We start from the raw sequence: 57,410 nt of genomic DNA on the forward strand, positions 1-57,410 counted from the left end.
GGTGGCGGGGACGCCCTTGGCCTTCAGCTTGGCGATCGCGTCCGCCGAGTTGAAGCCCTGCGCGGGGATGCCGGGGTACGAGGTCAGCGGGGAGTGCGGGGCCGTCGGACCCTGCGCGGCCCAGGCGCCGAAGAAGTCGTACGTCATCACGTCGTACCAGTTGATGTACTGCGCCGCGCCGCCGTAGTCGGCCGCGTCGAGCCGGCCGCCGTTGGAGCCGTCGGCGGTGATGGCCGCGGTGAGCAGGTTGTTCGGACCGAACTTGGCGCGCATGGCCTGCATCATGTTCTTGATCGAGGCCGGGCCGCTGGTGTCGCAGGTGAGACCGCAGGAGTTGGGGTACTCCCAGTCCAGGTCGATGCCGTCGAAGACGTCGGCCCAGCGCGGGTCCTCGACCAGGTCGTAGCAGGACTGCGCGAAGGCGGTCGGGTTCTGGACGGCCTGGCCGAAGCCGCCGGACCAGGTCCAGCCGCCGAAGGACCACAGGACCTTGATGTTCGGGTAGGCCTTTTTCAGCTTGCGCAGCTGGTTGAAGTGACCGCTCAGCGGCTGGTCCCAGGCGTCGGCGACACCGTCGACGGACTGGGCGGCGGTGTAGGACTTCTGGTAGTCCTCGTAGGGGTCGCCGATGGTGCACTTGCCGTTCTGCACGTTGCCGAAGGCGTAGTTGATGTGGGTGATCTTCGAGGCGGAGCCCGAGGTCACCAGGTTCTTCACCGTGTAGGAGCCCCAGTTGGTGAAGTAGCCCAGGTTGATCTTGCCGCTGCCGCCGGGGTTCTCGCCGCCACCGCCGCCGGTGGTGCGGACGGGAGTGGCGCCGGAGGCCGGGCCGGTCTGGTCGATGGTGTCGCGGGCGACGACCGTGTAGCTGTAGTCGGTGCCGGCGGTCAGGCCCGTGTTGGTGTAGGTGAGGCCGGTGACGGTGGCGACGGTGGTGCCGTCGCGCTTGACGTCGTAGTTCTTGACGCCCTTGTCGTCGGTGGCCGCGCTCCAGGTGAGCTTCACCGAGGTGTCGGTGATGTCGGAGGCGGCGGGGGTGCCGGGGGCGGAGGGGGCGTTGTCGCCGGGCTGGGTGGTGCCGTCACAGGCGGCTCCGTTGAGCTTGCAGCCGGTGGGGGCGCCGGTGCCGCTGCCGTTGAAGCCGAAGGAGACGGAGGCGCCGGGGGCGAGGGTGCCGTTCCAGCCGAGGTTCTTGGCGGTCCAGTGGTCCGCGGAGTTGGTGACGGTGGCGTCCCAGGCCGAGGTGACCTTGGTGCTTGAGGGGAAGTCCCACTCGACGGTCCAGGAGTTGAGCGTGGTGGTACCGGTGTTCTTCACCGTCCACTTGCCCTCGAAGCCCGAGCCCCACTCGGAGGCCTTGGTGTAGGTGGCGGTGGCCGAGGCGGCGGCTTCCGCGGGGGCGGCGAGGCCGACCATGGCGGCCAGCGGGAGGAGTAGCGCGGTGGCGCCCGCGAGGGCCTTGGACCGCTTGTTCAGGATGATGCTCTGCGCCGATCTGGTGCGGCGCCGCCGCGTTGGGGTACTCAAGGAAGCTCCTCGGGTGAGGTTCGGCGGGCAGGGGTGGTCCCTGGCCTGTCGACCCTGCGTGTCCCTGAGTGCGTGGTGTCCCTCCTCGGCACCCACCGCAGTGTCCCCGCGACCCTAAGAAGGACTAGACCAATCGTCAAGAGGTCTGGACCAAAAGGCCGTTGACGACTTCGCGACCTCGACCGCCACTCCGTCCCGGGTGCCGGGTGACAGGAGCCCCGATCGGACGGGCGCCCTTGACCCTGGCGACGGCGAAACCATCAACAGGGCCGGTGGAGTGCGTGGTTGCGTGCGCTGGCGATGATGAGGGAGACGTTTTGCCCGCCGAAGCCGAAGGAGTTGCTGAGTACGGCCTCTTGGGGGGCGTCTCGTCGATCCGCGACGAGATCGAGGTCGATGTCGGGGTCGACGCCGGCCGTGGTGAGGTTACGGGTGGGTGGGATGACACCGTGCTTCACGCTCAGGACGGCCATGAGCGCTTCGATTGCGCCGGCGGCGCCGAAGAGATGGCCGAGCGCCGCTTTGGGGGCGGTCACGGTGGCGCGGCCGAAGACCTCCCGGATGGCGTGCGCCTCGGCGACGTCGCCGACCGGGGTCCCGGTGGCGTGGGCGTTGATGTGGCTGATGTTTTCGGGGGCCAGGCGTGCTTGCGCGAGGGCTTTGCGCATGGCTGAGATCTGGCCGGAGCCGTCGGCGGCGGGGGCCGTGATGTGGTGGGCGTCGGCGGCGATGCCGACGCCCGCGAGCACTGCGTGGACGTGTGCGCCTCGGGCAGTGGCGTGTTCGGCGCTTTCGAGCACGACGACGGCGGCGCCTTCGCTGAGGACGAAGCCGGTGCGGTCCGCGGCGAACGGCCTGGAGGCTGAGGCTGGTTCGACGCTGTAGCGCGACAATGCCTGCGCCTGGACGAAGCCTGCAACGGTGATCGGGGTGATCGCGGCCTCGGTCCCGCCCGCGATGACTACCTCCGCCTCGCCTGCACGGATGAGCCGGGCCCCCAGGGCGATCGCCTCGGCGCCGGAGGAGCATGCCGAGACGGGCGTGTAGGCCCCGGCCCGCGCACCGTATTCGATACTGATCAGTGCTGCCGCCGCGTTGGGCATGAGCATCGGGACGGTGCGTGGCGAGACCCGCCGTTTCCCGGCCGTCTCCAGTACGTCGTGTTCCTTGAGCAGCGTCCGGACGCCCCCGATACCGGTGCCGATCACCGACGCGAGCCGGTCCGCGTCCACCCGGGGGGTGCCGGCATCGGCCCAGGCTTCGGCCGCCGCTACGAGGGCCGCCTGCTGGGAGCGGTCGAGCCGCCTGGCCTGCACCGGCAGCAGCAACTCGGCGGGGTCGATGGCCATGGTGCCCGCGACGATGTCGGGAAGGCCGGTGTCCTGGTGGCTTGGCAAGACCCCGCCGCGGATGCCGGACTCGCCGGCCAGCAGGGCACTCCATGTGGACTCCACGTCTCGACCGAGTGGTGTGATCGCGCCGAGTCCGGTGATGACGACTTCAGTCCGGTGCATGCCCTCGGACCTTTCTTGTATGCGATACAAACGAACGAGGCTTTGTTGTATCACATACAATGACGGGGTGGAGAAGAAGCGAACCGAAGCACGATCGACGTCGGCTCCGTCGCGGGACCGCGGTCGCGCGACGAGGCGCCGGCTGATTGAGGCAGCCGCACGGCTCTGCCGTGAGCGACCCGGCGCGGAGGTCAGCGTCGCGGAGATCGCGGATGCGGCAGACGCCTTCCCCAACCAGGTCACCTACTACTTCGGCTCCAAAGACTCGCTACTCGTGCACGCCGCGTTTCTCGCCTTGCTGCACGACGTCCGACGCATTGAGCGCATCGGTCGCCAGGCCCCCGATGCGGCGGCATTCCGACGCAACATCGCCCGCGCGGTACTCGCGATGCCCTCGCTCCCATCGGTCGCGCGAGCACTCGCCGGCGGGATCTCGAAGCCGGAACTCGGACTCGTGGTCGACCGGCACCTCCAGTTGCTGTTCCGGCAATCCGAACGCTTCGTGAGCCAGATCATCGATAGTCGCGGCTGGCGAACCCGCCGACCGCTCAGCGTGGAGACCAGGACGTTCTGGAGCACCGCGCTCGGCGCAGTGCTCCTCGTCCGCGCCGGGGCACACGGCACCGTCGCCGACCTCGACCTCGCCGGATCACTGACCATCCATGACCAGCCCGAGCACGGGTAGACCGGGGAGCGCCATGCGGGCGAGGGAGCCTGGCCGCCGTGGACGCACAACGCGTCAGGGCATCTGCTCTCCGGAGCACGTCCGGAACCGTGATCAGTGCCTCGTAGACGCTCGGGCGGAACGTACGGGGGCCGGTCTGACGAGCAGCACCGAGCCGTTTGGCCCCGAGCAACACGAGCGTCGGCGTCGTCCGACATCTCCTCGCAGAGCCGCAGCGCCTCGTCCAGGTCCTCCGTGACGAAGGTGCCACCAGGATCGAGTGTCCGGACCGGGCGTGGACGCCGCCGGACCGCGGACTCCTGTCACAGTACGCGGGCCCTGCTGCGATGGCGCAGCTTCATCCCGCCCAGGATCGCCGCCAGGGCGACGGCGGCCGCCGCGAGGGCGGGGCCGCCGACGGTGAGGGCGCGTTGCAGGGAGGCGGTGGCCGCGTATCCGGTACCCGCCTCGACGGCGGCCCACAGCGGGGCGGCGACGACGCTGTAGGGGGCGATGCGGAGGTAGGACACGCGGGTGGCGCCGGCCAGGTGGGGTACGAGAGTGCGGATCACCGGCAGGAAGCGGGAGAACAGGACGGCCTGACCGCCGCGTCGGGCCATCAGCGCCTCCGTGCGCTGCCATACGGCGTCGGGCAGGCCGCGGCCCAGGCGGCCGGTACGCAGGCGAGGGCCGAACGCCCGTCCCGTGCGGTGGCCGAGGAAGTCACCTGCGACCACCGCGCACGCGGCGGTCGCGATCAGCAGCGGAAGGTCGAGCTGCCCGGTGCGGGCCAGTGCGCCGGCCGTGAGCAGCAGGGTCAGGGTGGGCACGAAGGCGCCGATGAGCAGGACCGACTCGGCCAGGACGGCCAGGACCACGATCCCGTACGCGGCTGTCGGCGGGACGTGGCTGAGGGCGGTGATCAGCGCGTTCACCGGTCGGCTCCGGTCGCGGTGTGCTCCGGGCCGGGGATCGCGGAGGGTGGACGGGTCAGCTGCCAGACCCTTGCGGGGGGCAGGTTCGACCAGACCGTCCAGCATCCGGTGGCGTACTGGCGCTGGTAGCCGCGCAGCACCTCTTCCACTGCTTGGTGGCGGCGGGCCTGTGCCCGGGTCGCGACCAGGGACCGGGCCTGGCGGCTGCCGAGGTAGGCGAAGTAGGTCAGGTTGCCGCCGGGTTTGAGCAGCTCGAGATAGCGGTCCATGATCGTCTGGACCTGGGCGGGTGTGAAGTTGGCGAAGGGGAGGCCCGAAAGGATGACGTCGTAGCGCCGGTCGAGTTCGAGGTCCTCTACGCGGCGCGCGTGGATGCGGACGAGCTGACCGCGGCCCGCGAGGTGGGGGTGCGTGTGCACGAGCCGGTGCAGCCTGGCAGTGAAGCGCGGGTTGGTCTCGGCGATGTCCAGGAGGCTTCCGGGCGCCAGCTGGGGAATCAGCGTGCGGGTGACCGCCCCGGTCCCCGCTCCGGCCTCCAGTACGTTCACGGGCCGGTCCCCCCGGGCTCGCACGGGGTCGGTCAGGGCGCGGGCAAGGGAAGGGCTGCTGGGGGCGATGGCGCCGGTCCTGTGGATGTCGCGGGCGGCTTCGAGGAGAAACATCCAACCCTCGGCATGGCGCTGCGCGATGACTCGTTCAGGTGAAGTGGTCCGCTTATCCATGGACTGAACGCTAGAAATGGTTCTGGGCCTTGAAATCATCCGATGTGCGCCCGGATGCCCCTACGAAAGTAGGGGGTGAAGCGGGATGATGGTCGGAGTCCTTCCGCGGCGCCCGCTTCTAGAATTCTGAGCGTGAGAGCAAGCTGGACACTCCCGTCCGCATGGAGCGCCTATCCCCGCCGGGGCGTGGTGGTCCTGGCGACCGCCACGGCCGTTCTCAACGGTGCGGTGACCGCGGACGGCCAGTACCTGACGCCTCGCACCGCGGTCGCGGTGGTGAGCGGTGCGGCGCTGCTGGCAGGTCCCCGGCTTCCGTGGTTCGCCGCCCCGCTCACCGCGGTGGTGGCAACGGGGCTGTGGGGGTGGCCGATGCTGTCGCTGCTCCTCGTCGCCCTGTTCGACCTGGCCGCGTGCCGCCGCATCACGATGGCCGTAGGCAGCTGCGCCGTCGTGCTGGCCGTCAACGCGGTGGCACCGGCGGCGATCTCCCTGTGGCGCCCACAGCAGTACGGCCCCGTCCTCTTCATGCTTCTGGCCATGGTCGGCGGGCTCTGGATGGGCAACCGCCGCCGTCTGGTCAGGGCGCTGAACGACCAGGTCGAGCATCTGCGCGTCGAGCGGGAGCTCCGGGAGGAGACGGCGCGGGCCGCGGAACGTTCACGCATCGCCGCCGAGATGCACGACGTGCTCGCCCACCGTCTGAGCCTCATCGCCCTGCACACCGGTGTCCTGTCCACACGGGCCTCGACCCTGCCTCCCCCGGTCGCCGAACGCCTCACTCTGCTGCGTACCGCTTCCACCGAAGCCCTGGCGGACCTGCGGGACGTCCTGGGGGCCCTGCATGAACGCGGCCCCACCGCCGAGGCCCCTCCCTCCCCCATCCTGCGCGACGTCCACGAGCTCGTCGAGCAGGCCCGGGAGGCCGGCCAGCAGGTCGAACTGCGGGTCAGTGGGAGAGCCGAGCAGGCGCCGGCGTCGCACCGGCTGGCTCTCTACCGCCTCGTCCAGGAAGGCCTAACGAACGCCCGCAAGCACGCGGCCGGCGCACCCGTGCGCATCCGTCTGGACTACGGAGGACCCGCCACCGTCGTGGAGATCATCAACGGCTCCGGCGAAACGGCCGGACACGGCACCCCCTCCGGTTTCGGACTGGTGGGTCTGGCCGAACGCGTCCGTGCCCTGGGTGGGGACCTCCACGCAGGGCCTCACGGACCTGGCTCCTGGCGGCTCGCTGCCCGCATCCCCCGACCCGCACCCCCGGCACAGAACGGCTCCCGCCCATGATCCGCGTGATGATCGCCGACGATGACGCCCTGGTCCGCCTCGGCCTGGCAGACCTCCTGAAGGGCGATGAGGACATCGACGTCGTCGCTCAGGCCTCCGACGGTCTCCACGCGGTCGAACTGGCCACCGCGCGCCGCGTCGACGTGGCCCTCGTCGACGTGCGGATGCCCCGCATGGACGGCATCACGGCCACTGCCCACCTGCGCGCCCTGCCCCACCCGCCGAAGGTCATCACCCTGACCACCTTCGACCTCGACGAATACGTCTACAACGCCCTGGCCGCCGGAGCCGACGGGTTCCTGCTCAAGGACACGGATCCGGCCGAGATCCTGCGCGCCGTCCACCTGGTCGCGACCGGTTCCGCGATGCTCCACCCCACTGCCGCCCGCCGCATCATCGACCGGTACCACCGGTCAGGGCTTCCCCAGGCCGCCGGGGCCCGTGACCGGCTGGACCGGCTCACACCCCGCGAACGCGATGTCCTGGCCCTGCTCGCGCAAGGGGACACCAACGCCGACATCGCGGCCTCCCTGGGGATGCGCGAGAGCACGGTGAAGGCCCACGTCAGCCGCATCCTCACAGCTCTGGACGTCACCAACCGCGTACAGGCCGCCCTCCTGGCCCGCGACGCCGGCCTCACCTGACGCGTCCCCGCTCCCGCGACGAGAGAGGTGTCGGGACGAACACGGAGCTGCACCGGTGTTCCCGGACTTACGGCGTGAGCAGCGCGTCCGCGTGGCACAGGCCGCTCTCCTCCACCAGGTCGTCCAGCGACTGAGGTGTTCGTACGGGAATCAGCACGGTGTCGTCGCCCCGATGGAGGACTCCGTACACTCCCGGTCGCGGCAGGCTGTTGTACGCCCACGGCGCCGAGAAGTAGTAGGCCCCGGTGTCGTGCAGCACCACGAGGTCGCCTTCCGAGAGTGCGGGCAGCAAGCGCTCGTGCGCCACCACGTCCCCCGCGAAGCACAGGGGCCCGGCGACGTCCTGGGGCACCACGGGAGTCGTCTTGAGCATGCCGTCCGGGGCGTGACCGGTGATCCGCACGGGCCAGGCGTCGGGCATGAACACGGTACGGGTCGCCACCTGCGCTCCGGCATGGGTGAGCGCGATCCGCCGGCCGCCCGAGGTCTTGACGTACTCGACCACCGCCGCGGTGAAGCCGTTCTTGGCGAGCAGCGACCGGCCGAATTCGGTGACCAGCTGGTAGCGGCCGTCGAGCAGGGCGGGTTCGACGTCGGTGAGGACGCGGACATAGTCCTCGAACGTCGGCCTGGTCGTGTCGTCGGAGAAGTTGACCGGCAGTCCTCCGCCCAGGTCGAGGCTGGTGACCTGGCGTCTGCCGACGTACTCGTCGATGTCCTCCGCGAGTCGGTGCAGCGCGGCGAGTCCTTGCGCGATCAGCGGGAGGGGGCAGCCCTGCGAGCCGACGTGGGCGTGGAGGCGGGTGAGCCAGGGACGCTGCAGGAAGGCTTCGAGCACGCGCGCACGGGCCCCGGGGTCGTCCAGGGCGACCCCGAACTTGGAGTGGGGGGTGGCCGTGCTCATGGCCGCAATGGCGCCGGCCCCGACCTGCGGGTTGACGCGCAGACCGATGACGGACGGGGAGTCGGAGGGACGCAGGGCGTCGATGCGATGGAGCTCGGCGAGATTGTCCGCGTTCAGCGCGATCCCCAGCGTGAGCGCGTCACGGATCTCCGCCCGGGTCTTGGCCGGCGAGTCGAGAACGATGCGCTCGGGTGGGAATCCCGCGGCCAGTGCCAGGCGGGTCTCGCCCGGGCTCGCCGCTTCGCAGCCCATGCCGGCGTCCGCCAGGAGCCGCAGGACCGGAACGAGCGGGCAGGCCTTGGCGGCGAAGGCGTGCAGGACGTCCGGCACATGGGTGAAGGCGTCCTGGAGTGCGGTGACGCTGTCGCGTACGCCCTGGACGTCGATGAAGCCGGCGACGGGGTGGCCCACTCCCACGACGCCCTCCAGCGTCGCTTTTCGCAGGGTGGCCTGAACTTTTTCCTGGTGCAGCATGATGCGTCTTTCCCTTCGCTTCCAGCGGGTGCGGCGCCCGGTCACCTCGGGTGAGCGGACGTGAGGGGCGAGGCCGTGCTCTGGTGGCGGGCGCCGAACGCCTCGTCGTGCGTGGTGGCGTCGCGCCCGGTCTGCCGGAGGTCGCTCACTCGACGTCGAGCCGCAGCACGTCGTCGATGGTCTCCCTCCGGACGATGACGCGTGCGGTGCCGTTGCGGACGGCGATGACGGGTGGGCGTGGCTGGCAGTTGTAGTTGTTCGCCATGGATCGGTGGTAGGCGCCGGACGCGGGCACGGCCAGGAGGTCGCCGACGGCGAGGTCGGCCGGGAGCGGGGCGGAGTCCACGACGATGTCTCCGGACTCGCAGTGCCGGCCGCAGACGGTGACCGTTTCCTCGGCGGCCGTCCCCGTGGCGCGGCCTGCCCGGACGGCCGTGTAGGAGGCGTCGTACAGGGCGGGGCGCATGTTGTCGCTCAGGCCGCCGTCCACGGACACCCACGTGCGCAGTCCGGGCTGGCGCTTGATCGTGCCCACGGTGTAGAGGGTCACCGTGGTGGGTCCCGCGATCGCCCGCCCGGGCTCGACGGCGAGCCGCGGCATGGGGAGGCCCGCTTCGGCGCACGCCTTCTGGACCCGGTCGATGACGACCGGGGCGACGTCCCGCACGTCCAGGGGCCTCTCGTCGAGGAGGTAGGCGATGCCCAGGCCTCCTCCCAGGTCGAGTCGGCGCAGCAGGACTCCGTGCGTGCGCGCGGTGTCGGCCATGAGGCCGACGAGTCGGTCGGCGGCGACTTCGAAGACGTCCGGGCGCAGGATCTGCGAGCCGAGATGGCTGTGCAGGCCCACCAGTTCGAGACCGGGCGAGGCCAGGACCCGGGAGATCGCACGGTGGGCGCTTCCGGTGGACAGGGAGAAGCCGAACTTCTGGTCGTCGGTGCCGGTGGTGATGTGGGCGTGCGTGTGCGCCTCCACGCCCGGGGTCACCCGGATGAGGACCTGCTGGAGCACGCCGTGGAGACCGGCGATGGCCGACAGCCTCGATATCTCGTCCTCGGAGTCGACGACGATCAGCGAGACCCCGTAGGCGACGGCCTCCGCGAGTTCGGCCGCCGACTTGTTGTTGCCGTGGAAGATCAACGAGGCGCCGGATACTCCCGCGCGCTGGGCCGTGCGCAGCTCGCCGGCGGAGCACACGTCGATTCCCAGTCCCTCCTCCTTGAGCCACGTGGCGACTTGGTGGCAGAGGAACGCCTTGCCGGCGTAGTAGACGTCGTGGCCGCCGAAGGCGTCGCGCCAGGAGCGGCAGCGGCCGCGGAAGTCCTCTTCGTCCAGGACGAAGGCGGGGGTGCCGAACTCTTCGGCGAGATCGCTCAGGAGCATGCCGCCGATCTTCATGCCTTCGGTGCCACTGGTGGTCGTGACGGGCCACAGGTGCTGAGGAGGGTGCACGATGGTTCCCCTTCGAGAGGGCGCTCAGTAGGTGGTCAGAAACCGGTGGAGGACGCGGACCCCGAAGTCGAGGCCTGTCACGGGCACGCGCTCGTCCACTCCGTGGAACATGCCGAAGTAGTGCAGGTGGGGGTCGAGCAGGAGGGGTGTGAACCCGTAGGTGCTGATCCCGATCTTCGCGAAGGCCTTGGCGTCGGTGCCGCCGGACTGGATGAAGGGCACCGGGTGCGCGTGCGGGTCCTGGCTGCGGAGGGCGTCGGCCATGGCGGCGAAGGCTGGTCCTTCGTGGTCGGCTGCGACGGCGTCCTCACAGTTGATGAACTCCCGGGTCACCTTGGGGCCGAGGAGCCGGTCGACGGTCTCCAGGAAGGTGGCTTGCGCTCCGGGGAGGAACCTGCCGTCCACCTCGGCCCGGGCGCGGGAGGGGATGACGTTCACCTTGTGGCCGGCCTGGAGCACGGTGGGGTTGGTCGTGTTGCGGATGGTGCAGTCGAAGAGTTCACCCAACTGTCCGAGGCGGGCGGCCTCGTCCTCCAGTCGGGTGCGGTCGATGCGGATCCCCAGGATGCGGTCGAGGGCGTCCAGCAGGGTGCCCACTGCCGGCGACACGACGGTGGGCCATCGATGGGTGGCGAGTCGTGAGAGGGCGTGCACGAGTTCCGCGACGGCGTTGTCCTGGGCGGGGCCCGATCCGTGGCCGGCCGTGCCCCGTGCGGTGAGGCGCATCCACGCGGTGCCGCGCTCTCCGACGGCGATGGGGTATACGCGCGCGTCGGTCCCGGCGTGCCTAGGCCGTGTGGTGATCGAGAACCCGCCCGACTCGCTGATCGCCTGCTCCACACCGGCGAAGTGCTCCCTGTGCGTGGTGACGACGTGGCGTGAGCCGTACTCTCCCGTCGCCTCCTCGTCCGCCAGGAACGCGAGGACCAGGTCGCGGCGGGGGCGGTGCCCGGTGCGGGCCCAGGCCCGGACGAGGGAGAGGACCATGGCGACGGTCCCCTTCATGTCCACCGCTCCCCGCCCCCACAGACAGCCGTGGTGGAGATCGCCGGATAGGGGGTGGCGGGTCCAGTCGCGGGGTTCGGCGGGCACGGTGTCGAGGTGCCCGTGCACGAGGAGCGGGGGCAGGTACGGGTCCAGGCCGGTGATCCGCGCGAGGACGCTCGTACGGCGGGGCCTGGGTTCGGTGAGGGTGGTGGCGACTCCGACCTGGTCGAGGGCTTCCGCGACGTACTCGGCGGCCTGTCGTTCGCCGGGTCCTGTCTCGTCCCCGGCGTTGGTCGAGTCGATGCGCAGGAGGTCGGAGCAGAGCCGGGCGACGTCGTCGGCGAAGCCGTCGTGCAGACCGTGGGGTGGTGCGAGGGTCACGGAGGTCTCCGCGGGGAGTCGGGACGGGGAAGCTGCGGGCGGTCAGTCGAAGTGGTCCTCCATCGCGGCGCCCGCGATGGTGGTGCACACCTTGAAGGTCCTGGCCGCCGTGGTGGCGTCGGGTGACGTGAAGGCGACTCCGCACGGACCGTTGTGCTCGACGGTCGGGACGGCGAGCACCGCCGCGGCCAGATGGGGCGCGTGGAAGTCGAGCTCGAAGCGGTGGGGCCCTGCGGGGCCGCCGCGCACGCGCCGTGTCCGTCCGTCCAGGTGCTCGGTGGGGACGCTCTGGGCGCGCACGGCCTCCGTGGCCTGCGCGCGCAACAGCTCCGCGCTCCGCGTGGGAGGCAGGCACAGCGCGGCGTACCGGCTGACGCATTCCTTGACTGCCACGACGCGGGCGTCCGGGGCCCATGTCCGGGCTGCCTCGCAGGTGCGGTCGTCGCCGGTGACCAGGATGACGGGCACGCCGTGTTCCTCCGCGATCAGGGCGTTCATGCGCCCTTCGTCGGCGGGCTCACCGTCGATCCGGAAGGCGGTCAACCCGGTTCCGAGGTACGTGTGGGACAGGACGCCCTGCTGTCCGGCGCCGGTGTGGTAGCCGAGGAGGACGACTGCGTCGGCCCGGTCGATGCCCTCCATCATGCCCAGCGGTTTGTGGCGGCCGGTGAGGAGGCGCGCGCGGGGATCGAGGGCCTCGATGAGCAGGTTCCGCTGGGTGTAGTGGGCGTCGTTGACCACTACCTCCCCGGCGCCGCCCGCGAGGAGTCCGTCGACGACGGCGTTGACGTCGCCGGTGAACAGGGGACGCAGTCGTTCCCAGGAGGCCGTGCCAGGTTCGACGTCGTCCGGGCAGGTGACGCCCGTGACGCCTTCCATGTCGGCCGAGATGAGCACACGTGTCATCGGGGGGTCCCTCGCTGCGGGGGCAGGGTCACGCGGTGCCGGGCTGTGTCGAGTACCGCGTCCGCGCCGAGGGGGAGGGTCAGCTGCCGCAGTCCGTGACCGGCGGGCAGTCCGGATGCCACGGGGACGCCCAGATCGGACAGGCGGTCCCGCAGGACGCCCTCCACGTCCTCCGGGGGGCCGCACGCGGAGAAGTCGCCGAGCACCACCCCGGCCGTGCGCTGCAGCACGCCGGCACGTCTGAGCTGCGTCAGGGACCGATCCAGGCGATAGGCGTCCTCGCCGACCTCTTCGAGGAAGAGGACGCACCCCTCGGTGTCGGGTGCGGTGGGGGTTCCCATCGACGAGGCGAGCAGGGAGAGGTTCCCACCGGTGAGGCGCCCCTCCGCCCGTCCGGGCACCAGGACGGGCCCGGCGAGGGCCAGCGAGCGGGCGGACGGACCGAAGAGGGCCGCGTGCAGGTGACGGGCGGTTTCCTCGTCGTCGTGAAGCGGTCGGCAGGCCGGCATGGGGCCGTGGAGCGTGACCAGGCCGAGCCGGTCGCCCCACGCCTGGTGCAGGCAGGTGATGTCGCTGGAGCCGACGAGGAACTTGGGGCCCGCGGCGGCGAGGCGCGGGTAGTCGAGCAGGTCGGCGATGCGCTGGGTTCCATAGCCGCCCCGTGCGCAGAAGACTCCTCGGACCTCGGGTTCGAGCCAGGCTTCGGTGAGGTCGTCGAGGCGGTCCTCGTCGGAGCCCGCCAGGTAGCCGAGCCGGGTGGAGAAGAGCCGGGGAGTCGAGCGCACCGTGAGGCCCCAGCTCTCCAGCAGGCTCCGGGCGGCGGACATCTCCGTCGCGTCCACGGGCCCGGCCGGCGCGACGACGGCCACGGTGTCTCCAGGTCGCAGCGGCGAAGGGAGCAGGCGGGGCCTCCTCACGTCGGCCGGTGGGGTGCCCTCGGTGGCGGCCGTCATGACTGCGGCTCCGGGAGAGAGGAGCGCACGGGGCGGCCCGTACTCACTCCCGCTTCTTCGGAAAGGGTGAAGATCCGCTCGTAGAAGCGGAGCTCGGTCTCAAGCGCGGCCCGGATGGTCTCGGCGCGCCGCCAGCCGTGGCGTTCGCCCGGGAATTCCGCGTGCTGGTAGGGGATGCCGGCCTTTCTCAGGGCCCCGGCCATGGCTGAGGACTGGGCGGGGTCCACGATGGCATCCTCCAGGCCGTGAAGCAGGAGCGCGGGCCCACTGGCGTGAGGTGCGGCAAGGACGGGCGAGCGCTGTTCGTAGAGGGCGGCGCACTGCGGCAGGGGGCCGATCAGACCGTCCAGGTAGTGGGACTCGAAGTCGTGGGTGGTGTCCGCCCAGCTGACGGGGTCGGTGATGCCGTAGAGGGACACCGCGCCGACGAAGGTGTCCGTGTGGGTCAGGGCGGCGAGCGCGGTCCAGCCGCCAGCGCTCCCGCCCCGGATCGCCAGCCGGTCGGGATCGGCAAGCCCTTCGGCGACCAGGGCCCGCGCGACGGTCACGCAGTCCTGGACGTCGACGACTCCCCAGGCACCTTTCAGGCGCTCCCGGTACGCGCGGCCGTATCCGACGGACCCGCCGTAGTCGACGGTCGCGACGCCGATGCCCCGGCTGGTGAAGTAGGCGATCTCGAGGTCGTACACCATGGGGTAGTCGCCGGTGGGGCCGCCGTGCACGAAGACCACCCAGGGAGAACGCGCTCCGTCGGCGGTGGTGCGGTGCGGGTGGGTGGGTGGATAGGTGTGGGCGCGCACCAGGATGTCGTCGGTCTTCGTCCGGCCCCGGGCGGACTGGATCGAGCCGGCGGGGAAGGTGCGTGCGGTGGGCTGGGGCAGCCAGGCGGGATCCACGTGAGGTCGGGACGAGGCGGAGACGATCCGCGCGTCGTGGACGGGCGCGGTGCCGGTGGCGGGCACCGCGGCGGTGAAGACGGCGTAGGGAAGGGTCGGGCCCGCTCCGACGGCGACCAGGCGGCCGGTGTCGGCGTCGATGCTCTGGACGAAGTCGGTATACGGGAGGTCGAGCGGTGTCAGTACGGGGAGCCCGGGTCCGGCGTCGGGATCCACCACGGAGATCCGTCGTCCCGCGCCTGTGCCGTGGATGGCCACCGCGCGTCCGTCAGGGAGGGGGGCGAACCACGAGGTGCCCGGTTTCCACAGGGCTCCGCCGAACTCCTCCTCCACGTCCGCGACAACCCGTGCGGGGCCTCCCCGGGCGGGCACGAGGTGGAGGTTCCACCAGCCGGCGGGGTCGGTGACCGCCCAGAGGGTGTCGGCGTCCTGCCACTCGGCCTGGGCCACAGACTCCGTGGGACCGCCCGCCCGGATGTCGTGGACGCCGGCCCTCCCGTCGGCCCGCAGGGGCGCGACGCACAACTCCGTGCCGTCCCACGGCATGTCGGGGTGATTCCATCCGATCCAGGACACGTGCCGGCCGTCCGGCGACATGCGGGGGCAGGTCATGAACCGGTGGGTCGCGGCGATCGTCCGTTCGGTGCCGGTGCTGAGGGACACGGCCACGAGGGCGCGTTCGACGTCGCGTACCCCGCCCGAGCGGGTTTCGCGCACTGCCCAGACCTCGTTCCGCGACGGAGGAACATAGAGATCGCCGTAGGTGACGTTCTTGCGCGTCGGCGTCAGGGGGCGGGGCTCGTCGTGGCCGTCCGGGCAGTGCACGTAGAGACGCTGGTCGTGCCAGTGGGTGAAGACGACACCGTCACCGGTGGGGCGCCAGCTCCGGCCGCCGTACTCGTGGAGACCGTTCCGGGCGTCGAGGCCCCCTGGGAGCACGTCCTCGACCTCACCGGCCGGTGTGGTGCGCACGACGCAGCGGCGCCCGGCCTCGTCGGGTCGTGGTTCGTCCCACCAGACGTCGTCGCCGACCAGGGAGACCCAGCCGGGCGTTCCGTCCTGGCTGGCGACGACCGCGGCGGTGATGTCGGAGGGCCAGGCCCGGAAGGCACGCGGCGTGCTCCGGGCGGCGGGCGAGTGGTTCATCGGGGTTACCGCCTTGTGCCCATGAGGATGGGCGTCGTGAGGTTCGATCGGTGAGGGGTCTGGCACGCCGGCCTCTTTGTCCCGCCGGGCGGACCGCGGGGGGCCGGTTGCTTCGCTGGGTCCGGGCTCACGGCGCGGGGCAGCACACGTGGGGGGTGGGGCTGGCCGGTGCCGGCCGCGGACGGCGGGGACGAGCGGGGCCCGCCCCGCCAGGGGTGCGTCGTGCAGGCAGGTGAGCGCGCCGGACACGTGGGCGCCGAGGCGTTACCGCGGCGGTGGGCAGTGATGCACCGTGCCGTCACGTGGACCGCGGCGGTGCGGCGGAGCTGTTCTCATGACTCACACGGTAGAGAGGCCGCCCCGGCTCGAGCGATCAACAAAAGGTCCCGGCCTGGAACGGGGGACACGACATTTCGTCGGTCCAGGAGTGCCCTACGGGGTCACCAGTTCGGGTCGAGACCGCGCACGTGCGCGGGGAGGGGCAGGTCAGGCGGGTACAGAAGGTAGACCACTCCCCCGCCGCCGGACGCCGACAGCCACACGCGTTCGAACTCCCCGCGCGCGTAGACCCTTCGTACGTCCTCGTCGGTGGCGGAGAGCGGGTCGTTGGCGACGACGTCTCCGTCCTCCGTGAACCCGCAGACGATCTTGATGCTGCCGGCCGGCGAGTAACCCGCGCCCGCCAGTTCGCCGATGCGGAAGCTCTGGGCCGTGGCGACCGGAATGCCCGCGCAGATGAAGCGTTCGAGCTCGCTCAGCGAGCGGAGACGCGTGACCAGGCCCCTGAGTCCGTACCGCGCGGGATAGGCGGCGTTGAAGGCCCAGTTGCCGCAGCCCTTGTAGGCGTAGTCGTACACGGCACGGGCCGTGTAGTCGACTTGCGGGGCGGTGTCGGCGGGGTCGATCCACGCCGTTTCGTCGTCGCTCGGCCCGTGGCCGAAGTATTCGACGAGCATCGCCGTGCAGGCGGGCGCCGACCAGGCTTCTCCGCCTCCGTCCCATTGCGGACTGTGGCCGGTGTGCACCTCCTGGGAGCGGCGCGGTACGTCGAGGACCTTGCCCCGGGCCCCGGCGGGTGCGCTCACCGCTTGGCGGTGGCCGGGGGGCAGCGACGACGCGGCGAGGCAGAGGGTCTGGACGACGGGCCCTTCGGAGGTGCCCCGCGTGCGCGCCAGCCTGACCTCGAGTTCGTAGCCGTGCACGGGCCGGCCGGGGGACGCCACGAAGACGTCCACGTCCGCCGATCCGAAGGGGTCGGCCTGGCCGGGCACGGTGGTGCGGTGTACGACGTCGTCGTCGGACGTCCAGTGCGCCATGACGTACCAAGCGGAGGGATCTCCCTGCGCGTCGCGCACACGGAGCCGCACCCTCAGCCGGGTTCCCGCCGGAGTGAGAGCGGTCCACGAGGGGATGAGTTCCTCGGCCGGGAAGGGCAGCTCGCGCCAGCCGGTGGAGCAGGTCGCGTACTCCCACTCGAGCGTGGCGTGCCCGTGCTGATCCACGAAGGCCTCTTGCCCTTCGGGGTGTTCCAGGCGCAGGGCTCCGTCCGACCAGGCCGTTCCAGTGAACGTGGCATCGGAGAAATGACAGGCCTCCGACCAGCGGTGCAGCACCGCCTGAGGATCGAACGGGTCGTTCGTTCGCCCACAGTTCTCGCCTGTCACGGTCTTCCCTGCTGCTTTCTCGTAGCTTCGGTACGACCCTGCCTGACGCTGGTGGCGGGGCGGGGCCCACATGGTAGCGGCCTGGACTTCCCGATGAGGAGTTCCAGGCCGCTCCGGATGCCGCCTGCGGTCAGTTCACCGCACGAGGCAGTACGGCGGCCGGGTTCACGACGACGTCGTCCGCCTTGACGAACATGATGCGGTGGCCGAACTGCACCTGGTGGTACCTGAGCGCGCCGCGGACCACGGTGTGGCCGGCGAGCTCGAAGGTCTTGGAGTGGTAGTACTCGCCGTTGACCGTCTGGCCGACGCTGTAGAACTGTCCCGGGAGGAGTGTGTACTGCAGCGGCACCAGGGGCTGGACCGGAATGTCCGCGGGATACGCGGCGGGCTCCGGGTAGGCGCGGCCGTAGAGCGGCGCGCTGTCGAGTCCGGGGCGCAACCGCGCCACCAGCCCCTTGGAGGGCAGCGTCATCGCGTGGCGGGGGTCGTTCTTGAACCAGCCCTTCTGCCCCAGGTACCACAGGGCCGTCCAGTCGCCGCGGCGTTCGGCCACCACGTACTTCTGCCCGGTGCTCACACGCGCGGCGTGGTTGTAGACGGACCAGGTGCCGGGGGACGGACGGATGCCGACGTCGGTGACCAGCGGGGCGTCTTCCCGGGGTTCGCTGCGCAGGGTGATGGAGGCGGACCCGTGCACGGGGCAGAGGTCGGCCGGAGTCGCTCCGCAGTAGTACGGCTCCGTGTTCGAGTCGTAGTCGGGGCGGATCGTCACCAGCGGCGAGGTGGCCTTGCCGTGGGCCTTGAACGGCTTGCCCAGGAGGCCGAAGTAGTGGTCCCAGTCCCAGTAGGGGCCGGGGTCCTGGTGCATGCCGGCGACGTTGGCGGGCACGGTGCCCGGCACGTTGTCGTGGCCGATGACGTGGGCCCGGTCCAGGGGGACGTCGTACTTCTTGGCGAGATGGCGGACGAGGCGGGCGGACGTCCGGTACATGGCTTCGGTGTACCACTGGCCGCCCTCGGCCAGGAAGCCCTCGTGTTCGAGACCGATGGACTTGGAGTTGACGTACCAGTTGCCGGCGTGCCAGCCGACGTCCTTCGCCCGCAGGTGGTTGGCGATGTGGCCGTCCGCGGAGCGGAGACTGTAGTGCCAGGACACGTAGGTCGGGTCCTGGACCAGCTTGAGGGTGGTGTCCCAGGTCGCTTCGGTGTCGTGGATCACGATGTAGTCGATCGCCTGGTTGTTCGGACGGTCCGAGAGGTCGTGGTTCCCGAAGTCGCCCGGCTCTTCGGAGAGCATCTGATACGGGGCCGGCGTCCAGTCGCAGCCCAGGTCGCGGGGGCAGTCGGCGCCCGGCACGGTGGCCTTCAGCCCGAGCCTCTCCAGCTGCCGGGTCTCCGGCTGGACGGGCACGGGGGGAAGGGTGACGACGGTCCCGTCGTCGGTGCGGCGCGACTCTCCCGCGTTGATCAGCGAGAAGACGTCGTCGGCGAAACGGCGGGCCGCGCCCGTCTCGCCGGCGCCCGAGTAGGCGGCGACCGCCGCGTACCACTGGGCCGGGTCTGTGCTCAGGGGCAGGCCGGCGGACCGCTGGTGGTCCGCGAGGAGCGCGGCGCCGCCCTCGATGTTGGCCGCGGGGTCGGTCCTGAGGCGGCTCGCCGGCAGTCCCGTGAGCGCCGCGGCCCGGCCCAGGGTCTCCAGTGAGGCGGGGAGCCGTTCCTGATCGACGGGTGTGTCACGGCGTACGAGGGGCGGCCGGGAGGTGTCGCCCCGCGGGTCCTCGTGACCGCTCGAGTGGTGGGGCGTCTCGGCGAGCGCCGCCCGGGCGTCGGTCAGGTGCATGGGGCCGAAGCCCGCGTCGACGCTGGGTGCGCCGCGGTGGTCGTCCCAGCGGCTCTGGAGGTACGAGACCGCGAGCAGGACCGTCTCGGGCACGTGGTGGCGCTCGCCGGCCTCGCGGAAGAGTTCCGCGCGGGACGACTTCCCGGCGCCGGTGTCGTGCGCGGTGGCCACGGACGGCCGGGCCTGCGCAGGGGGCGTGGCGAGTGCTCCGGTCATCAGGACCGTCACGATGGCTGCTACGCCGGCTGTTCGTCGGCGCGGGGTGGATCTGCTCACGCGTTCCTCCTTGTTGCCATGCTTTCGATGGGGAAGTGGCAGGCGGTGGGGTGATCGGCTCCGTCACGCGTGCGCAGTTCCGGTTCCACCAGGCACTGTTCACGCGCGTAGGGGCAGCGGGTGCGGAAGCGACAGCCGGACGGCGGTGAGGCGGGGGAAGGGAGGTCCCCTTCCAGGAGGTGCTCGTCGTCGGCCGCACGGCGTCTCGGATCCGGAACGGGTGCCGCGGCGAGGAGCGCGCGGGTGTAGGGGTGGCGGGGGGCCGTGTAGATCTGCTCCCGGGTTCCGGTCTCCACGATCTTCCCGAGGTACATCACCGCGATCCGGTCGCAGAGGTGCTGTACGACCGCGAGGTCGTGCGAGATGAACACGCAGGCGAGGCCGAGGTCGCGGCGGAGTTCCTGGAGCAGGTTGAGGACCTGCGCCTGGACGGAGACGTCGAGTGCGGACACCGGCTCGTCGCACAGCAGCAGCCGTGGTCCGAGCGCCAGCGCACGTGCGATTCCGAGGCGCTGGCGCTGTCCGCCGGAGAACTGGTGCGGGTAGCGGTCTCGGTGGGTGGGGTCCAGGCCGACCGTTTCGAGGAGTTCGTCCACGCGGCGCCCGCGGTCGGCCTTGGGGGCCGCTTCGGGGTGGATGGCGAACGGTTCCCCGACGATCTGCCCGGCGGTCATCCGCGGGTTGAGGGAGGTGTACGGGTCCTGCAGCACCATCTGGACACGGCGGCGGACGGTGCGGAGTTCCCGGGAGGACAGGGAGAAGGGATCCTGCCCGTCGATCACGACGCTGCCCGAGGTGGGCCGGTCGAGGGCCATCAGGAGGGAGGCGAGGGTGGACTTGCCGCAGCCCGATTCGCCGACGATGCCGAGCGTCTCCGCCGGGTGAACGGTCAGGTCGACGCCGTCGACCGCTCTGACCGCTCCTGTGCGGCGTTTCAGCAGGACTCCTTCCGTGATCGGGAAGTGGCGGGTGAGCGCTGTTGCCTGAAGGAGGGGCGGAGCGGCCTCAGCCAACGGGGGCACGGTGAACCTCTTCGGCGAAGTGGCAGGCACTGCGGTGTCCTGCGGGCGAAAGGGTCTGGTAGGGGGGTGCTTCACTGGCGCAGCGCGGCTCGGCGCGGGGGCAGCGGGGGTGGAAGGCGCATCCGGTGGGAACGGACGAGGGCAGTGGTGGGGCGCCGCTGATGGGGACGAGCGGCTTGCCCATGCGGTCCAGTCGGGGGACCGAGTCGAGGAGGCCCCGGGTGTAGGGGTGGCCGGGTCGGGTGTAGAGGTCCTCCGCCCCCGCGGACTCCACGGTGCGGCCGGCGTACATCACGGTGATGCGGTCGGCGGCCTGTGCGACGACGCCGAGGTCGTGGGTGATCAGGAGGAGGCCCATGCGGGTTTCGTCCTGGAGCTGTTGGAGCAGCCGCATGATCTGGGCCTGGACGGTGACGTCGAGGGCGGTGGTGGGTTCGTCGGCGATGACGACCTCCGGGTCCAGGGCGAGCGCCATCGCGATCATGACGCGCTGTCGCATGCCGCCGGAGAACTGGTGGGGGTAGTCGTGGACCCTGCGGGCGGCGGCCGGGATGCGGACGCGGTCCATGAGCGCGACGGCCCGGGCGAGCGCCGCCTTGCGTCCCTCTCCGCGGTGCACCCTGAACATCTCGGACAGTTGGTCGCCCACCGTCAGGACGGGATTGAGCGCGGTGAGCGCGTCCTGGAAGATCATGGCGACGCGGGTGCCCCGCACGGCCCGGTGGTGCTCCGGTGACATGGAGAGCAGGTCGTCGCCGCGGAGCCGTACGGCGCCGCGGGTGATGTGCGCCGGCGGGGTGTCCAGCAGCCCCATGACGGCCTGCGCGGCGACGGACTTACCGGATCCGGATTCGCCCAGCAGCGCCAGGGTCTCCCCTTCGCGGAGCGTGTAGGACAGACCGTTCACCGCGCGGATGGTGCCGCGCCGGGTACGGAACTCGACGCAGAGGTCGTCGACCTCCAGCAGTGCGGGGGTGTCGGCGGACATGGACGCTCATTTCAGCCGGGGGTCGAAGGCGTCGCGCAGGGCGTCCCCGAGGAGGATGAAGCTCAGGACGGTCGCGGACAGGAAGAGGGCGGGGAAGAGGAGCAGGTGGGGATAGTCGAGTACGAAGGCCTGGGCAGCGTTCAGCTGCAGTCCCCAGGAGACCTGGGGGTACTGCAGGCCCACTCCGAGGAAGTCGAGCGTCGCTTCGCCCGAGATGACCGCTCCGACATTGAGCATGGCGACGACGATGACGGGGGTGATGGCGTTGGGGAGGATGTGGCGCAGCATGAGACGGGTGGGCCGTGCCCCGAGCATGCGGGCGGCTCTCACGTAGTCGGCGTCGGCCAGCGCGATGACCTGAGAACGCATGATGCGTGTCATGGTCGTCCAACCGAGCACGGTCAGGACCAGGATCATGGCGCCGAGCCCGTGGTCGGGGAAGGCGACCAGGATGACGGTGGCGCCGAGCACGAAGGGCAGGCCGAAGAAGATGTCGGTGATCCGGGAGACGAGTGCGTCGAGCCAGCCACCGTGGAAGCCGCTCAGGAGGCCGAGGACGACGGCGATGACCAGGGAGGCCGCGGTGACGACCAGGCCGGCCAGCAGGGAGGGCCGGGTTCCGCGGATGACCTGGACGAGGTAGTCGCACCCCTGCAGGTCGAATCCGAAGGGATGGCCGGCGGAGGGACCGAGCTTGGAGTGGGCCAGGTCGCACCGGTCTCCGGCCTCGGTGAACAGCGACGTGAACGCGCCGGGCGCCAGGGCCATGGCCGTCATGACGAGCAGGGTGATCAGGGCGGCCCACACCGTGGGGCGCCGTCGTAGTTCGAGCCACGCGTCCTTGCTGAGGGAGGCCCGCTGCCGCGACGGCGGGGACGTCGTGTCGGGGGCCGTGCCCTCGGCTGCGTCGCTCGTGGCCTCCAGGGTCCTGGTGGTGTCAGTCATGACGGATCCTCGGGTCGAGCAGCCCGTAGAGCAGGTCCACGAGCAGGTTGGCGAGCAGGAAGATGAGCACGAGGGCGGTGGTGGTGCCCACGACCACGGGGCCTTCCCGCAGCTGGATGGACTGGAAGAGCTGCTGGCCGACGCCCGGCAGGTTGAAGATGTACTCGGTGACGATGGCGCCGGCCATGAGACCGCCCAGCTCCAGTCCGAGGAAGGTGACCACCGGGATGAGGGAGTTGCGCAGGGTGTGCTTGACCACGACGCGCCGCCGGCTCAGCCCCTTCGCGTGGGCGGTGCGCACGTAGTCGGCCCGGAGGTTCTCGATGAGGGAACTGCGCGTCAGCCGGGCGACGTAGGCGAGTCCGAAGGAGGCCAGGACGAGGCCGGGCAGGAGGAAGGCCAGGGGCCAGCCGCCCTCGGTGCCCGCCACCGGCAGCCAGCCGAGCTGTACGCCGAAGACGAGCTGGGCCAGGTATCCGACGACGAAGACGGGGACGGAGATGATCAGCGTGGTGCCGAAGAGCACCGCGCTGTCGTCCCACTTTCCCTTGCGCAGACCTGCCCATACGCCGAGGGCCATACCGAAGACGAGCTCCAGGACCCAGGCGGTCAGGCCGAGTTGCAGGGTGATGGCCCACCGGTCCGCGAGGAGGTCCGACACCTCGCGGCCGGTGAAGGTGGTTCCGAGATCCCCGGTGAGGAGGCCGGCGAGATAGTGCGTGTACTGCATCCACAGCGGGTCGTCGAGGTGGTAGCGGGCGTGCAGCTCGGCGAGTACCGCCGGTGGGACGGGTTTGTCGCCGGCGAGACCCTGGATCGGGTCGCCCGGCAGGACGAAGACGAGGGTGTAGATGAGGAAGGTGGTGCCCAGGAGTACGGGCAGGGCATGCAGCAGGCGACGGGCGACGAATCTCCACACGACGGACGGCCCCCAGGGAATCGGTCTGCGCGACGCTCCCGGAGGAGCGCGGGCAGAGGGTCGGTGACGGCCTCAGTCGTTGACAGTGACGCGGTCCAGGTGGAGGCCCGCGGCGTAGGAGTCGATCACGACGTTCCCGATGCGGTCGCTCCAGGCAGACTGGTCCTGCCAGTTCCACAGCGGGATGTACGGCAGGTCGCGCAACGCGATGTCCTCCGCCTGCTGGTAGGCCGCGATGGCCTCGGTTCCCTTGGCGGCGTTGCCCTTCGCCACGAGCGCGTCGAACTCGCGGTTGCTCCAGCCCGATCGGTTGCCCGGGTAGTAGAGGCCGTCCAGGTAGTTCTGGATGCTGGGGTAGTCGATCACCCAGTTCTGCCGGAAGGGCCCCTTGTTCCGGCCCTCGTTGAGCAGCGAGGACAGGTCGGCGGGGGCCATCTTGCGGAACCTGACGTCCTGGATGCCGAGGTTGTCCTTGAGCTGATTGGCGACGGAGGTCATCCACTGCTCGTAGGTCGCGTCGGAGTTCGAGAAGTAGAGCTCCAGCGGGCCCTCGAAGCCGCCGGCCTCGTCGAGCAGCTTCTTGGCGGCGGCCGGGTCGTAGGCACAGGTCTTGCCGCACGCCTCGGGGCGGTGGCCGGGGATCATGTCGCCGACGATCGAGGTGGCGGGCTTGTAGACGCCGTTGTAGATGGCCTGGGTGATGCCCTGGCGGTCGATGGCCATGGAGATGGCCTTGCGGATCCGGGGATCCGCGAAGCGGGGGTCCTTCACCGGCAGGCCGAGGTAGTCCATGGTTCCGCTGGGGCGTATGGAGAAGCGGTCTCCGAAAAGGCGCTTGGCCTGCATCGAGTTGGCGGCCGGGACCGTCGTCAGGACGTCCACGTTGCCGGCCTGCAGTTCGGTGAAGGCGGTCTCACGGCTCGTGTAGATCTTGAAGTCGATGCGGTCGGCCATGGCTTCGCGGGGCCCGCCGTAGCCGGGGAACTTCTTCAGCTTGATCTTCTGGTTGCGCTCCCACTGGCCGTCGAGCTGGTAGGGGCCGTTGCCGATCGGCGCGACGTCGAAGGCGTCCGGCTTGGCGACGGCCGCCTTGGGGAGGGGGGCGAAGGCGGGGAAGGACAGCAGCATCGGGAACTGGCCGAAGGGGGCCTTCAGGGTGACCTGCAGGGTCGTCTCATCGACGACCTTGAGCCCCGACAGGGTCCGGGCGGTCGGCTTGGCGCCCTCTTCCGTCGGGTTGAGCGCGTCGTATCCCTTGATCTGGGCGAAGTAGTAGTTGCTGTCCCAGCCGTTCGGCCCGTAGGCGGCGGCGTTCCACGCGTCCGCGTAACTGGCGGCCGTGACCTTCTCGCCGTTGTGGAAGGTGGTGCCGGATCTGAATGTGATGGTCCAGACGACGTTGTCCTCGGTGAGCCAGGAAAGGGCGGCCAGCGGCTTGACGGTGCCGTTCTTCGGGTCGAGAGAGGCGGGCGGGTCGAAGAGCCCCTGCAGAACCTGCAGGGAGTAGCTGCTGGTCGTCCGACCTGGCAGGAGGTGGTCCGGCTCCGTCAGCGCCACCGAGTAGGCGCCGCCGGGCTTGTTGGGCGCGTTGTTCGGCTTCGTCGACTCTGCCGGTCCGCAGGCCGTGCCGACCAGGGTGAGGGTGAGGGCGACCGATGCCGCCAGGGCGGTGGAGCGGGCGGTGTTCATGTGCGCTGTGCTCATTTCGGGAGGGCGGTGAGCAGCCCTGGACGGGGCAGCTGACGGACGGCTCGTGGAGTGAGGCAGGGGCGACACGGTAGGTATGTGGCGGACGGGCGGGCGATCGACAGAATGTCCAGGCTCTTCTCTGCTTCGTGGACATCAGGTCGTTGCCCGCTCGCGCCCTTCGGGCGGAGCATGGCCGGAGGCAGCGGCGAGCGCTTGTCGCCGGGAGCCGACGCCGGTCCACGCGTTCGACAGGGAGCGTTCCCGTTGCGCGACGTGAGCCCCGAAAGCTGAAACAGAAGATACATATGGAGTCTTCGAACGGCCAGAGTTATGGTCGTTACTCCCGCGCGGAGGCCGCGCTCCTCGCGCCCCACCGCCCGGACTCTCTCGACACCCCAAGCGGCACCGTCCCTTGCACAGGCCGAAGTCCCTTCCCCCCGCGGAGGAAGCCATGTCATCGACAGACGCGACCGGATCATCGCTCCGTCCTGAGGTCGACCGCCGAGCCGTGCTCACCGCCCTCGCCGCGGCCGGCTGCACCGCGGCGCTCACCCCCGTCGCAGCTCACGCGGCCGTGCCCTCCGGCCCCGGCTTCAGGAGGCAGATGCGAGGGCTCTGGATCGCGTCCGTTGTCAACATCGACTGGCCGTCCCGCACAGACCTCGACCCCGCCGCGCAACGCGCGGAGTTCGTACGCCTGGCGGACGACGCCCTCGCCCTGGGTTTCAACGCCCTGTTCGTGCAGATCCGGCCGACAGCCGACGCGTTCTGGCCCTCGCCCTTCGAACCCTGGTCTCAGTGGCTCACCGGTACGCAGGGGCGGGACCCGGGATACGACCCGCTGGCCTTCATGGTCGAGACGGCCCACCAGCGGGGCCTCGCCTTTCACGCGTGGTTCAACCCCTACCGGGTGTCGATGCAGGCAGACCCGTCCGCACTCGACCCCCAGCACCCGGCCCGCACGCATCCGGAGTGGACCCGGTCCTACGGCGGCAAGCTCTACTACGACCCCGGCGTGCCCGCCGCCCGGCGCTTCTGCCAGGAAGCCATGCTCGACGCCGTCCGGCGCTACGACATCGACGGCGTGCATTTCGACGACTACTTCTACCCGTACCCGATAGCGGATTCGGACTTCCCCGACGAGGAGACGTTCCGCGAATACGGGACGGGCTGCCCGGACAAGGCCGCCTGGCGTCGCTCGAACGTGGACCTCATGGTCCGTGAGATGCGAGACGCCGTACGCGCCATCCGCCCGAACGCCCTCTTCGGCATCAGCCCTTTCGGTGTCTGGCGCAATGCCACGACGGATCCGCGCGGGTCACGAACCGCCGCCTTCCAGTCCTACGACGGTCTGCACGCAGATACCCGGGGCTGGGTGAAGCAGGGTTGGCTGGACTACATCGCGCCTCAGGTGTACTGGCACATCGGACTGCCGGTGGCCGACTACGGGGCCCTCGCACCGTGGTGGGCCGAGGTCGTCAGGGGCACGGACACCGAGCTGTGGATCGGGCAGGCGGTCTACAAGTCCGGGGCGGCCGGCCAGCCGGCGCCCTGGCAGGACGGCAAGGAACTCACGCGCCACCTGACCCTCAACGCCACGCTTCTCGAGATCGGTGGCGACCTGTTCTTCAGCGCCAAGGACGTCCTGACGGATCCCGTCGGGGACTTCACCGCCATGCGGCTGGCCCATTGGAGGGAGCCGGTGCTGGGCCCACTGCCCAGCCGTCTGGACAGGCGGCCCCGCCCGGCCCGGCCCGTCGTGACGGTCCAGCGAGAATCCTCCACCGGTGCTGCCGTCCTCCGCGTCTCCGCCGGGGCGCCGACCAACGGCCACAGCCCCTTCCGGTACGCGATACACCGCTTCCCGGCATACCCCGGCCACCATCCTGAGGCCGGACGCGACACCCTGGTCGCGGTGGTACCCGGCGGGAAGGTAACCACCTACCACGACGCCGGAGCTCCGGCCGGATGCTGGTACGCGGTGGCAGCCGTGGACCGCGTCCAGCTTCACGGCAGGCTGTCTCGCCCCGCGCGCTGACATCGCCGATCAGGACCGACCGCCGCCGACGCCGGGGGCGGTCGGTGGCATGCCCGCTTCCGTCTGACGGTCTTCGAAGCGGCCCTGGACATATGGTCGACAGGCCGAACCGCTTCGTGGACCATGCGTCCCATGCCTCTCACCGTTCGCGACCTGTTGGCCATCCCCTCCCTTCGACTCCGCCTGGTGGCGGGGAGTTCGGGACTCGGCCGGGTCATCGAGGCAGCGCACGCCACCGAGAACATCCGTCCCGCGTCCTGGCTCGAGGGCGCCGAAGTGGTGATGACCAGCTGTCTGCTGCTGTCGGGCGACGAGAGCGACTGTGCGGCGTACGTCGAAGAGCTCAGTGCCGGAAAGGCAGCCGCCCTCATCGTGGGGGTGGGCCCCGGCCTTCCCCTGCAGACCGTGCCGGCCGCCTTGGCCCACCATGCCGAACTGGCCGGGATGCCCGTGCTCACGGCGCCGCCGGGCGTCGCGTTCGCCGCCGTCACCAAAGCCGTGTTCGCCGCCCGCGCGTCCGAGGAGCGACGCCTGCTGGAGAAGACCCTTCGCACCCAGCGCCGCCTGTCCTCCGCGGCAGCCTCCGGCGACGGACTGAAAGGACTGCTTTCGTCCTGGTTCCAGGCGGTGCACTCAGGCGTCGCCGTCTGCGATGCCTCAGGACGGCTGCTCGGCTCGGCAGGGACCGACGGACAAGAGCTCCTGACGAACGCCGCCCCGGTGATCGAGACCGTCGCACTGCACGGGCTCCGGGGAAGCGGCGGCGCCGACCTGCCCTGCGGAAGACTGGTCGTGCAGCCACTCGGCACCACCAGGCTGCGCGGCTTCCTCATCCTGCTGAACGCCGACTCGGCGGAAGCACGGCTGCTCATCAGCGTCCTGGTCTCCCTGCTCTCGGTCGAACTGGAGCGCCGCCACCTGGCGGATGAGCCCCAACGCCGTCGCCGGGCGGCCCTTCTCGCCCGACTGTTCCAGAACGACATCACGGCCGAACAGGCGCGCTCCCTGCTGCAGACCGCCGGCGTTCCCTCCTCCACCATTCGGGCCGTGGCCGTGCTCGCCGCCGGCGAGCCGGTCGAGCTCGCGGCGGACCTCGCCCTGGCCGTGCCGGGAGGACTGGCACGCGTGACCGGCGGCAGGGTGGAGATGGTCGTCTCGGAAGACCTGGACACCGCGGCGGTGCTCCGGCGCTTCGCTCCGGGCCGTCCGGCGGGGATCGGCCCGGCGGTCGCCCCCCAGTACGCAGCGCTCTCCATGCGCCAGGCGCTCGCCCTCCTGTCCTCCAGTGCGGAGCTGGGGCGTCCTGTCAGCGCCTCCGAGGCCGGGTCCGTCAGGCTCCTGCTCAGCCTCGGAAATCCCGCGACGCTGGCCGCGTTCGCCGACACGGTGCTGGCGCCGCTCGACGCGGCCGACCCCGGAGGAGAGCTCATCGAAACCCTCCGGGTCTGGCTCGAGACAAACGGCTCCTGGGCCGAGACCTCCTCCCTGCTCGGCCTGCACCGGCACACCGTCCAGAACCGCATCGAAAAGGTCGCCAGGCTGACGGGACGGCAGCAGGACCGTGCCGAAGACCGGGTGGACCTGTGGCTGGCGCTGACCGCACGTGCGGTGGGAACGCCCCTCCCTCATCAGCAGAGATACCGGAACGCCCTCCCCACACAGGGCTAAACAGTCCAAGCACTCTGCGGCCGGATCGACATCCCGTCCATTTCAAGACAGTCGGCCTGGTTCCTACCGTACGGCTGCCGACCACACTCCCAGCGAGCGGCCACGATGCTCCGGCCTCCCGGAGTACCCGTTCCGCGTCGAGGTCACCGAGGTCGGCAACCGTACGAGCAGAGGGGACCGTCCATGTTCTCGGCATCCGCCGTCTCCACCACGCACCGCTTCCGCAACAGGGACACGCGAGCAATGGTCACCACGCTCGTCGCGGTCCTGCTCCTCGGGCTGCTCTCCGCTGTCCCGGCCCACGCGGCCGTTCCGGACTGGCCGCTGCTGCAGAAGGGAGCGACCGGGAACAACGTCGCCAGCCTCCAGTTCCTCCTCCGCCAGCAAGGGAAGGGCGTCAGCGCCAACGCCGAGTACGACGCACAGACCAGAAGCGCCGTGATCTCCTACCAGCAGAGCCAAGGGCTCGCTGCCGACGGAATCGTCGGCCCGGCCACCTGGAGCAGGCTCGTGGTCCCCCTCGCTCCCGGTTCCACCCAGGCGAACGCCGTCCGCGCTCTGCAGTTCCAGCTCCGCAAGCACGGGTACGTCCTCGCTGCCGACGGTGCCTTCGGGGAGCAGACGAGCGCCGCGGTCCAGAACTACACGGCGCAGCACCAGCTCACCGGGGGAACCACGGTGGACATCGCCACCTGGCGGCATCTGCTCGCCTCGACCCCTGGATCCGGCCCCCTGGGAACGTACGCCTTCGTCATTCCCCGTACGGCTGTCTTCGACGGTCGCGAAAGCCTCCTGTGGCCGCACCATGACTACCCGGCCGCCGACATCGCGGTCGAGACGGGTACGCCCGCCTACGCCATCACGTCGGGCACCGCCCGCCTCAACGGCGGACTGGACGACTCCTGCGGCCTTGGCGTGGCGATCGACGGCGACGACGGCGTCAGCTACCAGTACTGCCACCTCGACAGCCGCGACGTGGAGACCGGAGCCCGCGTGACAGCCGGTCAACTGGTCGCCCACACAGGCAACACGGGCAACTCCACCGGCCCCCATCTCCACTTCGGCATCTTCCGGCAGGGTGTGTCCGTCTGCCCCCAGCAACAGATTCTCGCTCTGTACGACGGCGTCACTCCGCCCTCTCCGTGGACCCTTCCCGCGACAGGCTGCACCTCCTGACTCCGAGGGCGGCCGATCCGAGCGATCGCCCTCCGTGCTCCCCCGGGGGGGGAGCTGGACCCGCCTCTCGAAGGGAGAGCCAGTGACCACGGAAACCGCACCTCACCGCCGGGCCCGCGCGGAGATCGACCTGGGTGCGCTGCGACACAACGTCCGGGCGCTCCGCGGCGGCATCGCACCCCACGTCCAGCTGATGGCCGTGGTCAAGGCCGACGGGTACGGTCACGGCGCCCTCCGCTGTGCCCGGGCGGCGCTCGCCGCGGGTGCCTCCTGGCTGGGCACGGCCACGCCTCACGAGGCACTCGCCCTGCGGGCCGCGGGCATCACCGACGTACCCGTACTGTGCTGGCTGTGGGCCCCGGGCGATCCGTTGGCTCGCGGTATCAAGGCCGGGCTCGACATATCGGTGAGCGCCCGGTGGGCCCTCGACGAGGTACGCGCGGCGGCTCGGGCCACCGGGAGGCCCGCCCGCATCCAGCTCAAAGCGGACACAGGGCTGGACCGCAACGGCTGCCGGCCCGCCGACTGGCCTCGGCTCGTCGGCGAGGCGCTGGAGGCGCAGGGGGACGACCTGGTCAAGGTCACCGGCCTCTGGTCGCACCTGGCCTGCGCCGACGTACCCGGCCACCCTTTGAACGCCACGCAGGTGGACACCTTCCGCTCGATGGTCGAGCAGGCGGAGAGGGCAGGGATCGAGCCCGAGGTTCGGCACCTCGCCAACTCGGCGGCGACCCTGACCCTCTCCGAGGCCCACTTCGACCTGGTCCGGGCAGGCATCGCCCTCTACGGACTCTCGCCCGGACCCGACATCGGCACGCCTGCCCGCCTCGGACTGCGGCCGGCGATGTCGCTGAAGGCGAGCACGGCCCTGGTGAAGCACCTGCCGGGCGGCCACGGCGTGTCGTACGGACGGCACCATGTCACCCGGGACGAGACGACCGTGGGACTGATCCCTCTCGGGTACGCGGACGGGATCCCCCGGCACGCCTCGGGCCGCGGCCCCGTTCTCATCGGGGACGCCATCCGCCAGGTGGCCGGGCAGGTAGCCATGGACCAGTTCATGGTCGACCTCGGCGGCGACACCCCGGATCCGGGCTCGCCCGCCGTCCTCTTCGGACCCGGAAGCCGGGGCGAACCGACGGCCCAGGACTGGGCCGAGGCGGCCGACACCATCGTGTACGACATCGTCACCCGTATCGGGACGCGCGTTCCCCGCGTGTACGTGAACGGCGGAGACGAACACCCCACGCCCTGACCCTCGGACGGCGCGCCCTCGACACCGCCCACGCGCGTGCCTCTCCTGCACAGCACCGAGGACGACGGGCGCGCTGCCACCACGTCACCAGGTTCGCCGGACCCCAGATCCCTCCTTCACGCGGGGCATCCGCGCCGAAGGACCGTTCCTTCTCAACCAGGAGATCAGCATGAAGGTCCGTTCCGTCATGACCGCGCTGGCACTCGTCACCGGTGCCCTGTTCGCTCCCGGATTCGGCGTTCTCACCGCCACCGTCGACGCCCACGCCGTCACCAAGATCAGTCACGCCACCGCCGCGTCGATGTTCAGCGCCTCCGGGATCACCTGGTCGTCCTCCGGCAACTGTTCCGACCGGAACGACCCCACCTGCACGTCCTTCGAGCAACTCAACCTCGCCACCGCCCAGGGCGCGCAGACCCTCAAGAGCGCGAGCTCCTGTGCCCTCACCATCACGGGCGGCACGGAGACGGGTCACGCGAGCGGCACGTACTCCCACTGGAACGGCTACAAGCTCGACTTCGGCAAGGCCAAGTGCCTGGCCACGTACATCCAAGGCAACTTCACCTACATCGGCCTGCGCGGTGACGGGGCCCCGCAGTGGCAGTCCGGCGCCGGCAACGTCTACGCCGACGAAGGGAACCACTGGGACGTGACCTTCTACAACTGCGGCGGCTGCTGACCGCCTCCTCCGTCCGCCAGATGCGCGCGGGGCGGGCCGGCGGCCGAACCCGCCGCCTGCCCACTGCCGGACACACCGTTCGCCGGCAGCCGGGCCCAGCCTGCCTGCCACGCGTTCCGGAAGCGATCGCCAGAGCGATACGCACTCCATCGCGCCCCGCCCCTGACGAACAGCGCGCACGCCTACCCCCTCGCCGTGGACGGCCGGTACGGACCAGGCTCCGACGCGGCCTGCCGGGACACGGCGCCCCCGAGACCATCATGGCTCGGGGGCGTCGCCGTCCGCTGACGGAAGGGGATCCGACGGGGGTGGGCAGACTCCGTAATAGCCAGTACATTTACACTTCGAAGCTCCATGATCTGAAACGTGTGAGGCCGGATTACGCGGCCTGTCCGACTGCGCTCAACTCTCGGCGCAACCCGCCGCAGAAGGGAAAGCCATGAGTTCCACGCTGGCCGACGAGATCCGCAGTCGGCTCGGAGAGCTGAGCCCTGCCGAACGCAAGGTCGCGCGCATCCTCCTGGCGGGGTACCCCGCCGCGGTCTTCGAGACCGTCGCCACCATCGCGGAGCGGGCCGGCGTGTCCGCACCCACGGTCCTGAGGTGCGCCTCGCGACTCGGGTACAAGGGTTTCCCCGACCTGCAGGCTGCCCTTCGCAAGGAGCTCGACGCGCGCAACGCCTCCCCCATCACCCTGTACACCGCCGCCGAGCCGGCGGAGCAGCGGGCGACGGCGTCCCAGGAGGGCTCCTTCGCCGCGCACCTCGGGGAACGGTCGGCGCTCGTACGGCAGGCAGTGTCGCAGACTTTCGACGAGGTGGCGCCGCGCGAGTTCGAGGACGCCGTGAGCCTCCTCGGCGATCCCAAGCGGCGGGTGCACCTGGCCGGAGGACGCTTCACGCACCTTCTCGCCGAGTATCTGGGGCTGCATCTGATGCAGTTCCGCGATCAGGTGAGCCTCCTCCCCCACAAGGACGTGGAGCGGACGTCTTTCCTCACTCAGCTCGGCCGTCGTGACGTCACGGTCCTTTTCGACTACCGGCGCTACGAGGCCGACAAGACACTGATCGCCGAACTGGCCCGGGAACGGGGCGGCAGAGTCATCGTGTTCACCGACCCGTGGCTCTCCCCCGCCGCCGCCCACGCGGATGTCGTTCTCATCACCCAGGTCAACTCGGACTCGCCCTACGACAGCCTGACCCCCGCGATGGCGATCGTCGAGTCGCTCGTCGCCGCCGTCCTGGACCGTGTCGGCGGCGACGGCCACGAACGCATGAAGGAAGCCGAGAGGATCGCCCGGCGCACCGGACTCCTGTGAGGGACCGTTCCGCACTGGCGCGTCACGACGGCGGCGGCGGTCGGCCCCGGCAGACGGCAGAAGGCCTCGTGTCGGTGCCTGCTCGCCGACAGCGGAGGATCAGTCGAGCGCTCCGTTGACGGTGGCCTCGGTGATCGCGATGTTCGGGACCCGGTACTTGATGAGGACCTTGCCGTACGTACCGTCGTCCATGAGGGACTGCAGGGCGGCCCGTATGGCTTCCGTGAGGCCCGGCTGGTCCTTCGAGACGCCGATGCCCATCGGGGAGGCGCTGTACTCGCCCACGGCCTTGCGTCCTGTCACCGTGGAGAACGACGTGCCGCCGTCCGCGGTGCTCGCTACGTACGCGGCGGTGACCTCGTCCAGGTAGTCGGCGACTACCTTGCCGCTGCGGAGCGCCAGTTGGGCCTCCGAGTCCTTCGAGAACGCAAGGATCTTCATGGGCGGAAGACCTTTCGCCTTGCACAGTTCCTGATGCTTCTGCAGCAGCTTCTGATGGTTGGTTCCGGTCTGCACCCCGACCGGCTTGCCGCATACGTCTGTCACTACGGTGATCTTCTCGGGGTTCCCCTTCGCCACGAGCCATCCGGGGCCGGCATTGAGGTAGTCGACGAAGTCCACCGCATTCTGCCGGGCCTTCTTGTCCGTCATGGCTGACATGACGGCGTCGAACCTCCCTGCCTGGACGGCGGGGAGGATCCCGTCGAACTTCTGCGGCGCGAAGTGGAACCTGACTCCCAGGCGGGCGCCCAGGGCCTGGCCGAGGTCGTGGTCGATGCCGGTGATCCGGGTGCTCCCCTCCTTGGCGTACATCTCGAAGGGAGGGTAGGGAACATCGGTGGCGACCCGGACCGTCCCCGCGGCTCGGACGGCCGGCGGCAGCATGCCGTAGAGCCTCGAATCCGGCTTGACCGTCAGGCCGGGGAGGACCTCCGCCGGGCCGGCCATACCGGACCGGTCCGGGGCGGGGGACGTCGTGTCGGACGGGCCGGCACAACCGGAACCGAGCGCGGTGAGAACAGCGAGTGCGGCCACCGTGGGGAAGGGGCGAACGGACATGGAACGGCCTTTCTCGGGGGTGAGGGTCGGGCGGCTGAGCAGCGGAAGCGGGGCGAGCCGGGTCGCGGTGGCTGAGTGCGCTGCCCCCGCTGCGGATGTCGCCGTGGTCGGGGAGGGCGGGCGGAGCCGGTCCACCGCGGTGCGCTGGCTCCGCCGCTGGTTCATCGGCCGGGCGCGACGTCGATCTGCAGGGCGACGAGCGTTCGGGCGGTGGCGCCGTCGCCGGTGAAGGCGGCGAAGCCTCGTGCCTTCGTGAAGGTCACGGTGAACTGCGGGTCGGTTTCGAAGGTCGTCGCGGTCGCGCGGTCCTGACCTCGCGTCGACGCGAGGGCTCGGGCCGTGGTCCGGAAGGAATACGCGGTGCCGTCAGGGTTCGCGGCGGAGTAGAAGATGTCGCCGTTGGCCGGCACTGCCGTCGTGGCCGTGGGCGTCAGCGCCTGCTTCCCGGCGGCGACCCGGGCCTTCCAGGTGCGGGTGTCGTACTGGTCGCCGTCGGTGAGGTAGCTGTACCGCGCCTTGCGGAGGGTCCAGCCGCGGGCGGATGCCTGGGCGCGGGCCTGACGCAGGTCGAGGACGGCCACCCCGTTGGGTCCGAGGACGGTCACCTGCTCGTCGCGTGTGCCGGGGCGGTCGACGACCAGGGCGGTGTTCTCGTCAAGGGCGTAGACGCGGTCGTGCCCGGTGTCGGAGGCGAGTCGCAGTGCGCGGCCTTCGCGTCCGTAGGCGCCCGTGTGGGTGTCGATGAGTCCGGAGCGGAGGAAGCCGAACCCTCCCCGGGGGAGGTAGCCGAGTCGGGCCGGGTCGTCGAAGTAGCCGGGTGCGCTGCCGCCGCGGAGGGCCTCGTAGGACTCGCCGCCGCTGACCATGTCGGGGCCGGAGGCGATCTGGGCGCCGGCTGAGGAGCCGGAGACGACGGCACCATGGGCGAGCTTGGCACGGATGGCGGCGAGGACCTTGGAGTCCTTCTGCCGGTCGCCCCGCAGGAGGGTGGTGACGTAGCGGTACTGGTCGCCGCCCCCGAAGAAGAAGCCGGTCATGGATTCGACCTGGGCGACGACGGCGTCGGAGTCCGCGTTCATCACGTGGTCGATGTCGAGGGGGATCCACTGGGCGTCCGCGGCGCCGTGCCGCTTGAAGAGGTCGGCGTAGTAGGCGCCGTTGCAGGCGGAGTTGCTGCACAGGGCGGGGTCGTCGGCGTGGGGGTCCTGGCTCTCGGGTACGGAGGCGGCGGTGATGACGCCGATGCGGGCCTCAGGACCACCGGCCCGCTTGATGATCTCCCCGTACACCTGGGCGTTGTTCTCCTTGAGGCCTCCGCCGATCAGGACGAGGGAGCCAGCGTGGACCTGGGACGGCCGGAGGTCGGCCTGGGCGGGGGAAGCGATGGTGAGGAGTGCGGCGGCGAGACCGCCGGCGAGGACGGTGCGGCGCGTGGCGGACGGGATGCGCAAGGGTGCCTCCGGCTGCGGGTGGTGGGGTGAGGGTCTTCCGTGGTGTACGAGCCGGGCCGACAGGCGCGTACGGGGAAGCCGGTGAGGGCCGTGTCGACCTTGCCGGGTCGACAGGCGCTCACGGCGGAGGAGGGAAACCGTCCTCCGCCGTGCGGCGGCTGGTCAGGGGGTACCGGCGTCGCCGAGGGAGGCGATCAGGTCGGCGAGTACGGCGACGCGCTGGGGCACGCTGGTGGTGTCGAGCCACTCCCTGGGGGTGTGGTCGGCTCCTCCCACGGGTCCCAGTCCGTCGAGGACGGGAACTCCGGTGCCGGCGATGAGGTTGGCGTCTCCCACTCCACCGGTCGCCGCGGCGCCGAGCTCGATGCCGGCCGCGAGGGCAGCGCGGCGCGCGTGCTCGAGCATGCGCCGGGACGCGGAGGTGTCCTCCATGGGCGGGCAGAGGTCGAGCTGCTCGACCTCGACGGTGACACCGGGTACGCCGGGGTGGTCTGCGGCTTCCTGGATGGCCCGGGTGACGCGCTGGATGTCGGTCGTCGTGGCGGCGCGGACCTCGATGCGCAGTTCGGCGTCAGGGCAGACGATGTTGGCGCGGGTGCCAGCCCGGACTACGCCGACGTTGACGGTCACGTCGTCCCAGTGGCCGTTGAGGGCCTGGATGGCGACGGTGAGGTGGGCGGCGGCGAGGGCGGCGTTCGCTCCGCGCTCGGGCTCGATGCCTGCGTGGGCGGCCCGGCCGGTGACGGTGAGGCGGAAGTCCGCGACGCCCTTACGGGCGATGACGACGTCGCCGTTCTCCCGGGCACATTCGAGGCCGAGTCCGTAGTGCACCGACTTGGCGGTGCTCTCGATCAGGGGGCGGCTGGCTGGGGAGCCGATCTCCTCGTCGGGAGTGGCGAGGAAGACCAGCTCGTCGTAGGCCTCGATGCCGTGCTCGCCGAGGATCTCCAGGGCGGTGAGACCGGCGAGCAGACCGCCCTTGTCGTCGCTGACCCCCGGTCCGTACGCCGTGGAGCCGTCGATGCGGAAGGGCCGGTCGGCGGCGGTGCCGTCCTCGAAGACCGTGTCCATGTGGCCGGCGAGAAGGATCCTGCGGCCTCCCGCCGCTTCGGGGAGTCCGCCCCGTCTGCGGCCGATGAGAGCGTCGCCGGTCCGCCGGCCGTCGGGCGAGGGGGGGAAGCTGACGCGTTCGACGTCGAATCCGAGCTGCTCGAGGCGGCGCTCGACCCAGTCGGCCACTTCGTTGACACCGTCGGCGCTGTAGGAACCGGAGTCGATGGAGACGAGCTGTTCGAGGTCTCCCAGGTAGCGGGGGCGCCGGGTCTGGGCCAGGTGCAGGAAACGGTCGAGCCTCTCCCGCCGGCGGGTGGGGGCGCTCACAGGACCTTGGACAGGAAGGCGCGGGTGCGCTCCTGCTCCGGGTGAACGAGCACCTGTCGGGGGTCGCCCGCTTCCACGACGACGCCCTCGTCCATGAAGACGGCGGTGTCGCCGACCTCGCGGGCGAAGCCGATCTCGTGGGTCACGACGACCATCGTCATGCCGTCGGCGGCGAGCTGCCGCATCACATCGAGGACGTCCCCGACGAGCTCGGGGTCCAACGCGGAGGTCGGCTCGTCGAAGAGCATCAGCTTGGGCTTCATGGCGAGTGCGCGGGCGATCGCCACGCGCTGCTGCTGCCCGCCGGACAGCTGGGCGGGATAGTGCTCGGCCCGGTCTCCGAGGCCGACCCGTTCGAGCAGGGCATGGGCCTGCTCGCGGGCTTCCTTCTTGGGGACCCCCGCAACCTTGACGGGGGCTTCCATGACGTTGTCGAGGGCGGTCATGTGCGGGAAGAGGTTGAACCGCTGGAAGACCATGCCGATGTCCCGTCGGCGGTCGGCGACCTCGCGTTCGCGCAGTTCGTGGAGCGCGTTGCCGTGCTGGCGGTAGCCGACGAGCTCGCCGTCGACGGCGAGCCGACCGCCGTCGACCTTCTCCAGGTGGTTGATACAGCGCAGGAAGGTGGACTTCCCCGAACCCGAGGGTCCGAGCAGACAGCAGACCTGGCCGCGATCGACGGTGAGGTCGATGCCCTTGAGGACCTCCAGCCTTCCGAAGTGCTTGCGGACGCCTTCGGCCCGCACCATCGGGGTGCTCATCGGCTCTGCTCCTTGGTGTTCTTGCCGAGTCGCTCCACGGTTCCGCCGAGCAGCCGGCGGAACGGCGAGGCGTGTCCGGCGCGGCTGGTCCCGCGTCCGTAGCGCCGTTCCAGCCACGCCTGGGGCACGCTGAGGAGGGTGACGAGAGCCAGGTACCAGATACTGGCGACCACCAGCATGGGGATGACCTGGTAGTTCTGGGCGTACACGTCCTGGATGTTGGACATCAGGTCGTGGGCGGAGATGACCGAGACGAGGGCGGTCATCTTGAGCATGTTGATGGTCTCGTTGCCCATGGGCGGAATGATCACGCGCATGGCCTGGGGCAGGACGATCCTGCGCATGGTCAGCGCGGGACGCATGCCGAGCGAGTGCGCGGCCTCGGCCTGCCCGGGATCGACCGACTGGATACCGGCGCGGACGATCTCCGAGGCGTAGGCCGCCTCGTTGAGCCCGAGGGCGAGCAGGGCAGCGACCGCCGGTGTCAGCAGGGTGTTCGTCTCGGCCTGGAAGAACGTGACATCCGTGAAGGGGATACCGATCTTCACGTACTTGTACAGGGCAGCGGCGTACCCCCAGAAAATGATCTGAACGAGGAGCGGGGTGCCGCGGAACACCCAGACGAACGCGTTGGCGAGGCCGTACAGCACGGGACTCGAGGAGAGCCGCATGACGGCGACGAGCGTCCCCAGCCCCAGGCCGAGAAGCATGGCGGCGGCGGTCAGCCAGAGCGTGGTGCTCAGGCCGTCGAAGATGAGGTCGGCGAACAGGTAGTCGCCGACGATGTCCCAGTGCAGGTTGTCGTTCTTGGCGAGGGAGCCGACGAGACCGACGAGGGCTGCCAGTGAGGCGACCGCGGCGATCCAGCGTCCGTAGTTGCGGACGGGGACGACCTCGAGTTCTTGCACGCTCGAGGCGTTCACGGAGGGGCTCTTGGTGTCGATCATGTTTAGTCGACCGCCGCGTTCTTGGTGGCCTTGGAGACGGCGATCGTCGCGACACCGTACTTGTTGTAGATGTGGACGAGGTCGCCGTCGTCGATGAGGGCCTGCAGCGCTTGCGCGATCGCCTCCGTCAGTTCGGGGAGCTGCTTGCTGACGGCGATTCCGTTGGGCGAGGCGTTGTAGCCGCCCGGCGCGGCGGGGTCCTCGACCAGGTCGAAGGTCGTACCGTTGCCCGCCGTCTTGGCGACCCAGCCGGCGGCGGGCTTGGTCAGGACCTGGGCGACCACCTTCCCGGCGCGCAGCGCGAGCTGGGCGTCGGAGTCCTTGGGGAAGGTCTGGATGTCGATTTCCGCCTTGCCCGCCTTCGCGCAGGCGGCCTGGTGGGACTTGAGGAGATCGAGCTGATTGGTCGCCGTCTGTACGGCGACCTTGCGCCCGCACAGGTCGTCCAGGGTGGTCACCTTCGCCGGGTTGCCGTCGGCGACCAGGACGCCGGAGCCGGACTGCGAGTAGTCGACGAAGTCGACGACCTTCTGGCGGTCCTTGTTGTCGGTGATGGCCGACATCGCGGCATCGAACTTGCCGGCCTGGATGGCGGGGACGATGCCGTCGAACTTCTGCGGGGTGAAGGAGAACTTCACGCCGAGCTTCGCGCCGAGCGCCTGGCCCAGGTCGTAGTCCAGACCCGTGAGGGTGCTCTCGCCCTCCTTCACGAACATCTCGAAGGGCGGGTACGGCACGTCGGTCGCGACGCGGACCTCACCGGCCTTCTTGATCTTCTCCGGGAGGAGGTCGTGCAGGGCCGGGTCCTTGACGAGCTCTTTTCCGGCGACGACGACCTTGCCGGAGGGGGCGGCGGCGTCGTCGCCTCCGCAGGCGGACAGGGACGCGAGCATGAGGGCCGCCGCGGCGGCTGCCGCTGTGGGGCGAGCGAAGCGAGTGTTCATCACGTGGAACCTCTCGGTGATTTTCTGCCGACGGAATCTGGCCGCCAGGCACAGCAGCGAAGTTACAGAGCAACGAGTTCGTTGGCTAGATGTAAGTCTCATTACGTTCACGTAACGCGTGACGAGCAACTCAACTTGCGTTTATTTTGGGTGATTTGGGCATGCTGTTTCCGGAAAGGAAGATCCGTTATGACTGAACTTCGCCTTACATCTATCGGCGAGTGCTCGTTACTTGTATGTTCCGCTACCAACCGCGGTGCTCACCTCATCGGGTAGCCGCGGCATCGGTCAATCCCATGCCTTGGAGCGCAGATGCACCTCCGTTCACTCAGATTCGCGTCGGCAGGCGTCGTCCTGACCGCGATGGCCTCCGCGCTGATCGCACAGCAGGCCGCGCACGCGGCGGCCGAGAGGATCCGGCTCGGCAGCCCCTCGGACGTCACCCGGGCCTCGTGGAACGGCCCGGCCTTCACGATGAACGGCGCCGGCGCCGTCGTCCCCGCTTCGATGACCCGGGCCATCGACGAGATCCGAGGCGGTAACGGAGCGCTCGACGTCGTCGTTCTGTCGGGTTCGGCGCCGACATCGGGAAGCAAGACCCCCGAGTGCGACACGATCACCGCGCTGCCCGGGGTCAACTCCTGCACGACGTGGACGCTCACGGCCGCCAACGACGGCAACAACAGTCAGGTCAACGCGGACGTCCGAAACTCCGAGTTCGTCTACTTCTCGGGTGGCGACCAGTGTCGGTACACCGCCTGGAAGGGGACCGCTCTGGAGGCGTCCATCGAGTCGGTCGTCGCCAAGGGCGGCGGTTCCGGCGGTGGCAGCGCAGGGCATCACATCAACAGCCCCATCGTCTACGACGCGTGCAACGGCAGCGTCACCAGCGCCGAGGCCCTCGCCAACCCGTACGACCGGTACATCAGCTTCACCACCGGGATGCTCGAGTGGCCGAACTACGGCGGGGTCATCAACGACTCCCATTTCGTCACCCGTGACCGGATGGGCCGCACCATGTCCTTCCTCGCCCGTGCGGTGAAGGACGGTCTCGCCCCCGGCGGCGCGGCGTGGGGCGTCGGCGTGGAGGAGGGCGGCGGCTCCCTGTTCCTCGACCGCAACGGCATGGCGACCCAGTACGGCAAGGACGCCTACGTCGTCCTCGCCGACCACCAGCCCGAGCAGGCCGTAGACCGCAAGCCACTGACCTACTCGGGCTTCAAGATCTGGCGCCTCACGCCCGGCTCGACGTTCGACTTCAAGAACCGTCCGACCTGCGGCTACTACCTCCGCAGCGTCACCAACGGAGTCGCCGACCCCAATCTCTACAGCGGCACTCCCGTGACCGACTGCGGCAGCCAGGGCGGCGGGGCCGCACTGGCCGAGAGCGAGCCGAACGACACCCGCGACACGGCGGACGACGCCACCGCCCTGGCCTCCCCGGGCTCCCTGACCGGCGGCATGAAGTCGACCAGTGACCGCGACTACTTCAAGCTGAGCCTGTCCTCGGGCCAGACGGCCTCCGTGACCTGCGCCGTCCCCTCCGCCTACGACGCAGACCTGTACTGGCTCGACGCGAACGGCAGCACCCTGACCCGCTCCGTCAACAACGGCTCCGGCACCGACGAGGCCCTCACCTTCACCCGCACCGCCTCCGGCACGGACACCTACTACCTCGAGATGGAGGCGTACAGCGGCTCCGGCACCGCTGCCTACAACTGCACCGTCACAAAGAGCTGAGATCCCCGGAACCCTGTGGCCGGGCCGTGCGCGGCCCGGCCACAGGGTTCTCCCTGTCATCCCACACCCGCCTGTCGGGATCCGATGCGGGCGCCCGCGCGTCAGGCAGGATGCGCGAGCCGCCACGGGTCGAGCAGGGCGGAAAGCTCCTCGTCGGAGACGAGCCCGCTGCCGGCCGCCAGTTCGCGCACCGGTACGCCGGTCGCCTGACACATCCGGGCCAAGGCCGTGGCCTGCTGGTATCCGATCACCGGGTTGAGGGCGGTGGCGAGACCCGAGCTGCTCTCGACGAGGGCGCGCAGACGCTCCTCGTCGGCCTCGATGCCTTCCACGCAGCGCTCGGCGAGCAGCCGACACGCGGCCTGCATCCGGTTCGCCGACTTCAGCAGGTGATGGACGATCAGGGGCTCGAAGGCGTTCAGCTGGAGCTGACCGGCCTGCGCCGCCGCGCAGACCGCGGCATCGGCCCCCACCACGTCGAAACAGACCTGAGTGACCGCCTCGGGAATGACGGGATTGACCTTGCCGGGCATGATGCTCGAACCGTCCTGCAGCTCCGGAAGCCGGATCTCGCCGAGGCCGGCGCGGGGCCCCGAGGCGAGAAGCCTGAGGTCGTTGCAGATCTTCGTCAGCCGCAGAGCGAACTGCTTCAGCGCGCCGGAGAGCCGGATGAACGCCCCCACCCCCTGTGTACTCTCCACCAGGTCCCGGGCCGGTCTGACCGGCACCGAGGATACGGAGGCCAGGTGCGTCACCGCCAGGTGGGCGAAGCCAGGGTCCGCGTTCAGCCCGGTACCGATCGCGGTCCCTCCGAGGTTGACCTCCAGGAGGGCCTCTGCGGCGAGCCCGATGAGCTCGGCGTCGTCCCGCACGGTCAGGGCGAACGCGTCGAACTCCCGCCCGAGCGTCATGGGCACGGCGTCCTGCAGCTGGGTGCGGCCCAGCTTGACGGTCTTCGCGAACGCCCCTCCCCGTTCGGCGAAGGCGTTGCGCAGTACGGTCATCGCGTCCAGCAGACGCCCCGTGGCCGTGTACAAGGCGAGCTTCGCCGCAGTGGGGTACACGTCGTTGGTGCTCTGCGAGCGGTTCACATCGTCATTGGGGTGCAGGGCCGCGTAGCTGCCGCGCTCGTACCCCATGAGTTCGAGGGCCCGGTTGGCGATCACCTCGTTGGCGTTCATGTTGGCCGACGTACCCGCACCCCCCTGGAAGACGTCCACGACGAACTGGTCGTGCAGGCGGCCCTCACGGATCTCACGGCATGCCCTTGCGATGGCAGTGGCCTTCTCCTCGGGAAGCGTCGCCAGGTCCGAGTGAGCGAGCGCAGCCGCCTCCTTCACGGCCGCGAGAGACACGACGAGCTCGGGATGCGATGAGAGAGGAAGGCCGGTGAGCGGAAAGTTCTCCAGGGCGCGCAGGGTGTGGATGCCCCAGTAGACGTCGGCCTCCACTTCCCTGTCTCCGATGAGGTCGTGCTCTTCGCGCTGCATACGGGGCCCCTCCCCTTGGACGATCGGGTTCGATGAAACCCAGCAAAGTATCAACCATTACAGAGTGGCCTTGCAAGAGCACGAACGTTTAAGGCGTTACATCTCGCAGGACAATCGCGCCGGCACCGCGACGTAGCCCGACCCCCGCGGCACCGTCGACGCCGGACTCTGGAGCGACCGCGCCGGTCGGGCGGCATGCCGGCCTCAGCGCATGGCCCGGAGCAACGTGGCGAGAGCCGCTGCGATCTCCACTGGATCCGGGGGCAGGGTGATGACCGCGTCGGCATGGCTCCAGTCGGCCAGCCATGCGTCCTGTGGCCGTCCGATCAGAAGCAGGACCGGTGGGCACTGGAAGATCTCGTTCTTGATCTGCCGGCACACGCCCATCCCACCGGCGGGAACCGCCTCTCCATCCAGCACGCAGGCGTCGATGGGAACCGTTTCCAAGGTCAGCAGGACCGCGGAAAGAGTCGCGCACTCGACGAACCCGACCGGCGGCACGTCGGGCGCGGGCCTGCGGCCGACAGCCAGGCGCACCTGCGCCCGCACGCCGGCGTCACTGCTGTACAGAAGGACTGAGGCGGTCGAGGACATGGCTTCTCCGGGTGCTCGGCCAACGAAGACGGACCGGATCCATGGCCGCCCGCCGGCCGCCGGAAAGTCCGGATGTTCATATCTGCATATATAGGGTATTCGGATATGTTCGGGACCAACCGGGCATCGACTCCGTTCGTACGGGGTGGATACGTGATGTCACACGGCGGTGAGAACCGATGGCTCAATGCAAGATCCCCGACTACCGCACCGGCCATCGCGGTCGGCACTGGACGCACGCCCTGCGCTGCGCGCAGAAGAACGGAGCGGTCATCGTCGCCGACGAGACCGGGGAGCCCGTGCGCTACGCCCACGAGGCCTCCGGGCCCGGTCGTTTCAGGCCCTGGACCACCGAGGCAGGATCCCGCTACGACAGCCACGACGTCCACCCCGAGTGGTGACGAGCGGGCATGCACAGGCACGGCCGTGAGCCCACCTTTCTTCGCTCACGCATGCGAAGTTCTCCGGGCTCCGTCGGTGGCGCTTCGTCGGACCGGCCCGCACCGGCGTGGAAGGCCTGAAGCCCGCGCCGCTCGACTGCCGGCGACAAGCCTGGGGTTTGAGTGCGGTGATCGGGAGCAGGCGTCGCTCAAGACCAATCCGGTTCCATACAGGAGGAGGTCCCGATGTCGGGCACGGAGAAGAGCAAGGCACACCTCGAGCAGGCCAAGGGCAAGGCCAAGGAGACCGTGGGCCGTACGGTCGGCAACGAACGGCTGACTGCCGAAGGTGTCACGGACCAGGCCAAGGGCAAGGCGCGTGAGGCCAAGGAAGACGTCAAGGACGAATTCCGACGCTGACAGCCCGCCGTCACGCCCGCTGGGCCCCGACCTGAGGGACAGGTCGGGGCCCAGCGGGCGTGACGGCGGGCGCACCGCCTGCGTTCGACGGCAGACGCTTCCACGGCAGGCCGTCCGGTGCCCCCGTCGTACGGATCGCCGGAACAGACGTGCTCATGGGGTGGGTGAGGGTGGGCGGCCCGGCGCTTCGACTACGCCGGGCCGCACCCGGGGTTACAGGGCTCGGGTCAGGCGTTCGGTGAGGAGCCGGGTGAAGCGGGCCGGGTCGGGCAGGTCGCCTCCTTCGGCGAGCAGTGCGCCGCCGTAGACCAGTTCGGCGATCTCCGCGAGTGCCGGATCGTCGGCGTTGGCGTCGTGCGCCGCGCGCAGGGCGGTGATCAGCGGGTGCGTGGGGTTGAGTTCCAGGATCCGCTTGACGGTGGGCATGTGCTGGCCCATCGCCCGGTACATCTTCTCCAGGGTCGGCGTCACGTCGTGGGCGTCGCCGACGATGCATGCCGCCGAGGTGGTCAGGCGGGACGACAGACGGACCTGCTTGACCTGCTCCGACAGGGTGGTGGTCAGCCACGGCAGCAGGGCGGCGAAGTCCTGCTCGCGCTGCGCCTTCTCGGCGTCGGCTTCCTGGTCGCCGTCGGCGGAGGCGTCGAGGTCGACCTGCCCCTTGGCGATGGACTGCAGGCGGTGGCCGTCGAAGCCCGGCACCCGGTCCACCCACACCTCGTCGACGGGGTCGGTGAGGATCAGGACCTCGTACCCCTTGGCGGCGAAGGCCTCCATGTGCGGGGAGTTCTCCACCATCGCGCGGCTCTCGCCGGTCAGGTAGTAGATGGCCTCCTGCCCGTCCTTCATGCGCTCGACGTACTCGCGCAAGGTGGTGGTCCGCTCCGGGTCGTGCGTGGAGGCGGCCGACACCAGCTCGAGCAGGGCCTCGGTGCTGTCGGTGTCCTCGACCAGGCCCTCCTTCAGCGCGCGCCCGAACTGCGCCCAGACGTTCGCGTAGCGTTCGGCGTCCTTGGACTGCATGTTCTTGAGGGCGCCGAGAACCTTCTTGACGAGGCGCCTGCGTACGCCTCGGATCTGGCGGTCGTGCTGGAGGATCTCGCGGGAGACGTTCAACGACAGGTCGTGGGCGTCCACGACTCCCTTGACGAAGCGCAGGTAGTCGGGCATGAGCGCTTCGCAGTCGTCCATGATGAACACCCGCTTGACGTACAGCTGTACGCCGCGCTTGGTCTCCCGGGAGAACAGGTCGAAGGGTGCCTGTGAGGGGATGAACAGCAGCGCCTCGTACTCGAAGGTGCCTTCGGCGCGCATGTGGATGGTCTCGGCCGGAGGCAGCCAGTCGTGGCTGATCTGCTGGTAGAACTCGTTGTACTCGTCCTCGGTCACCTCCGTGCGCGGCCGGGCCCACAGCGCCTTCATCGAGTTGAGCGTGTCGACATCGCGGGTCGGCTCGCCCTCGGCGTCGGCGCGCTCGGTGGCCATCCGGATGGGCCAGCGGATGAAGTCCGAGTACTGCTTGACGATCTGACGGATCTTCGACTCGGACAGGTAGTCGGCGAGCCCGTCCTCGCTGTCGGCGGGCTTGAGGTGCAGGGTGACCGAGGTGCCCACGGGCAGGCCCTCGACGGCCTGGATCGTGTAGGCGCCCTCACCGTCGGACTCCCACGCGGTACCGGATTCGGTGCCGGCCCGCCGGGTGCGCAGGGTGACCTTGTCGGCGACCATGAACGCGGAGTAGAAGCCCACGCCGAACTGCCCGATCAGGTTCTCGGCGGTGGCGGCGTCCTTGGATTCCTTGATCTTCTCCAGCAGTCCGGCGGTGCCGGACTTGGCGATCGTGCCGATCAGGTCCACGAGATCGTCCCGGCTCATGCCGATTCCGTTGTCACGGACGGTCAAGGTACGGGCGTCCTGATCGACCTCCAACGAGATGTGCAGGTCGCCGGTGTCGATCTCGGCGATGCCCGAGTCGGTCAGCGATTCCAGCCGCAGCTTGTCCAGTGCGTCGGAAGCGTTCGAGATCAACTCGCGCAGGAAGATGTCCTTGTTCGAGTAGATCGAGTGAATGACCAGCCGGAGCAACTGGCGTGTCTCTGCCTGGAATTCCAGCGTCTCGACACTGCTACTCATGGGGGTCTCTTTCTGTGGGAAGGTCATGAACGGAGAGGTCGTCAACGGACGGGTCTCGGGCCGGTGCGCATCGTTGCCCGCCGAAGGCATGGTTCGGTCGGGCCGGCCGCCTCGGCATTCTGTGGTCCGCTGGGGCAGGAGTCAGTCATCGTCGGGCGCCGGCGTCGTGAGTTGGTCGTCGAGGGCGTCCAGGGAGGCGACGAGGTCGGTGTGGCGGGAATCGAGGTAGCGGCGCATGTCGGCCAGGGGGGTGAGGAGCTCAGCAGCGTCGGCGGCACCGAGAGCGGCGTGCAGGGCGGCCTGAGCCGAGCGCGCTTCGGGCCCGAGGTGGTCGAGCGCGGTGATACGCCCGGCGAGGCGGCGCAGGTCGGCGGCGTGGGCGCGGGCCCAGGTGACTGCGGCGCGTTCTGCGGCCCTGGCCTGGCGGGTGGCCGTCACGCGCTGCTCACCGGTGGCGCCGACCGCGCCGGGGCGTCCTCGCAGGTAACGGCGTTCGGCGGCCTGGCGACTGGCGACGCCGAGGGGAGGGGCGAGATCGGCCCAGCTGGCGCCCGCCTCGCGCGCGGTTTCGATCAGGCCGGTCTCCCAGCCGGCGAGCTGCTCGCGTACCCGCCGGAGCAGCACCAGGCAGGCCAGCGCCTGGTCCGGGCCGGGGCCGGCGGTGTCAGGAGTCTCGTGCTGGGCATCGCGCAAGGCGTCGTCGATGGCGGCGAGTGCCGCCACCGCCGCGAGGAAGGACGCCGGGCTGTGGGCATCGGTGCTGGTCGTGATCGGCTGATCAGCTGCGGTCACGGGCACCCCCTCGGTCGGTCATCACATCGACGACACCATGTTTGTCATCCATTGGATGACATGTTACAACGGTTTCAGTGAAGCGCATGGGCAGCAACTGCCCAACCTGCTGGAGGTGTTCTCACGATGTTGCTGCGCACCGACCCCTTCGGTGAGCCGGCCCGTCTGGCACCGCTGACGGGACCTGCCACCTGGTCGAAGCCGTCGGCGATGCCCATGGACGCGTACCGCGAGGGCGACGGGTATGTGGTGGCCTCCGACATCCCCGGAATCACCGCATACGCGATCGGCGTCGGCGCCGACGCCGTGCTCGCCGACTCCCTCGGCTGACCCTTCCGTCGCCGACACGGCGGACGAGGGCCCGATGGGGCAGGCCTCTGCCAGTTCCCCTGAGCTACGACGGCCCATCCAGCCGCCGCCAACCCACTCGACCTCCCCCGGGGTGGCCGTACGCGGCACCCCCAAAGCTCCCTGAAAGGCAGAGAACGCAATGATCACCGACGCGCGCGTACCGCTCGAAAGGCAGCAGTCGCACGGGACGGCGTACGAGCACATGCTGGAGAGGGTTCGCTACGAAGGCGCTTACCCCACCCGCGAGAGGGCAGACGAAGCCGTCCGTCTGGTCATGGCGGGGCTGGGACGTCGGCTGACCGGCGATGAACGCGTGGATCTCGCGGCCTGCCTGCCTCTGGAGGCCGCACGCGTGCTGACCACGCAGATCCCCGACCCCCGGCCGCTGACCGGTTGGGAGTTCGTCAAGGACCTCGCCGCACGTTCCGGCGCCTCGCTGGCCTCCACCCGCTGGGACACCGGCTCCGTCTTCGCAGCCGTCGCCGCCCACGCCGGCCCCCACCTGATCAACCGCATCCTCCGCCGACTCCCCACCGGCTACGCCCTGCTGTTCGGGCAGGCCGAACTCGCACCCACGACGTAAGAGGCCACCACAGAAGCTGTCGATCATGCGACTCTCGGTTCGGTCGGTCGGTGGTCCGACCGCGGGGCACCGTCAGTCTCGGCTGTAGATCGTGCCCTCCCTGGGAGAATTCGCGCGACTCCGCGCGCCGCCTGCGTCACCCGTCCCGGCCTGTGTTCGCAGGAGGAGCAGGGCCGTGTCGTCGGTGTGTCGGTCGGTGGGCCAGGCGCGGTGGATGAGGGAGTCGGCCAGGCTCTCCGCATCCTCACCATGGTGGCGGCCGAGGTACCAGGCGAGGTCGCTGACGGTCTGGTCGATTTCGATGCCGGGTACTTCGACGAGTCCGTCCGTGTACAGCACGAGGGTGCTGCCCGGCGGGAGGTCGAGGTGATGGACCGGATAGTCCGATCCGTGGTCGATACCCAGGAGGGGGGCGGGATCCAGCCCCACGACCGATCCCGGGCCGCCGGGACGGTGCAGCAGGGGCGGTGGATGGCCGGCGCTGGCGAGGTCGGCGGCGCCCCGGGCGAGGTCGATGCGGGCGTACAGGGCGGAGACCAGGAGCTCGGTGCCCAGATCCAGGAGCACGCGGTTGGTGTGTGCCAGCACCTGGTCGGGCGAGGCGTTGGCGGTGGCGTGGATGGCGGTACGGACCTGGCCCATGAGGGCGGCAGCGGCGATGTTGTGGCCCTGGACGTCGCCGATGACGGCGGCGACGGTGGCGTCGTCGAGGCGGATGACGTCGTAGAAGTCGCCTCCGATGTCCATGCCATGGCTGGCGGGGAGGTAGCGGGTGGCCATGGTGAGGCCGGGCACGACCGGCAGACTGTGGGGCAGGAGCGCTTCCTGGAGCCCGAGGGCGAGGCCGTGCGCATCGTCGTAGAGCCGGGCCCGGTCCAGGGCCTGGGCGATCAGGCCGGCAAGGGAGGTGAGGACCGCCCGCTCGTCGGCGGTGAACGTGTGCGGCCGGTCGTAGGAGAGGATGCAGCAGCCGACGGGCCGGCCGGAGATGAGCAGCGGCAGGAACGCCCAGGCGCTCTTTCCGCTGAGCAGCGGGGCCTGGGGGAACTCGCGGACGATCTCCTCGGGGCTGCCGAAGAACGCGGGAACGCCGGTCGACAGCACCTGTCCGGCCGGGGTGACGCCCGTGCTCAAGGGCAGGCCGTCGAGTCACTCGATGGTCTCCCGGTCGTAGCCGTGCCAGCCGGTGATCTTCAAACGGCCGGCATCGGCCGCGGACAGGACCAGACCGTCCGCACCGAATGCGGGCAGGACCTGCCCGGCGACCAGCTCGACGACATCGCTGACCGCCACGGTCTCGGTCAGCGCGGACGCCAGGTGCAGAAGCTGGTAGAGGCGGCCCGTGTGGGCGGTCGGTGAAGCGGCGGACACGAGACGTGGAATCCGCCGCCGGGTGCTGTCGGGGACCGGAGAGGGACCGCCGGATGCGTTGGTGATGCGGACGCTGATGCCGCTGACGTCGGGATAGAGCTGAAAGCACAGTGGCCGGTCGGGGGGATGGAGTGCAGTGAATTCGACGGGTTCCCGGCTGATGACGGCGGTGCGGTAATGGTCCTCGACAATCGGCCGGTCCAGCCATGGCAGGGACTGCCACGGCCGCGTTCCCAGCAGTTGGCTCACACTGCGGCCGAGCAGAGTGGCCGCCACACCGTTGACGAAGGTGACCCTGCCCTCCAGATCCAGCGCCAGCGCGCCCTCGGGCAGCCGCTCGGCGAAGTCCGCAGCCGCCGACCCGGCCCCGCTCACGTATGGGGAAGGCGGCGTCAACGGAACGCGAAGGGGCTGCAGAGGTTGCCGGGGCTGCTCCGGGGACTGGTCCAGCCTGTGTGCGATGCCGCGGGCTTCCGCAGCGATATGACCGCTTTCGCGGCGGGTGACACGGTCCGGGTGGGATGCCGGCCACAGCAGGACCAGACCGCCCCAGCAGCGCGTCCGACCAGACAGCGGCGCTGCAGCGAGCGCGAATCGGTACGGCAGGCTGACCGCGACCCGCGGGTACGTGAGGGCCATCTGCTCCTGGGAGCCGACCCATACGAAACGGTCGCCCCGAACGGCCTCGCTGACCGGAGTGGCGGTCGCGAGCGGGATCCGGTGCCAGGGCCAGGCCACCTCCTCCGGCAGCCCGCACAACACCGCCAGGTTGAGGGCCTGAGCGGGCCTGTCCAGCAGGTAGAGCACCCCTGCGGAGGCGCCGGTGCGCCGCACGCTGTCCACCAGCGCGGCTCCGAGCAGCCCCAGGTCGGAAGGCTGCTCGGCGAAGCCAGGTGCCACAGCTCGCATAAGGCGACGATACGCTGACGCACCCCATAGGGTCCGCTCGCCGCGACTCGCCCACACCCCCCTCCATGGACTGCCTGTCGGAAAATCACTCCGTCCCGCGCCGCAGCGTCGGCAGCCGGGCGGGGCGCCGTCGCCTCTCCGCCGGCCGGGTAGTCGACCTCGGCGAGAGGCCTGAGCGTGTGGGCGTCGAGCAGGAGGTGAGTGCCTTCCTCCGCCCCCTGCTCCTCGGCTGCCGCGACCAGAATCCGCTTGTCATCGACGAAGCCCGGGGTGGAGCCGACGAACACCCACTCCCCGGGGAGAACCTCGCCGGCCTCGATGACGACGTCGTCGGCACCCTCCTGCGTACGGCAGAGACAGCCTCCGCCGACGTCCTGGCCGACCAGCACCCCGCCCGTGCCCAGACCGACGTAGGGTTCCTCGGCGGCGCCCGCTGCCCGGACGTCGAACCCGTCGGTCGTGCAGGTGATCAGGAGGCAGTGCGTACCGTCCTGGCCCATGGACGCGGTGAGCAGAACCTCGGGGCGTGCGTCCGGGAACTGCTGGAAGGCGTACGTCGCCGAGAAGGACGGCAGGACGTGCTCGGCGAGTACCTCGCCGGTGTCCAGGTCGAGAGCGCGGCAGATGTCGCCCGTGGAAAGCCCGTCCGCCCCGAGGGGTCCGGCCATGGTCGCCAGAAGGACACGCCCGGCCGGGTCGGGCGTGCAGCCGCCGGAGGCCTCGGGCGCATGTTGCCAGTCCCGGTGGCGGTGTTCCCAGCGGACCGTTCCGTCGGGTTCCTGGGCCTGCCCGCACGGCTCCTCGCCCGCGAGCCCCTGCCCGGTGTCACCGAGGCGCTGGGGGAACAGGGTGGTTCATGTGCTCTTCCCAGTCCGTGTCCGAGGTGTGGCGGCTGGGCCAGCAGGGCTGCCGCCGGTGGGTGGGTTCGTCACCATACGTCGGGCCGCTCCGTGGGTGGGCAGCCTTCGCCGGTCCCCTAGCACTCGGCGCACCAGCGCAGCGCTGGAGGGCCTTCCTGCGCCCCTCGTCGTGGTGGCACGGGGCGGGTACAGGCCTCGTCTGTGGGCACACGAGACCTCATGCACGGACAACACGCGCGTCCCGCGAGCACGCTGTTCGGCCTTGCCCGCGCAACCGAGACACCGCCGCCCGGGCGCGGAGGTGCAAAGCACTCCCGCCAAGGCCGTCCCACCGGACGCCTGCGCCGTCGGCTTCTCGTCTACCGGGCGATCGACTTCCTGTCCACGCACATCCCGGACCAGTCCGGACCAGGCGAGGAATGCCTGCTTCTCGTCCACGTCCGTCAGATCGTCGGTCGGGTCCACTACCGAATGTGCTCCGACTGCACACAGGGGGTGATCACCGCCATCGTGATCGACAAACGGTTCCACAGTACCGGGCTCGGTACGCGGGCGCTTTCGCACCTGCGTTCCCGCCACCCGGGCCTCGCCTGGCGCAGCACCGTGAGCATGCGCACCACCCGCGATCTCATGCGGCGGATGAGGATTCCCGCGCTCACAGCCGACACGCGCTGTCCTCACATCCGCCGGCCGCACCGGCCGATGTCCGATCCAGTGGTTGCAGACGGATGACTGCTGGTGACTGCTGGCTGGTGACTGTGGCTGCTGGCACAGTGCCATGAGGCCGAGCGCGAGCGGACATCCGTAACTCCAACCGCGCTCGGGCATGTGCTCGAAGTTAATCCTGTTAGACGCCGGCGAGCATCGTGGGGATGGCGAAGATCGCGGCCCACGCCGAGATATGGCGCATGCCGTCGTCCTGCGAGGTACCCAGCCTGGCCTACTGGGCGTCCGGGACCGAGGGCAGCAGCCCGTCCGGGGAGAGAAGAGCATGGAAGCGGCCGGCGCGGGGTTGCCGGTTCAACCGCGCACGGCTGGGGTGTCGTCGCCCAAGGAGAGGCGGGCCGTGATCCGCTTGCCTCCCTCCAGTTGTTCCGTGGACAGCTTCTCCGTGATGGCCTGGATGATCTCCATGCCGTGCTGGCCGATTCGACCGGGGTCGGCACCCCGGACGGCGGGGACGGCCGGGCGGCGGTCGCACACGCTCACCTCCACGCTCCCTGCGTGGATGCGCAGCTCCATGTGCACGGGGCCGGGGGCGTACTTGTGGGCGTTGGTGACCAGCTCGCTGACGACCAGCGCGGTGAGGTCGTACACGCGCTGCGGGATCGGCAGGCCGTGTACGGTGCCGGCAACCGCGAGGAAGGCTGCGGCGTGGCGACGGGCTTCGGCGATGCAGCTGAGGTCGTCACCGTCGAGCTCGTAGCCGGCACTGTGCAGGTAGGCGCCTGCTTCCCCGAGTTGCGCACCGCGGTCCGTGTCATCGGGGCGTCTCACTCACCGGCTCCGTCCTCGTTTCCGCCACGTGCAACGCTACCGGCCGCCCGGAGGGCCGCCGTGGGTAGCCCGGGTCTGGGTCGGCCGGCCTGGTGTGCGCGGACTGCGCGTCTGGGGCACAATCACCGGCGAGCCCAGCTCTCGAGGCCAAGAGTAGGCGCTGTTGGAGAGATGATGACCAGCAATGAGCAGACGGACCAGACTCGGCGGCTGTCCGTGCAGCACCATGTGACCGACGGGATCCGTGTCGTGAGTCTCCGGGGGGAGATCGACCACACCACGAAGGACGTCGTACGGGACGCCTTGCTGTCGCAGGAGGCCACGCCGCGAACCGTGGCAGATCTGGAACACGTGACTTTTCTGGACTCCAGTGGCATCAATGTCCTCATCTATGCCAACCAGCACTTGGTGGACGTCGGTGGATGGCTCCGACTCGCGGCAGCCGCAGCGGCCGTCCAGCGGGTCATCGAACTCGTCGGGATCGACGGCGTGATCCCCTGCCACCCCACCGTTGAAGCGGCCCTGCACGCCTGACACGGCGCGCTGCGCCCGCCCCCTGCGAGCCTGCCGTCGTCCGAATGCGGCGCCGGTCGGTTCCACCGGTTGCGGATGCTCGCTGACCAGACATAAGGCAGGTCGCGGCCCGGCGGACGACCGTCAAAAGAACCCTGCCCCCAGCCGCAGCCGCGAACACAGCGCGGGCATGCCCGGCATGCCCGTCACCTCCTCGGGTTCTCCCCGTACCTTCCGCGTCGGGTCGCGTGACGCGGAGGCCGAACACTCTGCTCGGGCCCGGGTGCACACCGCGAAGGCCGCCCTCGGTGAACGCCGCACAGCGTGGTGGGATCAACCCCAGCCGAAACGTCGCACCCGTCGGCACGAGGGGCTGGCCTCTCTCGACCGGGCCGACGGCCGGGAAAGCACCGACGACGTTGCCGACCGAAGCACGGAGCTCATCCGATGGAGCACGCGACGGCAGGGCCCTGGCTGCTTCGACGCCGTCCCGCCCCGTCCTGGACGGACCCTCACGGCCGCCGTGCCCACGGCCGGTGCGCGCGACGGTCGGTGATCCTCGGCGCATCACCGTACCGAGGTTGGCCGTGCGCTCGTCCTCGACCTCGGCAAGGGGTCAGCGCCCACGGCACACAGGTACTCCTCCCAGGGACGGCAGGACATGCCCGCGCACAGATCGCACTCGCGCAAGCGGGGTCGGCCAGGGCATTGCGTTGCTCCCACGCCGCAACGCGTCCTGGCCAGCGGCGGCCGGATTCGCGTGGAGCTTCGCGCCCCGGGTCCGGAGCCCTGTGCTCAGGGCCGCACGGCCCCTGCAGCCGGCCCTTTGCCCATGAACACGGCAGCCGTCGCCGGCGTCGGCCGACTCGGATGTTTGGAATCCCCGGCACGGTGAAGACGTGCTGACATCGGCTTTATCCATCGAGATAGGAGAAGCGCATGGGCATCATTGCCTGGATCCTGATCGGACTGCTCGCGGGCTTCATCGCCAAGGCCCTGATGCCGGGCAAGGACCCCGGCGGGATCATCATCACGATGCTCATCGGCATCGCGGGCGGACTGCTCGGCGGCTGGCTCGGCAAGGTCATCTTCGGCGTCGACTCCATAGACGGCTTTTTCGATCTCTCCACCTGGATCGCCGCCATCGTCGGCTCTGTCATCCTCCTGGCTGTCTACCGACTGGTCACCGGCAACAAGCACCACCACCGCCACGCCTGACCAGCCCCACCGACCCCACGCACAGGCCAACGGCTCCCCCCTCCCGAGGGCGGAGCCGTTCCGCTGCCGTCAGCAACGCCGACCGCGAGCGCGGGGCCCGTCGGAAGACGGTCGTCGAGGACGACCGGTGCTCCTCGTACAGATGCGCCGGGACCGTGGGACCCTGGCACCGTCACGCGCAGCCCCGGCCGTACGCTTCGAACGCCCCTCGCCACGCCGACAGCGTCGAACCCGTTGTTCTGACGGTCCGTCGGGCCCGACACTGAGGACAAGGGGGTACGACGATGACAGATCAGCCATTCCAGCCCGTAGCGGCCCCGGGCGCGAGGGACCAGGACGCACCGGCCACGGACGCCGAGCTGAGACAGGCGGTCAGGGCGACGCTGACGCTCAAGGCCAACGCGATCCCGCTGTGGGCGCGCGCCACGGCCAAGCCCGCATCGCTGGACGGACACCTCCAGCACGTGCCGGAGGGACCGCGGCGCGCGCTGTGGCGCGGCCTGGTCAAGTCCTGGCTCGAAGCCCGCGCGGCCGAACTGATCGCGGCCCTCAGGCCGCAGTTCGACAGTTCGACCGAGGCCGCGATGGGCTGCTTCGTCGACGTGAAGCACGGACTGGTGCACCAGGACCTGCTACCGGTGCTCACCGAAGACGCCTTGGAGCGGCTCGAACAGTTCGTGTACGACACGGATTTCGCGAAGAATGCCGTTGCCTGCCTCGCCTCCCTGAAGGTGGATTTCCTGGCGTACTGCTCCCGCGCCGCGGAGCTGGAGGCGTACCTGGAGGAGCGCCGGGACAGCCTGGTCCAGGCACACGCCGAGCTGAAGACCGCGATGCAGCAGGCCAGCGCCCAGAAGCAGCGGGTTACGCAGGCGGGCCTGACCCTGTTCCTCGAACCGCGCGTGCAGGCCCTCGACGGGCTGCTCACGGCAGCCCAGAAGGTCGTGATCGACCAGACGCCGGACCTGCTGATCACCCAGGTGGATACCGCGTGGACGCAGGCCCCCACGGCCACCGCCGCCGACCAGAAGGCCGCGATCACCAGCTCCTTGGGATCCGCCGCAGCCCACTGCGACATAGCCCGTGGCAATCTGAAGCTCCCGGTGCTCCGCATCGGGGACCCGGTTCTGGTCCAGTTCCAGCCCCTGAGCGCCCTTCCGGCCAACGACGCGGGGAAGATCGGCTGTACGGCCATGCGCAAGGCCTTCGGCGAGCCGTGGATCCGCGCCCTGAGCGCGCTGCCGCAACCGAAGCTCTCGCGAATCGTCTCCCTCTGCGGCCTCAAGATGGTCCGCGACACCCTCGTCAAGCGACTGACCGCGGAGCGGATCCACGAGATGGACGCCGCCGTGGCGCTGCTCACCGCCCCCGGCGACGCGGACGTGGCCTGCGGGAAGGTCGCGAGCATGGGCTACACCCGCATCGCCCTGCCTTCCGGCGTCACGGCAGCCGGCTGGCAGATCATCGGCCAGTGGCTGCTTCCCAACTCCTTTGCCGACGGAAACTACGAGACCGACGAAGCCTGCCTCAAGCACCTGCACCAGGAGCTGCACCCGCAGGTCTCGAAGGCCACCGTCGAGGCCTACTTCGCCGACCTCGTCACCGCCTGCCGCAGGGCCCGCACGGCGTGGGGCCACCAAGCGAACAAGACCGTGCCCCTCGACCACCCAGCGGTCACCTTGACCCACGGCGCCCAGTGGAACATCTCGATCAAGGCGTACCTCTCGACGTCCCTGGTCTTCCACGTGGACGGCGGCTACGAGAAATCTCCCTGGCACGCCATCCAGTAGCGGCGGCCACCCCGGCGCAGGCGTGCGATCCGCCGCTCACCGTAGGACGGCCCGATACCTCAACCGACTCCCCCGGCGCGTTCCCACTCCATCGGGGTGGGTCGCGGCGGGTCGCAGCTCGGCGAGACGGTCGTGATTCCATACGCCCGGCTCGCCCCGATTCCGTTTCCGGCGGCCGCCGCCGTGCGCGGCTTCGCGCGCGAACGCGCAGTCCAGGTCGGAGATCTTCGGACGCGGACCGGCGGTGGGCGGCTTGAGACGTGGCCGACCAGCTCGTCCGGACGATCGCCGCCCTTCATGACGAATACCGAACGGGCGATGCGAAGTGCGAGCGGCGGCGCGCCGAGGAAGCCCCCGTGAGTACGGAGGCCCCGGCGGGGCGGTCGCGGCGAGCGCGCCGGCCGGAGAACGAGAGGCGTTCGGTCCGCAGCCGGGCGAAACCGCTGTGCCGCCCGGACAGGGGGGTCGTCGTGCCGCCCTGACAGGTCGGTATGCCGCCCGGACAAGGTCGGTGTGCCGCTCGGACACCCGAACGGATACGCGGCGAACAGGCCGCGCCGCCGGCCCACCGCAGGGGCGGAGGGCCGTTCCCAGGCGCCGCGTCAGCACCGTGCCGGTCACCGCAGCCACGACGCGCGGATCAGTTCCCCGCCTTACGCTCAGAGCGAGCCCGGCGGTCCGTACACGCCCGCCAGCTCGACCGCCAGACGTGCCAGCCGCTCCCTCGCCTCCGGTGGGTCCAGCACCTCCACGCGCGCGCCCAGCCCCGCCAGTTGCGTCGCCACTACCTCCGGCGTCGGCCCGTCCACCCGTATCTCCGTCCACCCGTCGGAAAACACCGCACCGACACGCAGGCGCCCCTCGAACAGCCGCTCCAGGATCGCCATCGCACCCGGCTCGGCCCGGGCCCGGACCGTCGCCGCGTACAGGCGCTCCTCCAGGCCCGCGGCGAACGAACGCCAGACCGTGGCAAGGTCGAAGCCGTCCGGCCGTACGACGGGCACGCCGGTCGCCTCGGCCGAGGCGACCCGGCTGAGGCGGAAGGTCCGCAAGCCCCGCTCCGTCCCGGCCACGAGGTAGTCGTGCCCCGCCTTGGCCACCAGCCCGAGCGGATGGACCGTTCGCACGCCCACCGGTTTGCCGGGCCCCGCGTAGCCGAGCCGCACCTGGATCCCGTCCACGACCGCTCGCCGCAGGACCTCGACGTGCGGCCCGGCGGCCCTGCCGGCGCCCGACCAGTCCGTGCGGTCGGACAGACCGGCCCGCGACGCCGCCTCCGCGCCCGAACGCAGAGGCGCGGGCAGCGCACGCACCAGCTTGCGCAGCGCCGTACGAAGCTCGGGCGTGGTCGCCGAAGGAC

Annotated in this window: 46 protein-coding genes and 2 pseudogenes (2 of these 48 cut by a window edge); 18 read left to right on the plus strand and 30 right to left on the minus strand. The window is 70.1% G+C overall.

Going from position 1 to position 57,410, the window contains the following annotated elements:
• Together OG392_RS00880 and OG392_RS00885 are read right to left on the minus strand one after the other, a co-directional pair.
• A protein-coding gene (locus OG392_RS00880) for a glycoside hydrolase family 18 chitinase (RefSeq protein ID WP_329274325.1) crosses the window boundary here: on the minus strand, positions 1 to 1,527 show its 5' portion. The gene continues 336 nt to the left of window position 1, outside the view; the window shows 1,527 of its 1,863 coding nt (coding positions 1-1,527); the start codon lies at positions 1,525 to 1,527; the stop codon falls past the left edge of the window.
• A 260-nt stretch (positions 1,528 to 1,787) separates the two neighbouring features.
• Complete coding sequence (locus tag OG392_RS00885; RefSeq protein WP_329274327.1) at positions 1,788 to 3,041, minus strand: beta-ketoacyl-[acyl-carrier-protein] synthase family protein; 1,254 nt, start codon at positions 3,039 to 3,041, stop codon at positions 1,788 to 1,790.
• Between the two features lie 67 nt (positions 3,042 to 3,108).
• On the opposite strand from OG392_RS00885, the gene OG392_RS00890 reads away from it, so the two are divergent.
• Positions 3,109 to 3,726 (plus strand): TetR/AcrR family transcriptional regulator C-terminal domain-containing protein, encoded by a 618-nt coding sequence (locus OG392_RS00890; RefSeq protein WP_329274329.1) that lies wholly within the window; start codon positions 3,109 to 3,111, stop codon positions 3,724 to 3,726.
• A gap of 302 nt (positions 3,727 to 4,028) precedes the next feature.
• On the opposite strand, the gene OG392_RS00895 is transcribed toward OG392_RS00890, so the two are convergent.
• On the minus strand, positions 4,029 to 4,640 hold the full coding sequence (locus OG392_RS00895; RefSeq protein WP_329274331.1) for a DedA family protein: 612 nt from the start codon (positions 4,638 to 4,640) through the stop codon (positions 4,029 to 4,031).
• Positions 4,637 to 5,362, minus strand: coding sequence for a class I SAM-dependent methyltransferase (locus tag OG392_RS00900; protein WP_329274333.1), 726 nt, complete (start codon positions 5,360 to 5,362; stop codon positions 4,637 to 4,639). Before OG392_RS00900 ends, OG392_RS00895 begins: the two co-directional genes overlap by 4 nt.
• A 132-nt stretch (positions 5,363 to 5,494) precedes the next feature.
• On the opposite strand from OG392_RS00900, the gene OG392_RS00905 reads away from it, so the two are divergent.
• Both OG392_RS00905 and OG392_RS00910 read left to right on the plus strand, forming a co-directional pair.
• Complete coding sequence (locus OG392_RS00905) at positions 5,495 to 6,646, plus strand: sensor histidine kinase (RefSeq protein ID WP_329274335.1); 1,152 nt, start codon at positions 5,495 to 5,497, stop codon at positions 6,644 to 6,646.
• Positions 6,643 to 7,290, plus strand: coding sequence for a response regulator transcription factor (locus tag OG392_RS00910; protein WP_329274337.1), 648 nt, complete (start codon positions 6,643 to 6,645; stop codon positions 7,288 to 7,290). The genes OG392_RS00905 and OG392_RS00910 overlap by 4 nt, the downstream gene beginning before the upstream one ends.
• A 67-nt stretch (positions 7,291 to 7,357) precedes the next feature.
• On the opposite strand, the gene OG392_RS00915 is transcribed toward OG392_RS00910, so the two are convergent.
• The 13 genes from OG392_RS00915 to OG392_RS00975 all read right to left on the minus strand — a co-directional run bounded on the left by OG392_RS00915 (position 7,358) and on the right by OG392_RS00975 (position 24,748).
• On the minus strand, positions 7,358 to 8,668 hold the full coding sequence (locus OG392_RS00915) for a diaminopimelate decarboxylase (protein ID WP_329274339.1): 1,311 nt from the start codon (positions 8,666 to 8,668) through the stop codon (positions 7,358 to 7,360).
• Positions 8,669 to 8,813: 145 nt separating this feature from the next.
• Entirely contained in the window at positions 8,814 to 10,118 is a 1,305-nt protein-coding gene (gene lysA / locus OG392_RS00920) for a diaminopimelate decarboxylase (protein ID WP_329274342.1), read from the minus strand.
• Positions 10,119 to 10,142: 24 nt separating this feature from the next.
• Positions 10,143 to 11,486 carry a M20/M25/M40 family metallo-hydrolase gene (locus OG392_RS00925; RefSeq protein ID WP_329274345.1) on the minus strand — a complete coding sequence of 448 codons (1,344 nt, stop codon included), beginning with the start codon at positions 11,484 to 11,486 and terminating at the stop codon, positions 10,143 to 10,145.
• A gap of 42 nt (positions 11,487 to 11,528) precedes the next feature.
• Complete coding sequence (locus OG392_RS00930; RefSeq protein WP_329274347.1) at positions 11,529 to 12,392, minus strand: M55 family metallopeptidase; 864 nt, start codon at positions 12,390 to 12,392, stop codon at positions 11,529 to 11,531.
• A complete protein-coding gene (locus tag OG392_RS00935) occupies positions 12,389 to 13,345 on the minus strand; it encodes a S66 peptidase family protein (protein WP_329274350.1) in 957 nt (318 codons plus the stop codon). The genes OG392_RS00930 and OG392_RS00935 overlap by 4 nt, the downstream gene beginning before the upstream one ends.
• Positions 13,342 to 15,387: a prolyl oligopeptidase family serine peptidase gene (locus tag OG392_RS00940; protein WP_329274353.1), complete on the minus strand. Its 2,046-nt coding sequence runs from the start codon at positions 15,385 to 15,387 to the stop codon at positions 13,342 to 13,344. The genes OG392_RS00935 and OG392_RS00940 overlap by 4 nt, the downstream gene beginning before the upstream one ends.
• Positions 15,388 to 15,827: 440 nt before the next feature.
• Positions 15,828 to 16,889: a C39 family peptidase gene (locus OG392_RS00945; RefSeq protein ID WP_329274356.1), complete on the minus strand. Its 1,062-nt coding sequence runs from the start codon at positions 16,887 to 16,889 to the stop codon at positions 15,828 to 15,830.
• A 292-nt stretch (positions 16,890 to 17,181) separates the two neighbouring features.
• The gene (locus OG392_RS00950) at positions 17,182 to 19,110 is read right to left on the minus strand and encodes an N-acetylmuramoyl-L-alanine amidase (protein ID WP_443055046.1); all 1,929 of its coding nucleotides are present in this window, start codon (positions 19,108 to 19,110) and stop codon (positions 17,182 to 17,184) included.
• Positions 19,111 to 19,166: 56 nt separating this feature from the next.
• Positions 19,167 to 20,192: an ABC transporter ATP-binding protein gene (locus tag OG392_RS00955; RefSeq protein ID WP_329274361.1), complete on the minus strand. Its 1,026-nt coding sequence runs from the start codon at positions 20,190 to 20,192 to the stop codon at positions 19,167 to 19,169.
• Complete coding sequence (locus tag OG392_RS00960; protein WP_329274363.1) at positions 20,176 to 21,180, minus strand: ABC transporter ATP-binding protein; 1,005 nt, start codon at positions 21,178 to 21,180, stop codon at positions 20,176 to 20,178. The genes OG392_RS00955 and OG392_RS00960 overlap by 17 nt, the downstream gene beginning before the upstream one ends.
• Positions 21,181 to 21,186: 6 nt before the next feature.
• Entirely contained in the window at positions 21,187 to 22,125 is a 939-nt protein-coding gene (locus tag OG392_RS00965) for an ABC transporter permease (protein ID WP_329274366.1), read from the minus strand.
• On the minus strand, positions 22,118 to 23,044 hold the full coding sequence (locus tag OG392_RS00970) for an ABC transporter permease (RefSeq protein ID WP_329274368.1): 927 nt from the start codon (positions 23,042 to 23,044) through the stop codon (positions 22,118 to 22,120). The genes OG392_RS00965 and OG392_RS00970 overlap by 8 nt, the downstream gene beginning before the upstream one ends.
• Before the next feature lie 72 nt (positions 23,045 to 23,116).
• Positions 23,117 to 24,748: a peptide ABC transporter substrate-binding protein gene (locus OG392_RS00975; protein WP_329274370.1), complete on the minus strand. Its 1,632-nt coding sequence runs from the start codon at positions 24,746 to 24,748 to the stop codon at positions 23,117 to 23,119.
• Positions 24,749 to 25,184: 436 nt separating this feature from the next.
• Here OG392_RS00975 and OG392_RS00980 point away from each other — a divergent pair, with 436 nt between their 5' ends.
• From OG392_RS00980 to OG392_RS01005, 6 genes are all read left to right on the plus strand, one after another.
• Positions 25,185 to 26,771, plus strand: a complete 1,587-nt coding sequence (locus OG392_RS00980) for a glycoside hydrolase family 10 protein (RefSeq protein ID WP_329274372.1) — start codon at positions 25,185 to 25,187, stop codon at positions 26,769 to 26,771.
• 132 nt (positions 26,772 to 26,903) lie between these two features.
• Positions 26,904 to 28,439 carry a PucR family transcriptional regulator gene (locus OG392_RS00985; RefSeq protein ID WP_329274375.1) on the plus strand — a complete coding sequence of 512 codons (1,536 nt, stop codon included), beginning with the start codon at positions 26,904 to 26,906 and terminating at the stop codon, positions 28,437 to 28,439.
• Between the two features lie 183 nt (positions 28,440 to 28,622).
• Complete coding sequence (locus OG392_RS00990; protein WP_329274377.1) at positions 28,623 to 29,615, plus strand: peptidoglycan DD-metalloendopeptidase family protein; 993 nt, start codon at positions 28,623 to 28,625, stop codon at positions 29,613 to 29,615.
• A gap of 82 nt (positions 29,616 to 29,697) precedes the next feature.
• Complete coding sequence (gene alr, locus OG392_RS00995) at positions 29,698 to 30,870, plus strand: alanine racemase (protein WP_329274380.1); 1,173 nt, start codon at positions 29,698 to 29,700, stop codon at positions 30,868 to 30,870.
• A 169-nt stretch (positions 30,871 to 31,039) separates the two neighbouring features.
• Positions 31,040 to 31,549, plus strand: a complete 510-nt coding sequence (locus OG392_RS01000; protein ID WP_329274384.1) for a hypothetical protein — start codon at positions 31,040 to 31,042, stop codon at positions 31,547 to 31,549.
• Positions 31,550 to 31,988: 439 nt separating this feature from the next.
• Positions 31,989 to 32,867 (plus strand): MurR/RpiR family transcriptional regulator, encoded by an 879-nt coding sequence (locus OG392_RS01005; RefSeq protein ID WP_329274387.1) that lies wholly within the window; start codon positions 31,989 to 31,991, stop codon positions 32,865 to 32,867.
• 99 nt (positions 32,868 to 32,966) lie between these two features.
• On the opposite strand, the gene OG392_RS01010 is transcribed toward OG392_RS01005, so the two are convergent.
• The 6 genes from OG392_RS01010 to OG392_RS01035 all read right to left on the minus strand — a co-directional run bounded on the left by OG392_RS01010 (position 32,967) and on the right by OG392_RS01035 (position 39,409).
• On the minus strand, positions 32,967 to 33,926 hold the full coding sequence (locus tag OG392_RS01010; protein ID WP_329274390.1) for an ABC transporter substrate-binding protein: 960 nt from the start codon (positions 33,924 to 33,926) through the stop codon (positions 32,967 to 32,969).
• Positions 33,927 to 34,087: 161 nt separating this feature from the next.
• On the minus strand, positions 34,088 to 35,377 hold the full coding sequence (locus OG392_RS01015; RefSeq protein WP_329274392.1) for a cyanophycinase: 1,290 nt from the start codon (positions 35,375 to 35,377) through the stop codon (positions 34,088 to 34,090).
• Positions 35,378 to 35,539: 162 nt separating this feature from the next.
• Entirely contained in the window at positions 35,540 to 36,757 is a 1,218-nt protein-coding gene (locus OG392_RS01020; protein ID WP_329274394.1) for a M20 family metallopeptidase, read from the minus strand.
• Positions 36,754 to 37,506 (minus strand): amino acid ABC transporter ATP-binding protein, encoded by a 753-nt coding sequence (locus tag OG392_RS01025; RefSeq protein ID WP_329287001.1) that lies wholly within the window; start codon positions 37,504 to 37,506, stop codon positions 36,754 to 36,756. Before OG392_RS01025 ends, OG392_RS01020 begins: the two co-directional genes overlap by 4 nt.
• Positions 37,507 to 37,514: 8 nt before the next feature.
• Entirely contained in the window at positions 37,515 to 38,465 is a 951-nt protein-coding gene (locus OG392_RS01030) for an amino acid ABC transporter permease (protein ID WP_443054644.1), read from the minus strand.
• A gap of 2 nt (positions 38,466 to 38,467) precedes the next feature.
• Complete coding sequence (locus OG392_RS01035; RefSeq protein ID WP_329274398.1) at positions 38,468 to 39,409, minus strand: ABC transporter substrate-binding protein; 942 nt, start codon at positions 39,407 to 39,409, stop codon at positions 38,468 to 38,470.
• 312 nt (positions 39,410 to 39,721) lie between these two features.
• On the opposite strand from OG392_RS01035, the gene OG392_RS01040 reads away from it, so the two are divergent.
• Positions 39,722 to 41,149 (plus strand): hypothetical protein, encoded by a 1,428-nt coding sequence (locus OG392_RS01040; protein ID WP_329274400.1) that lies wholly within the window; start codon positions 39,722 to 39,724, stop codon positions 41,147 to 41,149.
• Between the two features lie 101 nt (positions 41,150 to 41,250).
• On the opposite strand, the gene OG392_RS01045 is transcribed toward OG392_RS01040, so the two are convergent.
• Positions 41,251 to 42,639 (minus strand): aspartate ammonia-lyase, encoded by a 1,389-nt coding sequence (locus OG392_RS01045; protein WP_329274403.1) that lies wholly within the window; start codon positions 42,637 to 42,639, stop codon positions 41,251 to 41,253.
• A gap of 204 nt (positions 42,640 to 42,843) precedes the next feature.
• Complete coding sequence (locus OG392_RS01050) at positions 42,844 to 43,233, minus strand: hypothetical protein (RefSeq protein WP_329274405.1); 390 nt, start codon at positions 43,231 to 43,233, stop codon at positions 42,844 to 42,846.
• Positions 43,234 to 43,412: 179 nt separating this feature from the next.
• Between OG392_RS01050 and OG392_RS01055 the strand changes: the two genes are divergently transcribed.
• Positions 43,413 to 43,634 carry a hypothetical protein gene (locus OG392_RS01055; protein ID WP_329274408.1) on the plus strand — a complete coding sequence of 74 codons (222 nt, stop codon included), beginning with the start codon at positions 43,413 to 43,415 and terminating at the stop codon, positions 43,632 to 43,634.
• Positions 43,635 to 43,859: 225 nt separating this feature from the next.
• On the plus strand, positions 43,860 to 44,033 hold the full coding sequence (locus tag OG392_RS01060; RefSeq protein WP_329274410.1) for a CsbD family protein: 174 nt from the start codon (positions 43,860 to 43,862) through the stop codon (positions 44,031 to 44,033).
• Between the two features lie 213 nt (positions 44,034 to 44,246).
• Here the strand turns inward: OG392_RS01060 and htpG are convergent, their stop codons facing one another.
• Together htpG and OG392_RS01070 are read right to left on the minus strand one after the other, a co-directional pair.
• Positions 44,247 to 46,166 (minus strand): molecular chaperone HtpG, encoded by a 1,920-nt coding sequence (gene htpG / locus OG392_RS01065; protein WP_329274414.1) that lies wholly within the window; start codon positions 46,164 to 46,166, stop codon positions 44,247 to 44,249.
• A gap of 141 nt (positions 46,167 to 46,307) precedes the next feature.
• Positions 46,308 to 46,958 (minus strand): type III effector protein, encoded by a 651-nt coding sequence (locus OG392_RS01070; protein ID WP_329274416.1) that lies wholly within the window; start codon positions 46,956 to 46,958, stop codon positions 46,308 to 46,310.
• 126 nt (positions 46,959 to 47,084) lie between these two features.
• Here OG392_RS01070 and OG392_RS01075 point away from each other — a divergent pair.
• Together OG392_RS01075 and OG392_RS01080 are read left to right on the plus strand one after the other, a co-directional pair.
• Positions 47,085 to 47,261 (plus strand): annotated as a pseudogene (locus OG392_RS01075) (Hsp20/alpha crystallin family protein); the annotation flags it as partial.
• 187 nt (positions 47,262 to 47,448) lie between these two features.
• On the plus strand, positions 47,449 to 47,892 hold the full coding sequence (locus OG392_RS01080; RefSeq protein ID WP_329274419.1) for a DUF2267 domain-containing protein: 444 nt from the start codon (positions 47,449 to 47,451) through the stop codon (positions 47,890 to 47,892).
• A gap of 72 nt (positions 47,893 to 47,964) precedes the next feature.
• Here OG392_RS01080 and OG392_RS01085 read toward each other — a convergent pair.
• A pseudogene (locus OG392_RS01085) lies at positions 47,965 to 50,172 on the minus strand (SpoIIE family protein phosphatase).
• A 1,079-nt stretch (positions 50,173 to 51,251) separates the two neighbouring features.
• Here OG392_RS01085 and OG392_RS01090 point away from each other — a divergent pair.
• A complete protein-coding gene (locus OG392_RS01090; protein WP_329274422.1) occupies positions 51,252 to 51,764 on the plus strand; it encodes a hypothetical protein in 513 nt (170 codons plus the stop codon).
• Positions 51,765 to 52,052: 288 nt separating this feature from the next.
• On the opposite strand, the gene OG392_RS01095 is transcribed toward OG392_RS01090, so the two are convergent.
• Positions 52,053 to 52,529 (minus strand): ATP-binding protein, encoded by a 477-nt coding sequence (locus OG392_RS01095; protein ID WP_329274424.1) that lies wholly within the window; start codon positions 52,527 to 52,529, stop codon positions 52,053 to 52,055.
• A 174-nt stretch (positions 52,530 to 52,703) separates the two neighbouring features.
• Between OG392_RS01095 and OG392_RS01100 the strand changes: the two genes are divergently transcribed.
• The 3 genes from OG392_RS01100 to OG392_RS01110 all read left to right on the plus strand — a co-directional run bounded on the left by OG392_RS01100 (position 52,704) and on the right by OG392_RS01110 (position 56,050).
• Positions 52,704 to 53,063, plus strand: a complete 360-nt coding sequence (locus OG392_RS01100) for an STAS domain-containing protein (protein WP_329274427.1) — start codon at positions 52,704 to 52,706, stop codon at positions 53,061 to 53,063.
• 918 nt (positions 53,064 to 53,981) lie between these two features.
• A complete protein-coding gene (locus tag OG392_RS01105) occupies positions 53,982 to 54,260 on the plus strand; it encodes a GlsB/YeaQ/YmgE family stress response membrane protein (protein ID WP_329274429.1) in 279 nt (92 codons plus the stop codon).
• 284 nt (positions 54,261 to 54,544) lie between these two features.
• On the plus strand, positions 54,545 to 56,050 hold the full coding sequence (locus tag OG392_RS01110; RefSeq protein ID WP_329274431.1) for a hypothetical protein: 1,506 nt from the start codon (positions 54,545 to 54,547) through the stop codon (positions 56,048 to 56,050).
• A gap of 659 nt (positions 56,051 to 56,709) precedes the next feature.
• Here OG392_RS01110 and OG392_RS01115 read toward each other — a convergent pair.
• On the minus strand, positions 56,710 to 57,410 hold the 3' portion of the coding sequence (locus tag OG392_RS01115) for a helix-turn-helix transcriptional regulator (protein ID WP_329274434.1). It continues 253 nt past the right edge of the window; only the last 701 of its 954 coding nucleotides appear in the window; its start codon lies beyond the right edge, outside the window; it ends in the stop codon at positions 56,710 to 56,712.

It is taken from the genome of Streptomyces sp. NBC_00691 (assembly GCF_036226665.1).
In the GTDB taxonomy this organism is placed as follows: Bacteria; Actinomycetota; Actinomycetes; order Streptomycetales; family Streptomycetaceae; genus Streptomyces.

What these genes read in the sequence shown, in the direction of transcription:
- OG392_RS00885 (WP_329274327.1), bottom strand. Translation starts at nt 3,041, where the DNA reads ATGCACCGGACTGAAGTCGTCATCACCGGACTCGGCGCGATCACACCA.
- OG392_RS00900 (WP_329274333.1), bottom strand. Translation starts at nt 5,362, where the DNA reads ATGGATAAGCGGACCACTTCACCTGAACGAGTCATCGCGCAGCGCCAT.
- OG392_RS00910 (WP_329274337.1), top strand. Translation starts at nt 6,643, where the DNA reads ATGATCCGCGTGATGATCGCCGACGATGACGCCCTGGTCCGCCTCGGC.
- OG392_RS00915 (WP_329274339.1), bottom strand. Translation starts at nt 8,668, where the DNA reads ATGCTGCACCAGGAAAAAGTTCAGGCCACCCTGCGAAAAGCGACGCTG.
- OG392_RS00930 (WP_329274347.1), bottom strand. Translation starts at nt 12,392, where the DNA reads ATGACACGTGTGCTCATCTCGGCCGACATGGAAGGCGTCACGGGCGTC.
- OG392_RS00935 (WP_329274350.1), bottom strand. Translation starts at nt 13,345, where the DNA reads ATGACGGCCGCCACCGAGGGCACCCCACCGGCCGACGTGAGGAGGCCC.
- OG392_RS00940 (WP_329274353.1), bottom strand. Translation starts at nt 15,387, where the DNA reads ATGAACCACTCGCCCGCCGCCCGGAGCACGCCGCGTGCCTTCCGGGCC.
- OG392_RS00950 (WP_443055046.1), bottom strand. Translation starts at nt 19,110, where the DNA reads ATGACCGGAGCACTCGCCACGCCCCCTGCGCAGGCCCGGCCGTCCGTG.
- OG392_RS00960 (WP_329274363.1), bottom strand. Translation starts at nt 21,180, where the DNA reads ATGTCCGCCGACACCCCCGCACTGCTGGAGGTCGACGACCTCTGCGTC.
- OG392_RS00965 (WP_329274366.1), bottom strand. Translation starts at nt 22,125, where the DNA reads ATGACTGACACCACCAGGACCCTGGAGGCCACGAGCGACGCAGCCGAG.
- OG392_RS00975 (WP_329274370.1), bottom strand. Translation starts at nt 24,748, where the DNA reads ATGAGCACAGCGCACATGAACACCGCCCGCTCCACCGCCCTGGCGGCA.
- OG392_RS00980 (WP_329274372.1), top strand. Translation starts at nt 25,185, where the DNA reads ATGTCATCGACAGACGCGACCGGATCATCGCTCCGTCCTGAGGTCGAC.
- OG392_RS00985 (WP_329274375.1), top strand. Translation starts at nt 26,904, where the DNA reads ATGCCTCTCACCGTTCGCGACCTGTTGGCCATCCCCTCCCTTCGACTC.
- OG392_RS00990 (WP_329274377.1), top strand. Translation starts at nt 28,623, where the DNA reads ATGTTCTCGGCATCCGCCGTCTCCACCACGCACCGCTTCCGCAACAGG.
- OG392_RS01000 (WP_329274384.1), top strand. Translation starts at nt 31,040, where the DNA reads ATGAAGGTCCGTTCCGTCATGACCGCGCTGGCACTCGTCACCGGTGCC.
- OG392_RS01005 (WP_329274387.1), top strand. Translation starts at nt 31,989, where the DNA reads ATGAGTTCCACGCTGGCCGACGAGATCCGCAGTCGGCTCGGAGAGCTG.
- OG392_RS01010 (WP_329274390.1), bottom strand. Translation starts at nt 33,926, where the DNA reads ATGTCCGTTCGCCCCTTCCCCACGGTGGCCGCACTCGCTGTTCTCACC.
- OG392_RS01025 (WP_329287001.1), bottom strand. Translation starts at nt 37,506, where the DNA reads ATGGTGCGGGCCGAAGGCGTCCGCAAGCACTTCGGAAGGCTGGAGGTC.
- OG392_RS01030 (WP_443054644.1), bottom strand. Translation starts at nt 38,465, where the DNA reads ATGATCGACACCAAGAGCCCCTCCGTGAACGCCTCGAGCGTGCAAGAA.
- OG392_RS01035 (WP_329274398.1), bottom strand. Translation starts at nt 39,409, where the DNA reads ATGAACACTCGCTTCGCTCGCCCCACAGCGGCAGCCGCCGCGGCGGCC.
- OG392_RS01040 (WP_329274400.1), top strand. Translation starts at nt 39,722, where the DNA reads ATGCACCTCCGTTCACTCAGATTCGCGTCGGCAGGCGTCGTCCTGACC.
- OG392_RS01045 (WP_329274403.1), bottom strand. Translation starts at nt 42,639, where the DNA reads ATGCAGCGCGAAGAGCACGACCTCATCGGAGACAGGGAAGTGGAGGCC.
- OG392_RS01050 (WP_329274405.1), bottom strand. Translation starts at nt 43,233, where the DNA reads ATGTCCTCGACCGCCTCAGTCCTTCTGTACAGCAGTGACGCCGGCGTG.
- OG392_RS01055 (WP_329274408.1), top strand. Translation starts at nt 43,413, where the DNA reads ATGGCTCAATGCAAGATCCCCGACTACCGCACCGGCCATCGCGGTCGG.
- OG392_RS01060 (WP_329274410.1), top strand. Translation starts at nt 43,860, where the DNA reads ATGTCGGGCACGGAGAAGAGCAAGGCACACCTCGAGCAGGCCAAGGGC.
- htpG (WP_329274414.1), bottom strand. Translation starts at nt 46,166, where the DNA reads ATGAGTAGCAGTGTCGAGACGCTGGAATTCCAGGCAGAGACACGCCAG.
- OG392_RS01080 (WP_329274419.1), top strand. Translation starts at nt 47,449, where the DNA reads ATGATCACCGACGCGCGCGTACCGCTCGAAAGGCAGCAGTCGCACGGG.
- OG392_RS01090 (WP_329274422.1), top strand. Translation starts at nt 51,252, where the DNA reads ATGCACGGACAACACGCGCGTCCCGCGAGCACGCTGTTCGGCCTTGCC.
- OG392_RS01100 (WP_329274427.1), top strand. Translation starts at nt 52,704, where the DNA reads ATGACCAGCAATGAGCAGACGGACCAGACTCGGCGGCTGTCCGTGCAG.
- OG392_RS01105 (WP_329274429.1), top strand. Translation starts at nt 53,982, where the DNA reads ATGGGCATCATTGCCTGGATCCTGATCGGACTGCTCGCGGGCTTCATC.
- OG392_RS01110 (WP_329274431.1), top strand. Translation starts at nt 54,545, where the DNA reads ATGACAGATCAGCCATTCCAGCCCGTAGCGGCCCCGGGCGCGAGGGAC.